This is a genomic window from Actinomadura sp. 6N118 (assembly GCF_044326415.1).
Taxonomy (GTDB): Bacteria; Actinomycetota; Actinomycetes; order Streptosporangiales; family Streptosporangiaceae; genus Spirillospora.
Genome location: NZ_JBIRAZ010000028.1, coordinates 1 through 57,671 on the forward strand (window position 1 = coordinate 1; position 57,671 = coordinate 57,671).

Consider the following 57,671-nt stretch of genomic DNA (forward strand, 5'->3'; position numbering starts at 1 on the left):
CCTGAGCCAGGATCAAACTCTCCATCAAGGTCTAACGACCCACCAACCAAAAAGACCGGCGAGCCAAACCTCAGAGAAAAATCCCAGCAATGCGATCACAAGATCGCTTTGCCTCAAAGAAATCCCCGACCACAACCCCCAAAAGGAGGCCATGGCCACGGGGAGGCCAGACCATCAAAGACGGCCTGGCCTATAAAGGCACTGGCTTTTAACACGCTGTTGAGTTCTCAAGAAACGGACACCCACCGCACCGAACCACCGCTCCCGCGGCACCCGGCTCCGGGGCAACCCTTCAAGCTTACCCAGGTTGCCCGATTTGTCAAGCTTTCGGGCTTCTTGGGTCCTTCTCAACCGATTCGAGGGCGCAGCCGGGCTGCGACCTTGAAGTTAGAGGAGGTTCCCCCCGGGGCCGGCCACCTCTCGGCGTCCCGCTCCCCCGTGGGGCAGGTATGACATTAGGTCGATGCCCCACGGTCGTCAAATCGACGCCCGGCCGTCTTCTGGATGTCGTTTTACCTGTTCAGAGGCCCATTATCCCGCGCTCAGAGCGTTTCTCGGTACCCACCGCGACCGCATTGTGATCCAGATCTACCCAAGTTTTCCTCTGCCATGAGACGTACATGCGAGCGTGGCCCGACGGCGGTGACTTCTGCACGCCTCATAGAGCTCTTCCGGGTCGATTCCCCGCTCAACCGCACGTGGTTGTGCCAGCCCTCGTCGGCCTGACCGGCGCAGCTTCCCCTGGGCTCGCTCGTCGCTCCGTCGCCACAGGGCGCCACAGGGCGGATACAACCGGGAGCTCTGCAGCTCGCGCAGGATCATCTACGCCAGCTGGACAACGTGCTCTCCTTCGGCATGACCGACGGGCGCCGGACCTCCCGGACCCCGGTGGCCAGGCGGATCATGGTTGGGAGGACCGCGTGGCTGCTGAACCGGGCTAGCCTTGGCGATCCGCGGAGGGCCACGGCCATGTCGCGGATTCCAGGTCAACGCCGTGGGACTTGGCGTTCGCCAAGATGACCTCGCGTGGTCACGTCGTCAGACCCGGCACGATCGCGTCGTAGTACGCCACGAAGCGGGGATCATCCACGGACATCCGCGCTATGCACACCTGCGTCGAGTAGGTGCAGTCGAAGTATCTCGAGAGGAAGGCGCGGTGCCGCTCGGCCAGAGCGTTCGCTTCTGCGAAGCCCGGGGAGATCTCGGCCTTCTTGGTGGCGGCAAAGTCGGTGTTGAGAGCCTCTGTCCCAGCCGCGATCTCCTTCCAGTCCGCCGGTGTCATCCGGCTGGCCTGCTCGGCGTACTGCGCCCATTGCGCGGTGCCGCCCCAGCGGTCCTCGGCATCCTCCACCTCCACCCAGGCGGGCTTCCCACTCATCGCCGAAGGTCTCGACCTGCTCCTCCGGTGTCAGCCGCATCCCGGCGTTCGATGCAGCCAGCATCCGGTCGACCGCGCTCACCATGTGCTCCAAGCGGGCGATTCGCTCCATGAGCTGAGATCGCTGCCAGCGCAGGTGATCGCGCTCGTCAGCGTCCGGGTCGGCCAGGATCCGGCCGATCTCGGCGAGCCGAAGCTCAAGTTCCTTGTAGACGAGGAACCGGTGAAGCCGGGCGACGTCGTCGCCGGGTAGGCCCGGTACCCGGCCCAGGTGCGTCCGCTCGGGCGGATGAGGCCGATGGTGTCCCAGTGGTGCAGGGTCTCGACGTTGACCCCGATGAGCGCCGCCGCCCTGCCGACGGTGAGGCCAGCGGCCGGTTCGTGCTCGTGGGATCACTGGTCATCGGCTGCCTGCGCGCTATCCGGATCGAGTGGCTGGGCGGCGGTCATCACGATCCGCGCGTTCTCAGGGTGATGACGGGCAACTCGATGGGGTTCCATGGCTTTCCTTCGGGCGGCTAGTGCATCCCGGCACGAGGTCCTCGCAGTGGGACGCGATCTGGTCGAGCTGGCTGAGGACGCACGAGAAACTGACGCTCATCGCCCGGGCCTCCCCCGCCTGCTCCGCGGGCACGAGGAGGACCTCCTGGAAGCCCCACGCCGGAGGTGAGTCAGTCGACCCGGGACGGAGAACAGTTCGATGAATCCAAGCCCGCGGATCCAGAAGTCCTTCGAACCGAAAGGTCGCCGGTGGGAACGGTGACGAACATCGACATGCCGTAGAAGTCCCGGTAGACACGGACGGGCCGGTCCGACACGTCGGACCGGCCCGTCTTCGTTGTGTTACCTAGGAGCGGGTCACTTCGACGCCGCCCACGTTCCGCTTCCCTCGGCGCAGGACCAGGTAGCGGCCGTGCAGCAGGTCGCCTGCGATCGGCGCGGCGTCTTCGGCCTCGACCTTGGCGTTGTTGAGGTACGCGCCGCCCTGGACGATCGTGCGGCGGGCCTCTGACTTGCTCTTGCACAGCCCGGAGGCGACCAGCAGGTCCGCCACGGCCGGCAGCTCTCCCGGCAGGATCTCCGCACGGGGCACCTCGGCGAGCGCGGCACCGAGGGTGCGCTCGTCGAGCTCCTCCAGAGATCCCTGCCCGAACAGTGCCCGCGAGGCAGCGATCACGCGTTCGGTCTCATCGGCACCGTGGACGAGTGTCGTGAGCTCCTCGGCCAGCGCGCGCTGCGGCGCCCGGGCTGCGGGACGTTCGGCGCCCTCCTTCAGCAGGGCCTCGATCTCCTCGCGGGACCGGAAGCTGAAGACCTTGAGGTAGTTCTCCACATCCCGGTCGTCGGCGTTGAACCAGAACTGGTAGAACGCGTACGGCGAGGTCAGCTCGGGGTCGAGCCAGTAGGTCTCGCCGCCGGCCGTCTTGCCGAACTTCGTGCCGTCGGCCTTGGTCAGCAGCGGCGTCGTCAGCGCGTGCGCCACGCCGCCCTCGGCTCGCCGGATGAGGTCGACGCCGCCGGTGAGGTTGCCCCACTGGTCGCTGCCGCCGGTCTGCAACCGGCAGCCGTACCGCCGGTAGAGCTCAAGGAAGTCCATCGACTGCAGCAGCACGTAGCTGAACTCGGTGTAGCTCATCCCGGTGGTGTCGAGCCGGGACTTGACCGTCTCCCGGGCGAGCATCTTGTTCACCGGGAAATGCTTGCCGATGTCGCGCAGGAACTCGATCGCGGTCATCGGCCCGGTCCAGTCGAGGTTGCTGACCATCAGCGCGCCGGCTGGGCTGTCGTCGAAGCTCAAAAACTTCGACACCTGGCCGCGGATCCGCTCGACCCACCCGGCGACGGTCTCCTCGGAGTTGAGCACCCGCTCGGCGCTCTTTCCGCTCGGGTCACCGATCAGTCCGGTGGCGCCGCCGACCAGTCCGATCGGCCGGTGACCGGCCTGCTGGAACCGCCGCAGCGTCAGGATCTGGATGAGGTTGCCCAGGTGCAGCGAGGGCGCCGTCGGATCGAATCCGCAATAGAGCGTGACCGGCCCCGCGGCGAGCAGTGCCCGCAGTTCGCCCAGATCAGTGGACTGCGCGATCAGATCGCGCCACGCGAGATCATCGATGATGTCGGTCACGTTCTCCCTCGTCTCCGCCTTGCCGTCGTTCTCTCACCAGGGTGCCCGATGAGCCGCTGATCACGGTAACGGTATTCACCGGCCGCCCAAGAACTTTTGGGCCGGGACGAACAGCTCGTGTCCCGAGTCGAGCTTGATCCGCACCCCGTCCTGCTTCCACTCGGCAGCGCTGATGCGGGGCGCGCCCTCTCCGGTCGCCGCGAAGGTGACGCTGTGCCCGTACGAGAGACCCGGGTCCCTGCCGATGACCACCTCGTACGGCCGATGCCTGCGGAAGATCCAGCTGCGGACGCGCACGACGCCGGCGTGGTGGATGGAACCGTCCGAATAACGGACCGAGGCGGGTTGCCGGACCTGACTGATCACCTTGGTGTCGCGCAGCTCGCCGTCCGCCCAGGCCACCATCGCGGTGCCGATCATTCCGATGATCAGACCCGCTGCGACGCCGCCGAGGCCCCGGGGCCACCGTCGCCGGGGTCCGTGGCGCGCGTCAGGCTCGCCCATTGGTGATCACTTCGTCGGCCCCCACCGTGCGCTTCCTGGGAACGTGCGCGCGGTACGGGGAGACCGTGGGGTCACCCTCGATCCAGAACCGCCATGGCGTCTCCTTGGCGCCGTTCACCCCTGTGCGCGGGCCCGTGCTGATCAGCTCGGCCGGGACCGGGTCCCCTGCCAACGTCCGCAGGGGGCTGTCCGGGGAGCAGACGTCCAGCCCGTACTGCTCCCGGCCGATCGCCAGGGCCTGGCACAGCCGCGCGGGGCCGCGTGCCAGGTCACGCACGGTCGAACGCGGGCGCCGGGACGCGGCGAGTTCCACGCCCGAGATCACCTCACCGGCCCGCAGCAGCACGGCGGAGGCCGTCCCCGGCTCGGCACAGACGAGGTTCACGCAGAAGTGCATGCCGTACGTGAAGTAGACGTACGAGTAGCCCGGCGGGCCGAACATCACCGCATTTCGCTCCGTACGGCCGCGGTAGGCGTGCGAGGCGGGGTCGAGCGGCCCCGCGTAAGCCTCGACCTCCGTGAGCCGCAGCTGGACCTCGCCGTCCTCGTTCCGGTGGGCGAGCACCTGCCCGAGCAGGGCGGGCGCCACCTCCTCGACGGGACGGTCGAAGAACTCCCTCGGCAGCAGCTCCGTGGTCATCGGTCTTCTCCGTGGATACTCCGGCCTTCAGGCCGGGGAGGAAACGGAGCTTCTGCGGGGCAGGTCAGGGGACGGCGGCCCGTCCTCTGGGCGGATGCTGGTGTGGCGTGGTGGCCGATCACGGTTCGGAGGTCCGTTCGGGTTGGGTGGTGTAGGCGTAGCCGTCTGCTCGTTGCAGGAGCCGGACGTGCCGGCGGCCGATGCTTGCTACGCGGCCGTGTCGGGTGTGGATGTCGAAGTAGCCGCTGTCGCGGACGGCGACGCGTCCGGTGTGGGTTCCGGCCTTCTTACCGGTTGGGACGACCGCGCGGACCAGGTCGCCGGTCTGGTAGCCGAAGAAGGTCTTGGTGCGGGGCATCCTCAGGCGCGGGAACCCGTACTTGTCGGTGCGGGTCCGGCAGTGGGTGCCGCGTCCGGTGCAGCCCGCGACCAGGACCTGGCTCACCGTTTCGGTGATGGCGTCGAGTTTCCCGACGGCGAGCGCATCCAGGGTGTGGGTCTTGGGCAGTCCGTTGCGGGTGCGGTTCCACTTGGTGCGGCCCCCGGATGCGGTGTGGGTGGGCAGGCGGGCGTCCAGGGCCCGCCACAGTGCCCACCGGGTCGCGTTGACGGCCGCCGCGTCCCGCAGCGGCGCCTTGGCCTGCGACAGCACCCGGGCCAGCACCTTCGGCCTGGCGGCCAGGAACTCGGTGACCGGCCGGTTGGACTTGGTCTGGTTGCAGGGGATGCACGCGAGCGTCAGGTTCGACACCCGGTCCGACCCGCCCTTGGATGTGGGGTGGATGTGGTCGATGTTCAAGGGGGTGTCGGTGGCGCCGCAGTAGACGCAGGTCCGTCCCCACTTGGCTAGGAGGTAGCCGCGGACCTCGTAGCCGTGCAAGGTGCCCTGCTGGTATTCCACGCCTTCCAGCGGCTTCCCGGCGCTGAGGAGGTGGGTGTCGAACGCGACGCGCTCCACATGCACCGCCCGTACGGGTGCCCAGCGCGACAGCCGGTCCACCCACGACACCGTGGTGTCCACCCGGTGCCGCAACGACGGCGCCAGCCACCCATGCGGCCGCTTGCGGTTCAGGAATCTCGGCGCGCGGTACCGCAGGTTCTTCGACCGCCGACGCCGCCGGTAGGCGGCGCGCTGCTCAATCTTCTTGCCGATGGTGGCGCCCCGATGGTCGAGCTGGATGCTGTAGCGGCCGCGCCGCTCCCCGCCTTGGGCGGTGAACAACGCGATCCCGGTGTGCTTGGACCCAGGGTCGACGCCGACCTCGACGCCGTCCACTTGCGACTCGGCGGCCGTGCGGTCCTTCAAACCGATGACGAACGGGGTATGTCGGACGACGACCGCCCGGCCCTTACGCAGCAGCTCCCGCGCTCTGGCGGGATGGCAGGGCTGCAACGGGATGCCGCGCGAGTCCAGCACGAACACCGACGGATGACGGACAGATGGGTGCCGCTCACGCGGCATCTCCCCAACCTGGCGGTCAGGGGTCCCAGCGGGCGTAGGTGAACACCCGGCGCTGGTTTCCTCTCGCCCATGTCCCGCACCGGATGCCCCACCCTGACGGGCAGAGCGCCGGCGCCCCGTTTCGTGCCTGCTCCCGGGCATGTCTGCTGACGCCGATTCCAGAGCCCGCCGCTGAGGAGGCACGGCGGGGTGGGTCTGCTGTCCTGAACGGAACGTAGCCAACTAGATCACCTCCTACATACGTGTTGGCTCGGGCTGGTAACAACGGGCCTCAACCACTTGGGCTGAAGGCCCCCGCCTTCAAGCGGGGGAACTCGTTACGATGGCCGATCGATGTCCCCTATCGTCGAGCATCACGGTGAGGCCAATAATCCCCGCCACGCTCATGCCGGTCCTGCGGTGGCAGGGCGGGTCAGGGGGTGTCGGCTCGGGCGGCCCAGGAGGCGTGGTCGTTGACCAGGGTCCGCAGGGTGTCGGCCTGCTCGCGTACGCGGTCGGGGGCCGTGCCTCCGAAGGCCTTACGGGAGGCCAGTGCGCCGGGGACGTTGAGGATCTCGCGGACGTCCGGGGTCAGGTGCGGGGACACCTTCGCCAGTTCGTCGTCGGTGAGCTCGTCCATGTCCTTGTCGTTGACCTGGCACCACACCACGAGATGGCCCACCACTTCATGCGCGTCGCGGAAGGCCACGCCGCGCCGGACCAGCAGCTCGGCGAGGTCGGTGGCGAGCGCGAAGCCCTGCGGGGCCAGTGCTTCCAGGCGTTCGGTGTTGACCCGCATCGTCGCGATCAGGCCGGACATCGCGGGCAGGACGAGCAGGAGCGTCTCGACGGCGTCGAAGGCGCCCTCCTTGTCCTCCTGGAGGTCCCGGTTGTAGGTGAGCGGGAGGCCCTTGAGCGTGGTGAGCAGGCCGACCAGGTGCCCGATGAGTCGCCCGGCCTTGCCGCGCGCGAGCTCGGCCACGTCGGGGTTCTTTTTCTGCGGCATGATCGACGAGCCGGTGGCGTACGTGTCGTCCATCTCGATCCACCGGAACTCCTGCGAGGCCCAAAGGCAGATCTCCTCGCCGAGCCGCGACAGGTGCACACCGATCAGCGCGGCGGCGAAGAGGAACTCGGCGACGAAGTCACGGTCGCTGACCGCGTCCATCGAGTTGGCGGCGGCGGAGTCGAAGCCCAGCTCCGCGGCGGTGGCCTGCGGGTCGAGCGGCAGCGACGAGCCCGCCAGGGCGCCCGAGCCCAGCGGCGAGACGGCGGCGCGCTTGTCCCAGTCGCGCAGGCGCTCGACGTCGCGGGTGAGCGGCTGCACGTGCGCCAGCAGCTGGTGGGAGAACAGCACGGGCTGCGCGTGCTGCAGGTGGGTCATGCCGGGGGCGGCGACGCCGAGGTTGTGGTCGGCCTGGGCGATGAGGGCCGTCTCCAGCTCGACCACCCGCGAGACGATCTGGCGGGCGGCGTCGCGCAGGTAGAGGCGCAGGTCGGTGGCGACCTGGTCGTTGCGGCTGCGGCCGGCGCGGAGCTTGCCGCCCAGCGCGCCGAGGCGTTCCAGCAGGCCGCGTTCGAGTGCGGTGTGCACGTCCTCGTCGGCGACGGTGGGCCGGAACTCGCCGGACTTGCAGGCCTCTTCGAGGTCGTCCAGAGCACCGATCATGCGCTCCAGCTCGTCGCCCGTGAGCAGCCCCGCCCGGTTGAGCACGCGGGCGTGCGCGCGCGAGCCCATCAGGTCGTACGGAGCGAGCCGCCAGTCGAACTGGACGCTCACCGAGAGCCGCGCGAGCGCGTCCGACGGGCCGCCTTCGAACCGGCCGCCCCACAGTCGCGTCGGTGCCTTGGTCACGGAAATCCTCTACTTCCCACCACTGATGAATCGGTTCTACCGCGTACCGGCCATGATCGCCTGCGACTCCCGGAGAGAGCCGCGGGCGACCGGACGGCAGGCGGTCTGTCAGGCCTGCTCGGCCGCGATCTCGCATGTGTCGTACGTAGCCAGATCGTAGCTGTACGACGATGCCTCATGGACGAGGGCTGGAAGCTGATGCCTCACGCATGAGGGCTGGGAGCTGGGGCCGGGCCCGCGCTGGGGCCCTAGCTTCGTCGCTCGCGGTTGTTGGTCAGGCGGAGGAGGGCCTGGGCGAGTTCCTCCCCGCCGTCCGGAGCACGGGAGATCACCAGGATCGAGTCGTCGCCCGCGACGGTTCCGAGGATCGTCGGCCATTCGGCGTGGTCGATGGCGGACGCGAGGTACTGGGCGGCCCCCGGCGGCGTGCGCACGATGACCAAGTTGGCCGAGGCCTCGGCGGCGACCAGCAGTTCGGCCGCCAGCCGGGTGAGCCGGCCGGCGAACGTCTCGGTGGCGCCGGTTCGGGTCAGGCGGATCCGTTCGCCGCCCTCGCCGGGCACCGCGTAGATCAGGCTGCCGTCGTCGGCGCGGAGCTTGACGGCACCGATGTCGACCAGGTCGCGCGACAATGTGGCCTGGGTGACCTCCAAGCCCTCGTCGGCGAGCAGCTTGGCGAGTTCGCCCTGCGAGTGCACGGGATGGCGGGTCAGCAGCTCGATCACCTTCGCGTGGCGGGCCGCCTTGGTCATCGGTGTGGTCATGTCAGCGCGCCTCCCGACCTCAGCAGCCAGGTCAGCAACGCCTTCTGCGCGTGGAGCCGGTTCTCGGCCTCGTCCCAGACCACGCTGTGCGGACCGTCCAGGACGGAGGCGGCGATCTCTTTGCCGCGGTAGGCAGGCAGGCAGTGGAGCACGGCGACGTCGGCGGCGGCCAGCGCGACGAGTTCCTCGTTCACCGCGTACGGCTCGTACAGCTCGGTGCCCTTGCCCTCCTGGCCCATCGACACCCATGTGTCGGTGGCCAGGACGTCCGCTCCGGCGGCCGCCTGCTTGGCGTCGGCGGTCACGGTCACCGAGCCGCCGGTGGCCGCAGCGATCTCCGTGGCCTTCGCCGTGATCGCCGGGTCCGGCGGAAGGGACTCCGGCGCGGCGATCCGGACGTGCATCCCGGCTGTGGCGCAGCCCAGAAGGTAGGAATGCGCCATGTTGTTGGCGCCGTCTCCGAAGTAGGCGAGCGTGACCCCAGCCAGGGAGCCTTTGACCTCCTGGACCGTCTGCAGGTCGGCCAGGATCTGGCAGGGGTGGAACTCGTCGGTGAGCGCGTTGACCACCGGCACCGTGGTGCCCGCAGCCATCTCCTCGATGCGGTCCTGCCCGCCGGTCCGCCACACGATGGCGCTGACCTGCCGCTCCAGCACCCGGGCGGTGTCGGCGATCGTCTCGCCGCGGCCGAGCTGGCTGGTGCCGGCGTCCAGCACCAGCGCGTTGCCGCCCAGCTCGGCGATGCCGACGGCGAACGAGATGCGGGTACGGGTGGAGGGCTTGTCGAAGAGCACCGCCACCGACCGCGGTCCCGCGAGCGGTTGGTGGGCGAACCGATCCCGCTTCATGGCGGCGGCCAGTGCGAGCACCTCGGCCTGCTCGGCGGGGGTGAGGTCGTCGTCCCGCAGGAAATGCCGGACCATGGCTGTCAGTTCTCCTTCAGGGCGTCTGCGTTGGCGTCGGAGGCCGCGTCAAGTATCGCCGGGAAGGCGTCCACGAACGACTGTGCCTGCTCGCGGGTGAGAATGAGGGGCGGAGCGATCCTGATCGCGTCCGGCTGCACCGCGTTGACCAGGAATCCGGCCTCCCGCGCGGCGGCCTCGACCGCCGGCCCGGCACCCGGGGCCAGCACCGCGGCCAGCCAGAGGCCCCGGCCGCGGACCCCGGCCAGCAGCGGATGGTCGATGGCGGCGAGCCCGTCCTTGAGCAGCGTCCCGACGGCCGTGACGTGGTCGAGCAGGTTCTCCTTCTCGATCGTCCACAGCACGGTCAGCGCGGCGGCGGAGGCCACCGGGTTGCCGCCGAACGTGGTGCCGTGGTCGCCCTTGGCGAAGAGCTCGCCGTACGGGCCGAAGCCGATGCACGCGCCGATGGGCAGCCCGCCGCCCATGCCCTTGGCCAGGGTGAGGATGTCGGGCCGGACTCCCTCGTGCTGGTGGGCGAACCAGGCTCCGGTCCGGCCGATGGCGGACTGGATCTCGTCCGCGACGAAGAGCGCTCCGGTCGCGTCGCAGACCTCGCGCACGGCGGCGAAGTAGCCGTCCGGGGGCGGCACGACCCCTGCCTCGCCCTGCGTCGGCTCCAGGAACACCGCCGCGCACTCGTCGGTGACCGCCGCTCGCAGCGCCTCGGCGTCGCCGTACGGGACGAACCGCACGTCGATCGCGAACGGGCCGAACGGCTCGCGGATCGACCGCTTGCCGGTGAGCGACAGAGCGCCCATCGAACGGCCGTGGAAGCCGTTCTCGGCGGCCACGAAGTACGTCCGGCCGTTGGACTTGCCGTACTTGATGGCGAGCTTGAGCGCGCACTCGTTGGCCTCGGTGCCGCTGTTGGCGAGGAAGACCCTCCCCTCGCCGCCGAGCAGCTCGCGCAGCTTCTCGGCGAGCAGCACCTCCTGCTCGTTGATGAACAGGTTGGAGGTGTGGGCCAGCGACATCACCTGGTTGCTGACGGCCTCGCCAAGCCCCTCGTGGGCGTGCCCGAGTGAGCTGACCGCGATCCCGGCGATCAGGTCGAGGTATTCCTTGCCGTCGGCGTCCCAGACGACGCAGCCCTGCCCGACGGTCAGCACCAGCGGCGGGACGCCGTAGTTGGGCATGAACGCGGCCTCGTACCGCTTCCGCAGGTCCTCGGCGCTCACGCCGTCACCCCTCCATCGACCGGTTCATCTGGTTCCTTGACTGGGCCACCCGGGCTGGGCAGGACCATGGTGCCGATTCCCTCGTCAGTGAAGATCTCTAGCAGCAGCGAGTGCAGGACCCGCCCGTCCAGGACGTGCGCCTGCGGCACCCCGCCGCGTACCGCGTGCAGGCAGGCCTCCATCTTCGGCACCATGCCCGCGGACAGCCCGGGGAGCAGCACCGCCAGCTCGTCGGTGGAGATCTCGTCGATGACGTCGTCGCTGGCGGGCCAGTCGGCGTACAGCCCCTCGACATCGGTCAGCACGACCAGCTTGGTGGCGTCCAGCGCGACGGCCAGGGCGGCCGCGGCGGTGTCGGCGTTCACGTTGTAGATCTCGCCGTCGTCACCGCGGGCGATGCTGGAGACCACCGGGATCCGGCCGTCGTCGAGCATCGCACGCACCGCGCCGACCTGGATCTCGACGATCTCGCCGACCTGCCCGATGTCGACCGGCTCGCCGTCCACCACGGCGAACTTGCGCTCGGCGGTGAAGAGGTTGGCGTCCTCTCCGGACATGCCGACGGCGAACGCGCCGTGCCGGTTGATCAGCCCGACCACGTCCCGCTGGACCTGGCCGACGAGGACCATCCGGACGACCTCCATCGCCTCGGGTGTGGTGACCCGCAGCCCGGCGGTGAAGTGCGACTCGATGCCGTTCCGGTCGAGCGCCGCGTTGATCTGCGGGCCGCCGCCGTGCACGATGACCGGTTTCAGGCCCGCGTACCGCAGGAACACCACGTCCTCGGCGAACGAGTGGCGCAGTTCCTCGTCGGTCATCGCATGACCGCCGTACTTGATCACGACGGTGGTGCCGTGGAACCGCTCCAGCCACGGCAGGGCCTTGATGAGGGTCTCGGCCTTCGACATGACGCCGGCCCGGTTCTTGCGCATCCTCGCGCCGGAGATGGCGCTCAGCTCGCTCGCCTGCCCGTTCGCCTGACTGCTCGTCTGCTCGGTGGACGTCATGTCGAGTACGCCGAGTTCTCGTGGACGTAGTCCGCCGTGAGGTCGGTCGTCCAGACGGTCGCGCTGTTGGGGCCCGCCGACAGGTCGACGGTGATCGTGACATCGCGCGGGCGCAGGTCCACCTTGTCGCGGTCGTCGCCGAACGAGCCGTTCCGGCAGACCCACACGCCGTTGATCGCGACATTGACCTCGTCGGGGTCGAAGACCGCCTCGGTGGTCCCGACCGCGGACAACACCCGGCCCCAGTTGGGGTCCTCGCCGTGGATGGCGCACTTGAGCAGGTTGTTGCGGGCGATGGAACGGCCGACCATGACCGCGTCGAAGTCGCTGGTGGCACCGACGACTTCGATCGTGATGGCCTTGGACGCGCCCTCGGCGTCCACCAGAAGCTGCCGGGTCAGGTCGGCACACACGTCAGTGAGCAGCTCGGTGAACTCTACCTCGTCAGGCGTCACCCCGGCGGCGCCGGACGCCATCAGCAGGACCGTGTCGTTGGTCGACATGCAGCCGTCGGAGTCGAGCCGGTCCAGCGTCACCGCGGTGGCCGAGCGCAGGGCGCGGTCCAGCGCGACCGCGTCCAGGTCGGCGTCGGTGGTGACGACCGCGAGCATCGTGGCGAGTGAAGGGGCGAGCATGCCCGCGCCCTTGGCCATCGCACCGATCATGTAGCCGCCCGCGCCCTGCCGGAACGCGATCTTGGCGACGCTGTCGGTGGTACGGATGGCGTCGGCGGCGGCGAGCCCGCCGTCGGTGCGCGACAACCCCGCAGCCGCGACCGAGATGCCCGGCAGCAGCTTGTCCATCGGGAGCCGTTCGCCGATCAGGCCGGTCGAGCAGACCATGATCTCCCCGGCCGAGTCCTGGATGGCCTCGGCGACCGTCTCGGCGGTGGCGTGCGTGTCCTGGAACCCTGCGGGCCCTGTGCAGGCGTTGGCGCCGCCGGAGTTGAGCACCACCGCGCGCACGCGCCCACCCTTGATCACCTGCTCCGACCACAACACCGGCGCGGCCTTCACGCGGTTGCGGGTGAAGACCGCCGCAGCCGCACGGGACGGCCCGTCGTTGACGACGAGGGCGAGGTCGCGGGCTCCGCTGTCCTTGAGTCCGGCGACGACGCCTGCGGCGCGGAAGCCCTGGGGGGCGGTGACGCTCAAGGTGCCACTCCGATCGTGGTGAGTCCGAGTTCTTCGGGGAGGCCGAGGGCCAGGTTGGCGCTCTGCACGGCGCCGCCGGCCGTGCCCTTGGTGAGGTTGTCGATGGCGGCGACCACGACGACGCGCCCGGCGCGTTCGTCGAGGGCGACCTGGACGAGCGCGCTGTTGGCGCCCAAAGTCATGGAGGTGGCGGGCCACTGCCCCTCAGGCAGCAGGCCCACGAAGGGCTCGCCGTCATAGGCGTCCTGGTAGGCCTCGCGGAGCGCCGCGGCAGTGACGCCCGGCTTCGCCTTGGCGGTGCAGGTGGCCAGGATGCCGCGGCTCATCGGCGCCAGCGTTGGGGTGAACGACACGGTGACCGGCTCACCCGCGACGGCGCTGAGGTTCTGGATCATCTCCGGGGTGTGCCGGTGGCCGCCGCCCACGCCGTACGCGGCGACCGACCCCATGACCTCGCTGCCCAGCAGGTTCGGCTTGAGGGCGCGGCCCGCGCCGGAGGTGCCGGAGGCCGCGACCACCACCACGTCCGGTTCGGCGAGCCCGGCGCCGAAGGCGGGGAACATCGCCACGCTGGCGTGACCGAGGTCGGGTAGCAGCCGGGCACCGCGATGCGCCGGGTGGTGCGCAGGACGTCGCGCTGCCCGGGAAGCTCCGGCAGGCCGTACGGCCAGGTGCCGGCGTGCGGCGAGCCGTAGAAGTGCTCCCAGTCGGCCGGGTCGGCCAGCCGGAAGTCGGCGCCGCAGTCGACGACCAGCACCTCCGCACCCAGCCCCTCGGCGATCGGACCGGACTGCCCGTGGGGCAGCGCCAGGAAGACCACGTCGTGACCGGCCAGCGTCTCGGGGGTGGTCTCGGCCAGCACCCGGCCGCGCAGTGATCGCAGGTGGGGCTGGTGCGCCCCCAGCTCGGTGCCGGCGTTGGAGCCCGCCGTGAGCGCACCGATCTCGAACCCTGGATGGCCGGCGAGGATGCGCAGCACCTCACCGCCCGCGTAGCCGCTGGCGCCGGCGACCGCCGCCCTGATTCCCATGCTCATCCTTCCGGAGGGTAAGCAAGATTATGCATGAGTGTGGATGAATATCCAAAGCGGATTTCCTCGCCTCTCACGATCTGAGACGCGCGGTGCTGCTGGGCGGGACGGCTGGCCGGTGCGGGCGCGCGCGAACGTTGTCCACGACGCTGAGCACGTCGAGGCGCTGCGGCAGGTGGCGGACGCCCTCCACCCGATCTTGACAGTCGTTCCCTCAGGGACGGACGCGCCGGCCAGCGCCCGGAGGAACGTGGTCTTGCTCGAGCCGTTCGGCCCGGTCAGCGCGATCCGTGCCGCGCATTGATCACAACACGAAAAGCGGCCGCTCCGCCGGGTCCGCGGTGAAGGCGAAGCGGACGACCGCGGGCAGTGGCGTGCCCAGATCGGCGGAGGTGACGACGACGCCGTTCGGCACGGCGCGGGCCTCGACCGGACGGCCGCCCAGGCGGACCGCTGTGGCGGGGTTCAGCAGCCCGGGCCGTGTCTTCAGCAGAGCCTCCCCCGAGGCTCTGCCGGAGAAACGGGCCGGGACGTCCGCCAGGAACGCGTAGGCGTGACGGTCGTCGCGGGTCCAGCGGATCCACGGGCTGTCGTCGCTCGGTACGGCGGCGTCGAGCGGCCTCGTCGCGTACACGGCGGAGGCGTGGTCGACCATCCAGGACGCGATGCCCTCCAGGACCCCGCGCTGCTCGCCGGGCAGCGTGCCGTCGGCTTTGGGGCCGACGTTGAGCAGCAGGTTCCCGCCGCGTGAGACGACGTCCGCCAGCAGGCGGACTGCGGCCGCCGTGTCAAGCAGGTGTTCTGGGCCCTCATTGCGGTTGTAGCCGAAGGAGAGGCCGATACCGCGGCAGTGCTCCCAGCGGGAGGCCGTCTCGTTCTCGCGGCTCGCCTGGTATTCGCTGGTCAGGAAGTCGGCGTGGGCACCGTCCCAGCGATCGTTCACCACGCCGTCCGGGACGGTGGCGTAATAGTCGGCGAACAGGTCGGGCAGGTCGGCCATGCCTGCGGCCGGCCAGCCGATGTCGTTCCACAGCACGTCCGGCTCGTACCGGACGATCAGATCGCGGATCTGGCGCAGCGCGTACGCGGCGTAGGCGGCCTCGTGGGGGCGGCAGTCGTCGATCAGTTCCTCGTGGCGGATGACGTCCCTGCGGCCGGCATGCCAGTCGAGCCCACCGGAGTAGTACGTGCCGAAACGCAGACCGCGGGCCCTGGTGGCGGTGGCGAGATCGGCGATCAGGTCACGGTGCGGGCCGCGCCGGACCGTGTTGCGGACGCGGGTGCCGGGAGCGTCCCACAGGGCGATGCCGTCGTGATGCTTGCTGGTCGCGACGACGTAGCGGGCGCCGGTGCGGGCGAACAGGTCGATCCAGTCGGCCGGGTCGAAGGATTCGGCCTTCCACGCGTCGAGGAAGTCGTCGTAGGGGCGGCCCCCGTGGACCGCGCGCTGGTGCTCGTGGGCGGGGCTTCCCTCTATGCGGCTGGTGTTCCAATACCACTCGGCGTACGGGTTGTGGGCGAACTGCTCATCCGGGTCCATGGCCCCCAGTTCGCCCGTGGGCTCCGCCCAGGCCGGCACAGAGTACGCACCCCAGTGGACGAAGATGCCGAACTTGGCGTCGGTGAACCATGCGGGCACCGGCCGGCCCGTCACAGCGGGCGGCATCGCCATCCGGCCTTCGGGCAGAGACTCCTGCGTCACCTGGTCCTCCGCAGCCGCAGTGTCGTGATCTGGAACGGGCGGAGCGACACCGGGATGCTCCCGTCGGCCTCCACCGCGATCGGCTCGCCGGGCGACGGCCGCTCGAGAAGGTCGGTGACCGTCGCCTCGGCCACCGGGAACGAGGCCCGCAGGCGGGTGTCCGCCCGGCCGCCGAGCGACTCGTACAGGCGCACGATCACATCACCGGACCGGTCGTCGGCGAGTTTGACCGCCTCGATCGACGCGGCGTTCCCCTCGATGCTCACCAGCGGGGCCGGCGGCGCCTCGGAACCGCCGCCGGTGACCCGCAGCGGAAGGTTCAGGGCGTAGCCGCCGGCGACGGCGTCGGCCGTCGCCGCGCCCGGGAGCAGCGTGTACGTCATCCGGTGACGCCCTTGATCGGCCTCGGGATCGGGGCTGCGGGGCGCGCGGACGAGGCTGAGCCGCATGGTCGTGGTCGTGCCGCCGTCGGGGCGCGTGGTGCGGGTGACGTCATGGCCGTAGGTCGAGTCGTTGAGCAGCGCCACCCCGTAGCCCGGTTCGGCGACATGGGCCCAGCGGTGGCAGGGGACCTCGAACCGGGCCATCTCCCAGCTGGTGTTGGTGTGCGTCGGCCGGAACACGTGCCCGAACTGGATCTCGGCGGCCGACCGGTCCGCGTGCACGTCGAGCGGGAAGGCCGCCTTGAGGATCTTCTCGCGCTCGTGCCAGTCGATCTCGGTCTCGATCCGCACCCCCGGGCTGCCCGTGGTGACCGTGATGGTCTGCACGATCCTGGACGCGCCGAACGAGCGTTCCACGCGGACGGAGCCGACGAGCGGACCGTGCTCGGTGGCGGTGACCGAGTCGGCGCCGGTGAGGTCGGTGTGCCGCCGCCGGTAGTGACGGTCGATGTCCCAGGCGTCCCAGTGGTTAGGGAAGTCGGTGTGCAGCTGCAGGAGGTTGCCATGGGTTCCCGGAGCGAGCACCTCCCGGGCGGCCACCAGGTCGCGGACCGAGGTCAGCAGCCCGGCCTCGTCGACCTCGATCCGCACCAGGCCGTTGTCGAGCGTCCAGCCGGACCCCGCGCCGGTCACCGTCACCGCCGCCGGCACCGCCGCCAGGGCGGCGCTGCCGTCCAGTCTTGCCGCGCCCGAGCCGGGGACCTCGGTGAAGACGGCGGCGGACCCGTCGCTCAGCCGCTGGCCGTTCAGCCCGGCGTCCGGTTGGGCCACCAGATCGACGGGCAGCTCCGCCGGGACCCGGATCACCTCGGCGCGACCCCGCGGGCTCGTGTTGAACACCCAGCCGGTACGCCCGGCGCCGGACACGGCGGCCGTCGCGGTGCGGATGATCTCTTCCAGGTCGTCCCGGACGCGGGCGTACACGGCCTCCGCCTCACGGTGCACCCACGCGATCGAACTGCCGGGCAGGATGTCGTGGAACTGGTGGAGCAGCACGGTCTTCCAGAGCCGGTCGAGCTCCTCGTAGGGATAGTCGAGCCCGGCGGCGACCGCGGCGGTCGCCGACCAGAGCTCGGCCTCCCGCAGGAGATGTTCGCTGCGCCGGTTGCCCGCCTTGGTCCGGGCCTGGCTCGTGTAGGTGGCCCGGTGAAGCTCCAGGTAGAGCTCGCCGGACCAGACGGCGGCGTCCGGATATTCGGCGCGGGCGTCCGCGAAGAAGCCGTTCGGGTCCTCGATCACGACCTTCGGCGATCCTTCGAGGTCCCTCAGCCGCCTGGCCTTCTCGAGCATCTCCCGGGTGGGGCCGCCGCCGCCGTCGCCGTGCCCGAAAGGCAGCAGCGACCGGGTCCCCCCTCCCTTGTCGGCGTAGTTCGCCACGGCGTGCGCCAGCTCACCGCCCTCGAACGTGCCGTTGTAGGTGTCGGCGGGCGGGAAGTGCGTGAAGATCCGGGTGCCGTCTATGCCCTCCCACCAGAACGTGTGGTGCGGGAACTTGTTGGTCTGGTTCCAGGAGATCTTCTGGGTGAGGAACCAATCGTTGCCGGCCAGCACGGCGAGCTGCGGATAGGCGGCGGTGTAGCCGAACGAGTCGGGCAGCCAGACCCCGCGGGTCTCCACCCCGAACTCGTCGAGGAAGAACCGCTTGCCGTGCACGAGCTGGCGGGCGATCGCCTCGCCGCCGGGCAGGTTCCCGTCGGCCTCCACCCACATCCCGCCGACCGGCACCCACTGCCCCACCTTGATCGCCTCACGCATGCGCTGGAAGATCTCGGGGTAGCGGTCCTTGACCCATGCGTACTGCTGGGCCTGGGAGCAGGAGAACACGAACTCGGGGTAGTCCTTGGCCAGGGCGGTGACGTTGGCGAAGGTCCGGGCGGTCTTGCGCTGGGTCTCGCGGATGGGCCACAGCCAGGCGCTGTCGATGTGCGCGTGGCCGGTCGCGGAGATGGTATGGGCGCTGGCTTGCGCGGGCCGGGCCAGGACGCCGGCGAGGTTGGCGCGCGCCCGGGCGGCGGTGCCGGCCACGTCGTGGATGTCGAGGTCGTCCAGCATGCGTTCGAGGGCCCGCAGGATCTCGTGCCGGCGCGGGTCCGTGGCCGGCAGGGCACGCATGAGCTCCGACAGCACCTCGGTGTCGAGCCGCAAATGCCAGACGTCCTGGTCGAGGACGGCCACGTCGGCGGCGCCGAACCGGTAGAGGGGCTCGTCACCCGCCGTCGCCTTGTCGCCCAGGCGGGTGGGAACGAAGCCGTTCGCCAGGATGTCGGGATTGGCGGCCATCTCGACCAGCAGGCCGACCCGCTCACCGCCCGCGGCCGCGTCGGCGAGCGGGACGTACTGGTTCATCGGCTCGATGCCCTTGATCGGCCGGCCCTGGAGGTCGTGGACGAGCGCCTCGGCCTGGTTGCCCGGCCAGTCTCCGACGAACCCCAGGTCGAACACGGCCTCCACACGGCGGCCCGCCCAGCCGGCGGGCACCGTCGCGGTCGCCCGCAGCCAGCTGGTCGACCAGGCGCGGCCCCAGCGGGTCCCCGGCTCGAACGGCGCGTACTCGGCGGCGAGCGCCTCGCCGACCGGCACCGGTTCGTCCGGCACGTTCCAGATCTCGAGGTCCATCGGGATCCGCTCCGCGTACGTCGCGGGGACGATCCGTTCCCGCAGGGCGCGGTCCAGCCTGTCCTCGACCTGCTTGCGGTCGTCATGCATCGGTGCCTCGCCTTCAGCGCAGGTAGCCCAGCTGGGGGAACTCGCTCTCGTACCGTTCCAGAAGCCGCCGCGCGACCGTGACGGAATCGACCAGCGGATGGATCGCCATCGCGCGCAGCGCGGCCTGCCGGGATCCGGTGGTCGCCGCCTCCAGCACCGCGCGCTCCACGGCCTTCACCGAGGCGACCAGGCCGAGCGCATGGTCCGGCAGGGGGTCCCCGGCCACCGGCCGTGCCCCGCCCGCGTCGACCACGCAGGGCACCTCGACGACCGCGTCGGAGTCGAGCCCGGCGAGGGTGTCCCGGTTGCGGACGTTGAGGATCAGGGTGGCGCGCTCGTCCTGCGCTATCGCGCGCATCAGCGCGAGCGCGACCTTCTCGTATCCCCCGGAGTCGAGATCCTCGGACGCGCGTTCCCCGACGCCGGCCGCCTCCCGGTTCTCGGCCATGTAGGTGACCTCGCGCCTCAGCCGGGTCGCCTCCCACGCCTGGAGCGCGGATCCGGGGCTTGAGGCGGTGCGCGCGTAGAAGTCGCGCTGCTGGTCCAGGACGACGGCGCCCCGGCTCTGCCGGGCCGCCCGCGCCGCCGCGACCGCGTCCCGGTCGAAGTAGTAGTAATGCAGGTACTCGTTGGGGACGGCGCCGATCGTGCGCAGCCACTCGCCGCCGAAGAGGCGGCCCTCCTCGAAGGAGGCCAGCGCCGCGTCGTCGCGCAGGAGGCCGGGAAGCACGTCCCGGCCGTCGACGCGGACGGCCCGCAGCCAGCCCAGGTGATTGAGGCCCGCGTAGTCGAACCAGGCGCTCGCCGGGTCGACCCCGAGGGCGGCGGCGACGCGGCGGCCGAGTCCGACCGGGGAGTCGCAGATGCCGATCACGCGGTCGCCGAGGTACTGGGACATCGCCTCGGTCACCAGGCCGGCGGGGTTGGTGAAGTTGATGACCCACGCGCCCGGCGCGCGGGCGGCGACCCGCCTGGCGATGTCGATCGCGACGGGGACCGTGCGCAGCCCGTAGGCGATGCCGCCCGCGCCCACGGTCTCCTGGCCGAGCACCCCTTCGCCCAGGGCCAGCCGCTCGTCGGCCTCCCGGCCCGCCAGCCCGCCGACCCGGATCGCCGAGAACACGAAGTCGGTGTCGGTGAGCGCCTCGTCGAGGTCGGTCGTGACCGAGATCCGCGGGGCGTGCGGGAACCCCGCGGCCTGCTCGGCGAGCACCCGGCCGATCACGCCCATCCGCGCCGCGTCGAGATCATGGAGGACGACATGCGTGACGTGGCCCTTCGCCCGGTCGGCGAGGAGCGCCCGGTAGACCAGCGGCACGCGGAATCCGCCGCCGCCGAGGATGGTCAGCCTCATACTTCGATCACCTCGCGCCCGTTTCGATGATCTCGGTTCCCGTTTCGATGATCTCGGTGCCCGCCTCGCGCAGCGCGGCGGCCGTGGCCGCGTCGACGGGCGCGTTCGTCACCACGACGTCCAGATCCTCGGGCCCGCAGACCTTGGCCATGCCGACGCCCGGGAACTTCCCGGCGTCGGCCACCAGGATCACCTGGTCGCTGACCGAGAGCATCGCCCGTTTCACCGGCACTTCGATCACGGTGGTGTCCATCACGTGGCCGCTCGGCCGTACCCCGCTGGTCCCCAGGATCAGCCGGTCGGCGTGGATCTGCCGGATGTTGTCCTCGGTCGTGAACCCCACCAGCGACCGGTAGGGCCGCCAGAGCATTCCGCCGAGCACCATCAGCCGGATGTCGGGCTCGTCCTGGAGCTCCTCCACGACCGCGAGGCTGCTGGTGATGACGGTGAGGGACCGGCCGCGCAGCCGCCGGGCGACGCGGTGCGCGGTCGTGCCGATATCGATCAAGACCGTTTCCCCATCCTTGATCAATTCTGCGCAGCGCGCGGCGATCGCGTCCTTCTCGGCGGCATGGACCGCCGCCACGTCAATGAACGGATCATCCCGGTCCTCGGTCGGCACCGCGCCGCCGTGGACCCGCCGCAGCAGGCCGTCCTCGTCGAGTTGTGCGAGGTCGCGCCGGATGGTGGCGCCGCTGGTCGCCAGCCGGTCGGCCAGCGTCTCGACGGTCGTCGGGCCATCGGTGTGCAGGATGCGCAGTATCAGCTCATGGCGTTGGTCCCGAAGCATGGGAGCACGGTAGCGCGTTCGCTCAAGAATGAAAAATTTTGCTCACTCTATTGCGCATCTCTGCGCAGGTGTGGACGATATGCCCAACCAAAAGGCCGCTAACGGTCCTGCCTCTCCTCAAAGGTCACTTTGATGATCAGACCTGGTACGTCACGGTCCGCGGACGTCGACGTCCTCCTGTCAGGACTGCTGTTCCACGACCTGGTCTTCACCGGACTCGACCAGCCGCCCAAGCCGGGCGCCGAGGCGTGGAGCACGGGGATGGGCGCCGGTCCGGGCGGCATCGCCAACTTCGCCGTGACGCTCGCCCGGCTCGGCCTGCGCACGTCGCTGACGGCCGCGTTCGGCGACGACCGGAGCGGCCGCGACTGCTGGGAGGCCCTCGAGACCGAGGGCGTCGATCTGTCGCTGTCACGACGGTTCGGCGGCTGGACCACGCCGATCACCGTGGCGCTCGCCTACGACGGCGACCGTGCCCTGGTGAGCCACGGAACCGCCCCTCCCGAGCTGCGGGTCACGCCGCCGGGAGCGCGGGCGGCCGTGCTCCACATCGCGCAGGAGCCCATTCCCTGGTTGGAACGATCCGACCTGGGCCTGGTCTTCGCCGACCTCGGCTGGGACTCGTCCGGGGAGTGGTCCACGGACGCCCTCGGCCAGCTCGCCCACTGCCACGCGTTCATGCCCAACGCCCACGAGGCCATGTCCTACACGCGGACCGACACCCCCGAGGCGGCGGTCGCGAAGCTGGCCGAGCTCGTCCCGCTCGCCGTCGTGACCCGCGGCGCCGGTGGAGCGGTCGCCATCGACGGCTCCACCGGTGAGACCGCCGCCGCGGACGGGGTCCCGGTCGCCGCCGTCGACCCCACCGGGGCCGGCGACGTGTTCGGCGCGAGCCTGGTCGCCGGGACGCTCGCCGGCTGGCCGCTGGCCCACCGGCTCCGCTTCGCCAACCTGTCGGCCGCGCTCTCGGTCCGTCGTCCCGGCGGGTCCCTGTCCGCACCCGGCTGGGCCGGAATCGCCGAATGGTGGCGCGCCGTCCCGGCCGACCCCGAGCTCCGCCGCGTCTACGCGTTCCTCGACGATGTCATCCCCGAGGTCATCCCCGACGTCATCGCCGCCGCTCCCGATGCCGCTCCCGATGCCGCTCCCGCACCGGTGCCCGGGGCACCGGACATCCAGGCCCCCGCCACCCTCTCCCCAGAAGGATCATCACGATGGAACTCACACGCAGACGACTGATCCAGACCGGCCTGCTCACCGGCGCGGGACTCGCCGCGAACGCATGCGGCGGCGGCTCGTCGGGCAAGGGCGCCGACAGCCTGGCCGGACAGAAGATGGCCGTCTGGGTCTGGGACGGCTGCATCAGCATGAACGTCCTCAAGGACGGGGTCGCCCACTTCGGCCAGACCAAGCTGACGCCCTCGGTGATCGGCGGCACCTTCAAGCAGAAGCTGCTCACCACGATGACCAGCCGCGCGTTCCTGCCCTCGATCACCGGTGTCAAGGGCGAGGACATGCCCTTCTTCAAGGGCACCAAGGCCGACCAGTTCGTCGACCTCAACACCCTCGGCGCCGACAAGATCTCCTCGCAGTACGTGGCGTGGAAACTGAAGCAGGCCACGACCAAGGACGGCAAGCTCCTCGGCCTGCCGATCGACATCGGCCCCTGCGCGCTGTTCTACCGGCAGGACATCTTCGCCAAGGCCGGGCTGCCGACCGAGCCCAAGGACGTGTCCGCGGCGATGTCCACCTGGGACGGCTACTTCGACGCCGGTGTGAAGCTCAAGAAGGCCGTGCCCGACTCGTACCTCATCGACGACGGAAGCTCACCGTTCGCCTACACGGTCAAGCAGGGCACCAAGCTGTTCATCGACGAGAACAACCACTTCATCGCCGACCAGCCCCACATCCGCACCGCCTGGGACCGGGCGATCAAGGCCATGCAGCTCGGTATCGTGGCGCCCTACGCCGAGCCGGGCACCACCGACTCCAACGCCGCCTACAACAACGGCACGGCCGCCAGTTCGGTCGGCGCGGCCTGGCACTACCTCGACCTGGTGCAGGCTGCCCCCAAGACGAAGGGCAAGTGGCGGGTCGCGACGATGCCGGGCGGGCCGGCCAACTTCGGCGGCTCGTTCCTGAGCATCCCCGCGGGAGGCGGCGACCACGCGCTGGCGTTCGAGGTCATCACCTGGCTGCTCAACCCGCAGAACGAGGCCCGCACCTGGGTCGACAACGGCAACTTCCCCGCCGCCCCGGCGAGCTACTCCCTGCCCGAGCTCACGGCGCCCGTCCCCTTCTTCGGCGGCCAGAAGACCATCGAGATCTTCGCGCCCGCCGCCGACAAGATCCCCGTCGCCTACGAGGCGCCCGGGGACGCGGCCGTCTCCACCCCGTTCCTGTCGGAGTTGAAGGAGGTCTGGGCGAAGAAGAAGGACCCGGAGAAGGCCTGGAACGACGCGGTCAGCACCGCGAAGCAAGTCGCCCAGCGCGAGGGCGTGAGTTAGATGGTCGCGACCCGGGCCGGCACGGGGCATCCGCGAATAAAAAAGAGGGCCCTGAAGAAGAGGGCGGAAGAGAAGAGGGCGCTGCGGACCTACTGGCGGCAGTACCTCGCGATCTCGCCGTTCTACGTGCTCTTCGCCGTGTTCATGCTGGGCCCCGTGCTGTTCTCGCTCTACCTGGCGTTCCACAAGTGGGACGGCCTGGGGCCCATGGAGTTCGTCGGGCTGCGGAACTTCCGGTTCATGGTCAAGGACGGCCTGTTCTGGCAGTCGCTGACGAACACGTTCGCGATCTGGTTCCTGTCCACGGTCCCCATGCTCCTGCTGGCCCTGGTCCTCGCGGCGATGCTGAACTCGTCGGTGCGCTTCGGCGGTTTCTATCGGGTCGCGTTCTTCATCCCCAACGTCACATCGATCGTCGCCATCGCGATCTTCTTCGGCTCCGTGTTCGCCAACCAGGTCGGCCTGGTCAACGTCGTCCTCCAATGGCTGAACGTGGGGACCGTCGGCTGGCTGACCGACAGTTTCGCGATCAAGCTCGTCATCTCGGCGCTGATCACCTGGCAGTGGACGGGGTACAACGCGATCATCTACCTGGCCGGCATGCAGGCGATCTCGTCGGAGCTGTACGAGGCCGCCCGGATCGACGGCGCCGGGCCGGTGAAGTGCTTCCTGAAGATCACGCTGCCGCTGCTCCGGCCGGTCATCCTGTTCACGGTCATCATGTCGGCCATCGGCGGCATGCAGACCTTCACCGAGCCGCAGGTGCTGTTCGGCACCGTTGACGCGACCAACCCGGACAACGGCGGACCGGGCCACGCAGGGCTGACCACCGTCCTGTACCTGTACCGCGAGGCGTTCAGCTTCAACCAGCTGGGCTACGGTGCCGCGATCGCCTGGGCGCTGTTCCTGGTCATCCTGCTGTTCACCCTCATCAACTGGCGCCTGATCGCGGGCTCGGGAAGGAGGGACCGGTGAGTCAGGCGGTGAGCGACCAGAGCGTTCCCGTGACCGGGGCCGGGGCCGGGGCCGGGGCCGCGCACAAGGCGCACAGGGTCAAGCGGGTGAATCAGCGGGCCAGGGCCGTGAAGCGGGCCAAGAGGGTCGCCCTGCACATGCTGCTGATGCTCGGCATGCTCGTGTCGGTGTTCCCGTTCTACTGGACGGCGGTGATGGCCACCAACACCACGGAGGACATGTACCGCAACCCGCCGGCACTCGTCCCGGGGCCGCACCTGGTCGGCAACATCCAGCGTGTCTTCGACAACGTCGACTTCATGGGGGCGCTGGCCAACACGATCATCGTCGCCTGCGCGACGACCTTCCTGGTGCTCCTCATCGACTCGCTGGCGGCGTTCACGTTCGCCAAGTACGAGTTCCCGGGGAGCCGGATGCTGTTCCGGGTCCTGCTGCTGACCCTGATGCTGCCCGCGCAGCTGTCCCTGATCCCGCGCTTCGTCCTCATGGTGGAGCTGGGCTGGGCGGGCTCGCTGAGTTCGCTGATCTTCCCCGGGGTGGCCAACGCGTTCGGCATCTTCCTGATGCGCCAGTACATCCAGGGGTCCGTGCCGGACGACCTGCTCCAGGCCGCCCGCCTCGACGGCTGCGGGTTCCTGCGGCAGTACTGGCACGTCGCGCTGCCCGCCATCCGGCCGGGCCTGGCCTTCCTCGGCATCTACACGTTCATCATCGCCTGGAACGACTACGCCTGGCCGCTGGTTGCGCTGGTCGACCCGGAGAAGGTGACCCTGCAGGTGGCTCTCGCCCGGCTGAACACCGCCCACCACACCGACTACAGCATGGTGATGGCCGGGACGCTGCTCGCCGTCCTGCCGCTCGTCGTGGTGTTCATCCTGTTCGCCCGGCAGTTCATCCGGGACGTGATGAAGGGAGCGCTGCGTGGTTGATCGTCCATGGGCCTGTCCGGAGCTCACCGGATGGCGGCGGCTGCCGATGAACGCCGTCCGCCGGTCTCCGGGCCTGCCCCTGGACGGCCGCTGGCGGTTCCAGCTCCTGCCCGCACCCGGCGCCCCGCTCGGCGCCGAATGGGGGCGGGCGGACGTCCCCGGTTGCTGGACCATGCAGGGCACGGCCGACTTGCCGCAGTACACGAACTACCAGATGCCGTGGCCGGACCTGCCGCCGCGTCCTCCCCTGGCCGGCCCGACCGGTGTGTACGAACGGGACGTGGACGTGCCGGCCGCCTGGGCCGGGCGCAGGGTCGTGCTGCACGTCGGGGCGGCGGAGAGCTGCTTGATCGCACAGGTCAACGGCGCCGACGCCGGGATCGGCAAGGACTCCCACCTGGCGAGCGAGTTCGACGTCACCGAGTTCGTGCGGCCGGGCGAGACCAACACGATCCGGCTCACCGTGGCCAAGTGGTCCGACGCCACGTTCATCGAGGACCAGGACCACTGGTGGCACGGCGGCATCACGCGCCCGGTGTTCCTGTACGAGACCGCCCCCCTCTATCTCGCCGACCTGGACGTCACGGCGCGCGGCTACGGGGTCCTGCGGGTGGACGCGGAGGTGCGCTCGGCGCAGGGTCGCCTGCCCGCCGGGTGGCATGTCTCCGCGAGCCTCGACGGGCTGGAACTGAGCGTGGACGAGGAGCACGCCGCTCTGCTCTCCGAACGGGGGCAGGTCTCGACGTGGCTCGGCCGGACCCGGTTGCGGACGATCGTGCCGGACGTCCGTCCGTGGTCCGCGGAGACGCCCGCGCTGTACGGCCTGACCGTGCGCGTCCACGGCCCGGACGGGACCGTCGCCGACGAGACGACCGTGCGGGTCGGCTTCCGGGACGTCGAGATCGTCGGCCGCGACCTGGTGGTGAACGGCGAACGGATCTACATCCGCGGGGTGAACCGGCACGATTTCCATCCGCGGACGGGCCGGGTGGTCTCCGTCCACGACATGCGGGCCGACCTGACGACCATGAAGCGGTTCGGCTTCAACGCCGTGCGGACCTCCCACTACCCGAACGACCCTGCCCTGCTCGACCTCGCCGACGAACTCGGCCTGTACGTGGTGGACGAAGCCGACATCGAAAGCCACCGGTACGCCCGCGAGATCGCCGACGACCCCGCGTACCTGCCGGCCTTCCTGGACCGGGTGTCGCGGATGGCCCGGCGCGACAGGAACCATCCCAGCGTCATCGTCTGGTCGCTCGGGAACGAAAGCGACTACGGCACGGGCCACGACGCGGCCGCGGGCTGGCTGCGCGCGTTCGACCGGACGCGGCCGATCCAGTACGAGGGCGCCGTCAAGTACGACTTCGACCGCGGCGCGATCAGCGACATCATCTGCCCGATGTACGCCTCCGCCGAGAAGATCGCCGGTTACGCCCGTTCCGGCAGGCAGACCAGGCCGCTCATCCTCTGCGAATACTCGCACGCCATGGGCAACAGCAACGGCGGCCTCGCCCACTACTGGGAGACCATCGAGTCGACCCCCGGTCTGCAGGGCGGATTCATCTGGGAGTTCTGGGACCACGGCCTGCTGCAACGGATCGGCGACGGCCTGCCTGCGGGAGACGACGGGGACTACTCCGCCGGGACGACGGGACCCGGGTACCGGTGGGCCTACGGCGGCGACTTCGGCGATGCGCCCAATGACGGCAACTTCTGCATCGACGGCGTGGTCTTCCCCGACCGCACGCCGAAGCCGGTGATGTACGAGCACCGTGAGCTCGCCGCCCCGATCCGGCTGGAGGCGTCCGGTGACGGCGTCCGGGTGCACAACCGCCAGCACTTCCGCGACCTCGCTTGGCTGGCCGCGGAGTGGCGGATCGAGGAGGAGGACGCGCCTGGCCGTGCCGTGCCCGCCGACCTGCCGGACATCCCCGCGGGCGGCTCGGCGGCCATCGCATTGCCCGCCGAGCTGGTGCGCGACCTGCCCGGCGAAGGCGAGATCTGGCTGACCCTGCACACGACCGTTCGTGAAGACCAGCCGTGGGCACCGGCGGGCACGACCGTCTGCCTGCCGCAGATATGCCTGCGCGACGAACAGCGGGACCTCCTGCACCGGTTCGGCGAACGCCACCGGCCGCCACGAGCGGGACCCGCCCCCGGCGTGCCCGCCGGTGCTCCGATCGAGCTCGACGGCGCGGGGCTGCTGCTGCACCCGCTGCTCGCCGCGGCGCCGCGGCTCAGCGTGTGGCGGGCGCCCACCGACAACGACCGGCTGGCCGGGGTCGCCGCCCGCTGGGCGGAACGAGGACTGCCCGATCCCGCCCGCGAACTGATCGACGTGGTCCGCCACGGCGACCGCGTCAGCGTCCGTGTCCGCTACCTCGACGGCCTGATCACCCATGAGCAGGTGCTCGCGCCGGCGGGCGAGGCGATCCTGATCGAGGAGACCGCCGTGCTCGGCGACGAGCTGGCCGATGTCGCCCGCGTCGGCACCGTCTTCGAGACCGTCGCCGGGTTCGACCACGCCGAATGGTTCGGGCAGGGACCGTGGGAGACCTACCCGGACCGCTGCGCCGGCGGCCCCGTGGCCGGGCACCGGGCACGGATCGACGATCTGTTCACCCCCTACGTGCGGCCGCAGGAGAGCGGAGGCCGGCACGGCGTCCGCCGGTTCACCCTCACCGGAGAGGCGAACACGCTGCGGATACGGCTCGACGAGCCACGCCAGGTGAGCATCACCCGGTACCGCGCGGCCGACCTCGCCGCCGCGGCCCACCACGACGAGCTGGCACCGCGGGCGGAGTGCGTCGTGCACATCGACACCGCCCACCGTGGCCTCGGCACGGCCTCCTGCGGGCCCGACACCCAGCCCGCGTACCTGGTGGGAGCGGGGACGTATCGATGGTCCTGGACTTTGGAGACCCGATGAACGGCGCGACCCGGGTGGCCAGTGCCCCGGTGAACTTCGGCATCTACGGATCGACCGGGGCGAAGCCCGATCCCGACGAGCTGCTGGCGAGCATGGCCGACGCCGGATACGACGGCACCGACTCCGGCCCCATCGGCTACCTCGGCGCGGATCACGAGCTGGCCGGCCGGCTGGCCGGCCACCGGCTCGGCCTGGCAGGGGGCTGGGTGGACCTGCGCTATGGCGATCCCGGCGGGTTCGAGGAGGACCTCGGCGGGCTCCGCCGCGCGCTGGAGTGGTTCTCCTCCGCAGCGCCGGACGATCCGCGGTTCGCACCGCGCCCGACGCTGGCCTGTCCGGGCAACCCGCGGCGTTTCGCCCGCCCCGGCGTCCCCGTCCAGCCCGGCGTGCCCGACGCGCAGTGGCCGGCGTTCGCGGCGCGCGTCCAGCGCGCCGCCGACGTCTGCCGCGCCGCCGGCCTGGAACCCGCCTTCCACCATCATCTCGGCACCGACGTGGAGACCGCCGAGGAGGTCGAGCGTCTCCTCGACCTCACCGACGTGGGGATCTGCCTGGACACCGGCCATCTCTGGCTCGCCGGCGGGGACCCGCGGGCGGCCCTGCGGGCGTGGGCGGGCCGCATCACCCAGGTGCACATCAAGGACGCCCGCCGCGACCTGCTCGCCCAGACCCGCGCCGACGGCGGGGACCTGACCGAGCTGGTGCGCCGCGGCGGTTTCTGCGCGCTGGGCGACGGAGACCTCGACATACCCGGGTTCGCCGCCGCGCTCAAGGAGTGCGGTTACACCGGCTGGGTCGTCGTCGAACAGGACGCGCCCGCCACCGGCCAGGATCTGGACACGATCCTCGCCGACCAGCGCGCCAACCGCGAACTGCTGAGGCGAGCCGGCCTGTGAGGATCAGGATCGCCGTCGCCGGCCTGGGCGTCATCGCGCAGACAGTGCACCTGCCACTGCTGGAACGGCTCCGCGACCACTTCGAGATCACCGCGGTCTGCGATCTCTCGGCCGCGCTGACCGCGCGTGTGGCCGCCAGATACGGGGTGCCCGCGTGCCACACCGACCTCGAGACGATGCTGGTGAAGGGCGGGTTCGACGCGCTCGTCCTGCTCACCTCCGGCTCGCACGGCACGGCCGCGGCCATGGCACTGCGGCACGGCTACCCCGTGCTGTGCGAGAAACCGCTCGCCTACACCCGCGCCGAGGCCGCCGAACTGGCCGCGCTCGACACCGGGCCGTCGCCGAAACTGATGGTCGGCTACATGAAGCAGTACGACCCGGCGGTCATGCGGCTTACCCGGGCGATGCCCGAGGCACACGCCATCCAGGTGACGGTGCTGCATCCGAGCGACGCCTCGCAGCTGGCCTTCGCCAACCTGCCCGCCCCGCCGGACGACGTGCCCGCCGGCGCCCTCTCCGCGCTGCGCGCCGCCGACGACGGCCTCCTGCGGACGGCCATCGGCGACGCCCCGCCCGCCGCGCGGGGACTGTACACGGCGATCCTGAACAGCATCAGCCACGACCTGTCGCTGCTGCGCTTGCTGGCCTGCGGCGCCGCAGACGTCGACCACGCCGCCGTCTGGTCCGGCCGCACACCGGGCGACCGGTCGATCGAGCTGACCGGCCCGCTGCGGGACGGCGGCCGGTACGCCATCCACTGGCACCTGCTGACCGGCTACCCCGCCTACCGGGAGACCGTCGCGATCCAGCACGCCACCGGGTCCGCCGAGCTGGTCTTCCCGACGCCCTACCTCCTCGGCGCGGCGACCCGCCTCACCCTCGTCGAAAGCGACGGCGGCGCCGAACGGCGCACACGGTACGCCGACGTGACCCCGTCGTTCCAGAACGAACTGCTCGCCTTCCACGCCATGGTGACCGAGGGCGTGCCGCCACTGACCGGAGTCGTCGGCGGCGCCGAGGACATCGTCATCGCACAGCTCGCCGTCCGCCGCCTCCGCGGCATCACCACAGCCGGCGAAGCGGCCGAGCTCTGATCGCTCCGGCTGGCCCGGATCTGCACGGCGGATAGCCATCGTTACTTCGAGGGCTAAAGATTTGACAACTAAATATCTGGTGCCTAAGCATAGAGCCGTGGACGCGAAGAAGCTGGGATTCGGCGACCTGGACGGCCTCGGCCCCATGGAGGAGTGGCCGATCGGCCGCCTCTTCGCCGCGGCGTCCCGGTTGGCCGGGCCCGTGATGTGGCGGCTGATCGAGAAGCACGGGACGAGCCCCGCCGGGTTCTTCGTCCTCCGAGCGCTCGCCGGCGAGGACGGCTTGCGCCCCGGGGAGCTCGCCAAACGGCTGCTCATCTCCCCCGCGACCGTCACCACCGTGGTCGACACGCTGGAACGCAACGGCCATGTCGAGCGGCGCCGGGACGAGCGCGACCGGCGTGCCCTGCGCGTCCACATCAATCCCTCCGGGCTCGCGGTGGTCAGCGAGACCGGCGCGGCCATGAAGGACGACATCTGGAGCATGTACGACGTCGTCGACGAAGAGGACGAGCCGGCCGTCCGCAGGTTTCTGCTCCGCCTGATCGAGAAGTTCGACTCGGCCGAAGCCTACGAAGGAGACCCCCCGTGACCGAGCCACCTCCGGACATCGCCATCGGCGCGGTGGACCTTCACAAGACCTACAAGAGCCCGCGCGGCGACGTGCCCGCGGTGCAGGGCATCGACCTCGACGTCCGGCAGGGCGAGTTCTTCGGCCTGCTGGGTCCGAACGGCGCCGGCAAATCGACGACCATCGGCATGCTCACGACCCTGGTGGTGCCCACCTCCGGCTCCGCACGCGTGTGCGGATTCGACGTCGAGAAACAGCCGGTCGAGGTCAAGCGCCGGATCGGCATGGTGTCGCAGAACAACACCCTCGACAACGACCTCACCGCGTTCGAGAACCTCGAGTTCCGGGGCCGCTACTTCGGCATGAGCGCCCGCGACGCCCGCCGCCGCGCCGAAGAGCTCCTGGAGCTGTTCAACCTGACCGATCGGCGTGAGGGCAACCCGTTCGAGATGTCGGGCGGCCAGGCCAAGCGCCTCATGATCTGCCGCGCCCTCGTTCACCGGCCCGAAGTGCTCTTCCTGGACGAGCCGACCGCCGGACTGGACCCGCAGACGCGCGTCAACCTCTGGGAGATATTGCGCGAGCTCCAGAAGGCCGGGCAGACGATCGTGCTCACCACCCACTACATGGAAGAGGCCGAGGCGCTCTGCGACCGGGTCGCCGTGGTCGACCACGGCAAGATCCTGGCCAGCGGCACCGTCGAGGAGCTGAAGGGTGCCGCCGGCGCCGACACCGTGCTCACCGTCGCCTACGACGGCGCGGTCCCGGATCTCAACGGCCTGCGCGACCGCGACGGCATCTCCAAGGTGGAGCTGTCCGGCAACCAGGTGCGGGTCTTCGCCCACGAGGCCGACGGCCTCCTCGGCGAACTCGTGGCCCTCGGCACCTCCGCCGGCGTCAGCGTGACCGACGCGTCCCAGCTGCGCCCCAGCCTGGAGACCGTCTTCCTCACCCTCACCGGACGGGAGTACCGCGAGTGACCACCAAGACAGCGCATGCCAAGAGAGCGCAGGCGGAGACCCTGACCGCGCCGCCCGCCGTACGCCCCACCATCCCGCGCACGTTCATGGCGATGATGGCCCGCGAGGTCCGGGTGATGCGCAAGAACTTCATGTCCACGTTCGTCCGCGTGCTCGCCCAGCCGCTGATGTTCGTCTTCGTCTTCGCCTACGTGCTGCCCAAGATCGGCGGCGGCATGGCGGGCCAGGGCGGCGCGACGTTCGCCACGATCCTGGTGCCCGGACTGGTCGGCTCCTCGATCATGATGCAGGCCATGATGGCGGCCATCTTCCCGCTGATGATGGAGCTGACCTGGCAGCGCTCGATCACCGACCGCGCACTGGCGCCCCTGCCGATCCCCCTCCTGGCGATCCAGAAGATCGTGGCCGCCGCGCTGCAGGGCCTGATCGGCGGTCTGCTGGTCTTCCCCGCCGTGTTGTTCATCCACGCCGACGGCCAGGCACCCGAGGTCCACGTCGCCAACTGGCCGATCTTCCTGGTCGTCATGATCACCGGCGCGCTCCTGGCGGCCTCCGGCGGCCTGCTGCTCGGCACCCTGATCAACCCGCAGAAGGCCCAGGTCCTCTTCGCGGTGATCCTCATGCCGATCACGATGCTCGGCTGCGTCTACTACCCGTGGTCCGCACTCGACAACGTGCGCTGGCTGCAGATCGCCAGCCTCTTCAATCCGCTGGTCTATCTGAGCGAGGGCCTGCGCGCCGCGCTGACCCCCGACGTCGGCCACATGCCCACGTGGGCGTTCCTGCTCCCCCTCATCGGCGGCACGATGGCCCTGACGTGGTTCGCGACCCGAACGTTCACCAAACGTGTCCTCACCTGACGGCCCAGGGAGGCGAGAGGCGCCGGTAAAGCGGGACCCGGGGGTCTTGCCGCCCCCGGGTCCCTAGGTTTACCGCCCAATTCGCACGCCGGCACATATAAGGATGTGGATCAGTTATCAAGGCCCTTGCGCGTTACCTTTACGCTATCGCCCCACGAGCGGAGCGAGCCGGACTCGAACCAGCATCTCAAGGGGGTTCGTCCACATCCGATCGATCCGGCGATCGGCGGTGAATGCTGAGTCTGGAGCGAGAATCTGAGGTTGAGCGGACGGCTGCCTCTACCGATTGGGCTACCCCACCGCGAAAGTGGTGGGGGCGGGATTCGAACCCGCACTGTCACTCGTCCTGGTCAGCTTCGGCTTCAGCTTCAGCTTGCGCTCCTCGCGCACCCCCCGCTCGGCGGCGGGGGGATCCTATGCAGTTATCCGAACAGGTAGGCGAAGACGGCCTCGCCCACGCGCTGGTCGGTCACCTCGGCGCCGTTGGCCTCCTCACGCGCGAACTTCACCGCGTTCTGCAGCTTCTCCAGCCGCTCCAGCAGTTCGTTGACCCGCTTGGCGGGCAGCGAGCCGGAGAACTTGACCGTAGTCCAGTATCCGACCGGGATGTCCTCGTAGTACACCTCGACCTGCGCCGGGTGCTTCTCGGTCGCCTCGGCCTTGACGTGGTTGCGCGGGACCTTCTTCGTCTTGACCGTGCGGACCGGCTCGGTGCGCCACACGTCGGTGGACGCGTCGTACGTCCAGGCCTCGGCGGCGTCCAGCACCGGCAGCTTGCGCACGAACGTCTGCAGGTCCTTGAGCTGCTTTTCCAGGAAGAGCAGGTAGGTGACCGGCGCGTCCCGTACCAGCGTCGTGCCGTCGACCGTCACGTCGGCGCGGGCGACGCAGTTCGCCCAGTCCTTGGTGGCTGTCACGTCGAAGAGCCGGGTGAGCGAGGTGCTCACGTCGCGCAGCACGTCGTCGACCTTGACCTGCACACGGGTCGACTCGGACGGCAGCTGCTCGCCCTCCTCGTCCTTGGGCTGGTACGTCCGCGAGATGCCCGACAGCAGCGGCGCCTTCTGTACCGAGTGGTGTGCCTCGGTGAGGTCCTGGAAGGACTTGCTCTTCACGCCCTTCTCCACCGCGATGATCTGATTCAGTTTCGTCGCCACTGGTGTCGCGCCCCCTTTCGATTCGACCATGACCGTAGCAGCGACGAATCCCTCACATCACCGCATTTTCAGAGCACTGATGTTGTCAGGGAAACCTCCTAGTACTGCGCTAGCTCCTCTTCGTCGATCTCAGTCAGGCCGGTGGTGCGGTCCAGGCGGAGCCAGCGGGTGATGCCGATGCTCTGCAGGAACGGCAGGTCGTGGCTGACCACGACCAGCGCTCCCCGGTAGGCCTCCAGGGCCTGGCCGAGCTGGCGCACGCTGGCCAGGTCGAGGTTGTTCGTCGGCTCGTCCAGCAGCAGGAGCTGCGGGGCGGGCTCGGCGAGCAGCAGCGAGGCCAGCACGGCCCGGAAACGTTCGCCGCCGGACAACGTGCCCGCCGGCTGGTCTGCCCGTGCGCCACGGAACAGAAAGCGCGCGAGGCCTCGGCGGATCGTGTTCACCGACGCCGACGGGGCGAACGTGCGCACGTTGTCGATGACGCTCAGATCCTCGTCGAGCACGTCCAGGCGCTGCGGCAGATACCGCATGCCGTTCACGCCGACCTTCACTGCACCTTCTGGGGGGCTACCCCCAGACCCCCGCGGACTCCCCATCACGCCTTGCTTCGCGGCGGCGTGCGGGGCTGTTTCTTCTGGGGGGCGACCCCCAGACCCCCGCGGTTCCCCCATCACGCCTTGCTTCGCGGCGGCGTGCGGGGCCCCTATACCTTCGGCCACCGAGTCACCGACCAAGGCGCGCAGGAACGTCGTCTTGCCCGCCCCATTAGGGCCGACCAGGGCGATCCGTTCCGGGCCCCGGACGATGAGCTCGTCCATCGTGCCCGGCTCAGGCTCGGCCGCCGTGAGGCCCGTGACCGTGAGCACCGTGCGGCCCGCCGGAACCTCGGTCGCGGGAAGGGCGACCCGGATCTCCGCGTCGTCTCGTACCGCCTCCTCGGCCTCGGTCAGCCGTTCCTTGGCGTCGGCGAGCCGTTCCTCATGCATGATGCGGTGCTTGCCCGCCGCGACCTGCGCCTGGCGTTTGCGCTGCTGCATGATGATTTTCGGCTCGCGCTTCTGCTCGTACATCTTGTTGCCGTAGCGGACGCGCCGGGCCAGCTTGACGTGTGCTTCCTCCAGCTCGCGCTTCTGCTTGCGCATATGCGTCTCAGCCGTCCGGACCATGCGCTCGGCCGCCTCCTGCTCGATGGCGAGCGCCTCCTCGTACTCGGTCAGGTTGCCGCCGAACATGCGGACGGCACCGTCGCGCAGGTCGGCGATCTCGTCGACCCGGTCGAGCAGGGCACGGTCGTGGCTGACGACGACCAGCACGCCCGGCCAGGCGGTGACGGCGTCGTACAACCGGCGCCGCGCGTCCAGGTCGAGGTTGTTGGTCGGCTCGTCGAGCAGCAGGACGTCCGGCTGCGCCAGGAACAGCGCGGCCAGCCCGACCATGACCGTCTCGCCGCCCGACAGGGTGGCCACGGTCCGGTCGAGGCCGAGGTGGTCCAGGCCGAGCCGGTCGAGCTCGGCGCGGGCCCGTTCCTCGACGTCCCAGTCGTCCCCCACCGCAGCGAAGTTCTCCTCGGTGGCCTCCCCGCGCTCGATGGCGAGCAGCGCGGTGCGGGCCTCGCTGATCCCGAGCAGGTCGGCGACGGTACGGGCGGTGCCGAGTGGGAGGTTCTGCGGCAGGTAGCCGACCTCCCCCGCGACACTGATCGTGCCCGCCGCCGGACGCAGTTCACCGGCGATCAGCTTCAGCAGCGTGGACTTGCCTGATCCGTTGACGCCCATCAGCCCGGTGCGGCCGGTGCCGAACGCGACGTCCAGCCCGTCCAGCACCTGCGTGCCGTCCTGCCAGGTGAACGAGACGTCCTGGCAAACGATCGAAAGAGACATGAGCGGTTCCTCCATGACGCGTCGAGATGATCAAAGGACACGTGGAGACACCGCGGTCTGGCACCGCGTGCGGACGCCGGACATGAGAAAAGCCCGGACAGAGGGGTCCGCTGAGATCGCATGCGCGAGCCTGAGAACGGCTACAGCGCCCGGGGGACTGGGGGTGTCCCCCAGAGAACACCAGGGCTGTGGCGAAGCTGACCGAAGGTCAGCGAGCAGCCTGCGCGGTGTCTGCGATCTCAAATCCTCAAAGGACTCCCCAACCGGGCGGCGATGTGACTTTTGGAGAGTACCCCAGGAGGCTAATGCAACGCAAGTAGTGTTAGTGGAAAAAATTTTGGAGAGCACGAAGGGCCCCGCACATCCGTGCGAGGCCCCTTGCCGTGTGGATGGTCAGGCACCCCGGAGGACCGCTCCGGTGCGCTCGGCAGCCGCCGCCACGGCCGCGTCGCGGGCGGCGGAGGCGTCCTCCGCCGTCAGCGTGCGGTCCGGGGCGCGGAACCGCAGCGTGTAGGCGAGGGACTTGCGCCCCTCTCCCACCTGCTCGCCGGTGTAGATGTCGAACAACCGGATCGACTCCAGCAGTTCGCCCGCGCCGGTGCGCAGCGCCGCCTCGACGTCATCCGCGGGCACCGCCCCGTCGACGATCAGGGCGACGTCCTGGGTCGCGACCGGGTAGGGCGACACGTGCGGCGCGGTCGGGCTGGCCGGGTCGCCGAGCCTGCGCAGCTCCAGCTCCATCGCGCAGGTGCGCGGCGGCAGCCCGTACGCCTTGATGACGCGCGGGTGCAGCTCACCGGCGTGCCCGACCAGGGTCTCGCCCAGGTAGAGCGCGGCACAGCGGCCAGGGTGCCAGGGTGCGTGCTGGTCGGCCTTGACGGTGAGCTCGACGCCTGCCTCGCGGGCCACCGTGCGGGCGGCCTCAATGGCGTCGGCCCAGGTGGCGGGACTGCCCTTGCCCCACCAGCCGGACGGCTCGCGCTCGCCCGCCAGCACGGCGGCCACGCGCAGCGGCTGGTCGGGCAGCGCGGCGTCGACCGAGGCGATCTCCTCGGGCGTCGGACCGCGGTCGACCGCCAGCCGGGGCGCACGTTCCGGGGCGCCCGGGCGGGGCCGGAACACCAGGCCGAGCTCGAACAGGCCGACGTCGCCGAAGCCGCGGCCCACGTTGCGCCCCAAGGCCTTGAACAGGCCGGGCAGCAGCGTGGTGCGCAGCAGCGGCTCGTCCTCGGAGAGCGGGTTGGCCAGCCGCAGCGCCACACGCCGCGCGTCGTCGGCGGGAAGCTGGAGGGAGTCCCAGTCCTTCGCCGCGACGAACGGGAAGTTGAGCACCTCGGCGTAGCCGGAGCCCGCCAGCGCGCGGCCGACGCGGCGGCGCAGCCGCTGCTGCGGCGTCAGGCCGCGACCGGCGGCCGGACGCGGCGCGCGGGCCGGGATGTTCTCGTAGCCCTCAAGGCGGATGACCTCTTCGGCGAGGTCGTTGGGGTCGTTCAGGTCGGGTCGCCATGTGGGCGGGGTGACGACGAGCGGGTCGTCGCCCTCGACGGCGCAGCCGACCTGCTCCAGGCGGCGCACAACGGTGTCGCGGCCGTACGTCACGCCGGCGACGCGGTCCGGGTGACCGGCGGGCATCGTGACCGTGACGGGCTCGACCGGTGCCTGCGCGTGCGTCACGCCGGGCACGACCTCGGCGCCGCCCAGGTCGGCGAGCATCCACGCCGCGCGGTACGAGGCGTACAGCGGCAGCTCGCGGTCGACGCCGCGCTCGAACCGGTAGGACGCCTCGCTGTGCAGCTTGTGGCGGCGCACCATCCGCGCGGTGCCGATGGCGTCGAAGTGCGCGGCCTCGATCACCATGTCGGCCGACTTCTCGTCGATCTCGGTGTTGAGGCCGCCCATCGAGCCCGCCATCGAGATCGGGCCCGACTCGTCGGTGATCAGGATGTCGCCGGGGTCGAGCTTGCGCTTGACGTGGTCGAGCGTCTCCAGGGTCTCGCCCGCCTCGGCGCGGCGCACCACGATCGGGCCGGTGAGCTTGCCGCGGTCGAACGCGTGCAGCGGCTGGCCCAGCTCCAGCATCAGGTAGTTGGTGACGTCGACCGCGAGCGACACCGGCCGCATCCCGGCGCGGAACAGGCGCACCCGCATCCACATCGGGGTCTGCGCGTCCGGATCGAAGCCGCGCACCTCACGAAGCACGAACCGGTCGCAGGCGGTCGGGTCGGCGATGCTCGCGGGGTAGGCCTCGGCCGTGTCGGCAGGCAGCTCCACCTCACTCTGGGGGGACGACCCCCCAGCAACCACAGGGCCGCTGCCCCTCGCTGCGCTCGGGGCAGCGGCGGCCGGATCCGTGAACGCAACGCCGTAGGCGGTGGCCGCCTCGCGGGCGATGCCGCGGATCGACAGCGCGTAGCCGCGGTCCGGCGTGACGGCGATGTCGAGCACGTCGTCACGCAGGCCGAACAGCTCGATCACGTCGGTGCCGACCGGCTCGTCCCCGGGCGGGAGAACGAGGATGCCGGCGTGGTCGTCGCCGATGCCCAGCTCGCGCACCGAGCAGATCATGCCCTCGGACACCTTGCCGTAGGTCTTCCGGGAGCCGATCTTGAAGCCGCCGGGCAGCTCGCCGCCGGGCAGGATGACGACGACGCGGTCGCCGACCGCGAAGTTGGCAGCGCCGCAGATGATGTTCTGCGGCTCGCCTGTGCCGTTGGCCTGGCCGACGTCGACCTGGCAGTAGCGGATCGGCTTCTTGAACTCGGTGAGCTCCTCGATCGCCAGCACCTGGCCGATCACCAGCGGCCCGGTGAGGTCGGCGCCGGCCTGCTCGACGGTCTCGACCTCCAGCCCGGCGTCGATCAGCTTGGCCGCCAGCGCACGGCCGGTGACCCCGGCGGGGAGCGCCACGTACTCCCGCAGCCACGAAAGCGGGGCGCGCATCAGATCTCCATCCCGAACGGAAGGGTGAAGCGGACGTCGCCCTCCACCATGTCGTGCATGTCCTCGACGCCGTGCCGGAACATCAGCGTGCGCTCCACACCCAGCCCGAACGCCCAGCCGCTGTAACGATCGGGGTCGATGCCGCAGGCGACCAGCACCCGGGGGTTGACCATGCCGCAGCCGCCGATCTCGATCCAGCCCTCGGAGCCGCAGGTGCGGCACGGCTCGGCGCCCGGCTCGACCGAGGCACCGCGGCAGACGAAGCACTGCATGTCGACCTCGGCCGACGGCTCGGTGAACGGGAAGTACGAAGGGCGCATCCGCACGTCCAGGCCCTCGCCGAACATGCCGTTGACGAACGCGTCGATCCCGCCGCGCAGGTCGGCCATCGTGATGCCCTCGTCGACCACCAGGCCTTCGAGCTGGTGGAAGACCGGGCTGTGCGTGGCGTCCAGCTCGTCGGTGCGGAACGTGCGGCCCGGCACCACCACGTACACCGGCAGCTCGCGCGACAGCAGAGCGCGGATCTGCACCGGCGAGGTGTGCGTGCGCAGCACCAGGTCGGACTCCTCAGACTCCACGAAGAAGGTGTCCTGCATGGAGCGCGCCGGGTGGTCGGGCTTGAAGTTGAGAGCGTCGAAGTTGAACCAGCCCGCCTCGACCTCGGGCCCCTCGGCGACCTCGAAGCCCATGGAGACGAAGACGTCGGCCATCCGGTCCTGGACGGTGGTCAGCGGGTGCCGTGCGCCGCGCGGGGCGCGGTCCCAGGGCAGTGTGACGTCGACGGTCTCCTCGACGAGCACGCGCTGGTCGCGCTCCTCCTCCAGTTCGGCCTGGCGGGCCTTGACGGCCTGGGCGACCGCGCCGCGGGCGGCGCCGATGCGCTTGCCCGCCTCGGCGCGGGCCTGCGGCGGCAGCGCACCGATCTCCCGGTTGGCCAGGGCCAGCGGGGACCGGTCGCCGGCGTGCGCCAGGCGGACTTCCTTCAGGGCGTCGAGGTCGCCGGCCCCGGCGATGGCCGCCAGGGCCTCGTCGCGGGCCCGGTCGAGCGCTTCGGGCTGCAACGCGGACACCTCGACTGGGTCGTAGGACTTGTTGGGTGCAGACATGGTGGTGAGACAACTCCGGCTCGGCATGGATCGCCCCGCAGTCTAGTGCGCGGCGGTGTGCGGCTTGGGAAGCCCGCGAGGAGCGGCGACGATCAGGACGCGTGGTCCGGTGCCCCTGCGGGCAACGTAAATCGGAACTCGGCGCCGCCGCCCGGGGCGCGGCGTACGGCGATCGCGCCGCCGTGGGCCTCGACCAGGCCCTTGACGATATAGAGGCCGAGCCCGGTGCCGCCGCGGCGGTTGCCGCCGGGGCCGCGCCAGAACTGCCGGAAGACGCGATCGGCGGCCTCGGGCGGGATGCCCTCACCCTCGTCGCGCACCGACACGGCCGCCCCCTCCTTGTGTGCGTCCGGCTCCACCACGATCGTGACGGTCCCGGCGCCGTGACGCACGGCGTTCTCCACCAGGTTACCGAGGATCTGGTCGATCTTGTCGGGGTCCAGCCACATGTCCGGCAGCTCGCCCCGGGTGTCGAAGCGGAACCGTTCCTCGGCGTCCCCCGCCGCGACCCGGCCCGCGATGACCTTGCGGACCTCGTCGGCCAGGTCGACCACCTGCCGGTGCATCTCCAGGCGGCCGGCCTCGATGCGGGAGACGTCCAGCAGCTCGGTGATCAGCCGGGTCACCCGGTCGGCGTCGGCGTTGACGGTCTCGAGCATGACCCGCTTCTGGTCGTCGTTGAAGCGGTGCCACTTGGCCAGCAGCGTGGCCGTGAAGCCCTTGACGCTGGTGAGCGGGGACCGCAGCTCGTGGGCCACGGTCGAGACCAGGTCGGCGCGGTCGCGTTCCTGCCGGGCGCGGTGGGCGGCGTCGCGCAGCGAGACCGTGAAGCGTTCCACGGCGCCGTCGCGGTCGCGCCGGTATCCGGCGGTGACCAGCAGCTCGGTGTCGTCGGGCAGGTAGAGCGAGCGCTCGGGATGGCGGGTGCGCGTGGCCAGTCCCTCGTAGGGGGCCAGGCACTTCCACCAGTCGCGGCCCTCGGAGTCGTGCAGCGGGAGCACGTCGCGGAAGTCACGGCCGATGGCGGCCTCCGCCGCGATCCCGGTCATCCGCGCGGCGGCCGAATTGAAGATCGTGACCCGCCCGTCGTGACCGGCGACGAGCAGGCCGTCGGCGAGGTCGTCGGCCCAGCCGCCGGCCCTGGCTTCAATCGGCGATGAGGAGCCGCCGGCCGGGTCGTCCCGGTCGGACGGCACGCGTTGAGGCACGTGCGGGGAGTCCTCTCCGCCCACAACGGCCTCCAGAACACCGGTCGGAACGCGGCCTGTCAGGAAGAGACTCTATCCGGACCCGGCCACCTTACGGGACCCGGAAAACTCCCTAGGGAAAGGCTTTTGTGGCGACCGAGCGCACCTGGGTGACCGCGTCGGCAACGTTCTCGTGCGAGGCGAGGGTGCGGTACAGCCCGGAGATCTGCAGGAGGCGCCGCTGCGCGGGGCGCACCCCGGCGAGCCGCAGCGCTCCACCGTGCTCGCCGGCACGGTTGTGCGCCGCCACGAGCGCGCCGAGACCGGTGGCGTCGCAGAACGACACCCCGGAGAAGTCCACGACCAGCTGGTGGTGCCCGGCCGCGTCGAGCTCGCGCAGTGCCGTCCGCAGCGTGTCGGCGGTGTGCAGGTCGATCTCCCCCCAGACCGCCAGGACCGCCAGCTCGTCGTGCGCCTGCACGACCGTGACCCGCAGCCCCGGCAGCGGCTCCCCCGCGCTCCCGGACTCCACGGTGTCGCCGGACCCCACGGCGGGCTCCGTCTCCGTGCCGCGGCACCGCAGCAGCGGGCCGCGCCGGCCGGTCGATCGGCCGCCCGGCTTCCTGTTCTCGTTCATCTCATGGCCCCCACTCTGCCGCCCCCCACTCTGCCGTCCCACTGTGCCGTTCATCTCTGCGCAGACTCATCCCCGCCCTGCTCATCACGCTAGGCATCCGGTGGGACGAGTAAATCCCCCATCGGGTTGGACCGCCGCTCATCCTTAGGAACGAGCGGGATGATGCAAACTGCAGCCGAACCCTCAACAGGGTCTCATCCTCCCAGGTCAGCGCCCGGGAAAGGACCCCGGGAACGACCGCAAGCGGCCAGCCGGCCCGAGAACCCGCGGGCCGTTCCGGGCGTCCGGCGCGCCGGGCCCGGCGGTGCCGGCGGTGCCGCGGTGCCGGCGCTCAGGAGGCCCGCTGCGCCCGTGCCGACGCGTAGAGGCACACGGCCGCTGCCGTGGCCAGGTTGAGGCTCTCCGCCCGGCCGTAGATGGGCACCCGCACGACGTCGTCCACGTGCCGCAGGATCTCGTCCGGCAGCCCCCAGGCCTCGTTGCCGAACACCCAGGCCGTCGGCTCGGCGAGGAGCCCGTCGTCGATGGCCTCGTCCAGCGTGCGCTTGCCCGCGCCGTCGGCCGCCAGCACGGTGAGTCCCGCCTGCTTGAGGTCGGCGATCAGTGTCTCGAAGCGCGGCCCGACCACGACGGGGAGATGGAAGAGACTGCCCGCGGACGCCCGCACGCACTTGCCGTTGTACGGGTCGACGGAGGCGTCGGTGAAGACGACGCTCTCGGATCCCGCGGCGTCGGCGGTCCGCAGGACGGTGCCGGCGTTGCCCGGGTCGCGTACGTGGGCGAGCACCGTCACCAGCCTCGGCCGGGACTCCAGCGCAGTGCCCAGCGGAACGTCGATGAACTCGCAGACCGCCAGCAGCCCCTGCGGGGTGACGGTCTGCGCGAGCTCGGCCATGACCTCGCCGCTGACCCGCGACACCGGCACGCCGGCCTGCTCGGCCGCGGTCACCAGCTCCGGATGGCGGGACTCGGCCTCGGCGGTGGTGAACAGCTCCGCGAGACCCCCGGGCCGTGTTTCGCCCCCATGGCTACGCCCCACCGCCCCCGCGGCCAGCGCCTCGCGCACCGCCTGCGGCCCTTCGGCGAGGAACCGGCGCTCACGGTGCCGGAAAGCGCGTTTGGCGAGCCGCCGAGCGGCCTTCACCCGTGGTGAACGCAGTGAGGTCAGCTCGTCGCGGCCCGCCATCGTCGCTCGTCCGCCTGCCGGCCCGATGCCGGCCTCAGGCGGCCTCGCTGCCCTCGGCGGGCAGCGCGGCCTTGGCGACCTTCACCAGGGCGGCGAAGGACTCGGCGTCGTTGACGGCCAGCTCGGCCAGCATGCGCCGGTCGACCTCGACCTCGGCGGCCTTGAGACCCTGGATGAACCGGTTGTAGGTCATGCCGTTGGCGCGGGCCGCGGCGTTGATCCGCTGGATCCACAGGCGCCGGAACTGGCCCTTGCGGTCCTTGCGGTCCCGGAACGCGTACGTCATGGAGTGGAGCTGCTGCTCCTTGGCCTTGCGGTAGAGACGCGACCGCTGGCCGCGGTAGCCGCTCGACCGCTCCAGGACGACCCGACGCTTCTTGGCGGCGTTGACCGCCCGCTTCACGCGTGCCACGTGATGAACTCCTTCGTGGGGGCCGAGGGTTCTGGCCTCGGCCGGTCGTACGGATAGCTGGTCGTCGGCTGCTTACTTGCGCAGCAGCTTCTTCATGTTCTTGGCGTCGGCGGGGCTCACCACGACGTTGCCGCTCAGGCGGCGGGTCCGCTTGGTGGGCTTGTGCTCGAGCAGGTGGTTCTTGTTGGCGCGGCGGCGGATCACCTTGCCGGAGCCGGTCAGCTTGAAGCGCTTCTTGGCACCACTGTGGGTCTTGGTCTTCGGCATGGTCGCCGTCGTCTCCCTCTACTCGGGCCCCCTGCGGAGGCAGGCAGGCGTGCCTGATCGGGCGCATCCCACGGATCACATGGCGACGCGCCTGGTCAGGCTCAATGTACGTGCGTCACGATCCTGCCGAGGCAGGATCACATGCGGCTCGGCCTGGTGGCCGGGCCGGTGGCCCTCGCCGGGCCGGTCAGGCGTTCTCGTCCGAAGCTGCTGCCGCGGCCTCGTCACGGGCCGCGCGCTCGGCCTTGGCCTCGGCCTTGGCCTCCGCCTTCTTCTTGTGCGGACCGATCACCATGATCATATTGCGGCCGTCCTGCTTGGGCCGCGACTCGACGAAGCCGAGCTCCTCGACGTCCTCGGCGAGCCGCTGGAGCAGCCGGAAGCCCAGCTCCGGGCGCGACTGCTCGCGACCACGGAACATGATCGTGACCTTGACCTTGTCCCCCGCCTTGAGGAACCGCACCACGTGACCCTTCTTGGTCTCGTAGTCGTGCGGGTCGATCTTCGGCCGGAGCTTGATCTCCTTGATGACCGTGTGCGCCTGGTTCTTCCGCGCCTCACGCGCCTTCATCGCGGACTCGTACTTGAACTTGCCGTAGTCCATGAGCTTCGCGACGGGCGGGCGCGCGGTAGGCGCCACCTCGACGAGGTCGAGATCCGATTCACGCGCCAGTTCAAGGGCCTTGGCAATGGGCACGATGCCCACTTGTTCGCCGTTCGGGCCGACGAGCCGGACCTCGGGCACGCGAATGCGGTCGTTGATACGCGGTTCGGCGCTGATGGGACCTCCTTGGGGCCGTCACTCAAGTTCTAGGACCGGTCGTACCCCAGGCTCTCCATGCAGAAAAGCCCCGTACGACTCGCACACGGGGCCACCTTCGGTCGCCTCGGGGCCGGTGGCCGCCGAGGGCGATGACAGAACCGGACGCCTAGGCGCCGGTCTGCCGGACCGAGACCCACCGGCCTTCAGCCGGTCAGGTGGGAGGTGGCCTCCGCTTGAGCGCCCCGCCCGGTATCCGTCTGGACACCATACGAGGCCGGTCAGCCACCAAGACTACCACTTGGTGGGCACTACTGAGACATCCGCCGCCAGGCCGGGACGGCGGAACGGGCGTGGGGTACGCCATCGGTATCAACGACGACGCATGCCCGTGAATTCCCACGGGAGGTGACGGGCATGTGCCGGAGGCGGGGCGGGTGTGGAACCGGGCGGCTTGCTAACGTGAGGGGACGACCGGCCGCCAAGGCCGGTTGAACGGAAAGATCCCGCGATGCGCGCTTTCAGGTCCGGCGCCGCTCCCACCGCCGCGCCGCGCACGGCCCCGCCGATACGGCTCGAGTTCGCCCAGAAGGCCTTCATCCTCGATGGCGGCCGCCGCCTGCTGCTGGTGCGCAAGTCCGCCACGGACCCGCACCACCCGGGCCGGTGGGAGGTCCCCGGCGGCCGGCTGGAGGTGGCCGACGACATCGATCTCGACGACCACATCCGGCGCGAGGTGTGGGAGGAGGTCGGGCTCAAGATCGATCCTGGCCCGCCGTTCCATCTCTGGCAGTGGTTCATGGCCGACGCGCGCCCGGGGCCGCGCGACCGTCCGGGCCAGGTCCGGGTGGTGGCGACGGCGCGGCTGTGCCGGCCGGTCACCACCGAGGCCAGCGTCGAGCACCAGACGGCCGACGATCATCTGGACGAGCCCGCCTGGGTGCCGCTCCCCGAGCTCGGCGGCTACGAGCTGATTCCCAGCCTGCGTCCCGTCATCCGGGCCTTCCTCCGGCTCTACCCGGAACACCGCTGACGCCGGCATGGGGACCGCCGGGGTCGACGCGGGAGAGGCCACCGCCCGCCCGCCGGTGGTGTGGCCGGGCCTCGACGGCGTGACCGACCGGCGCTTCGACCTGCTCGTCATCGGCGACGTGCGGCTGGAGGTCCGCGCCGAGCTGCACGGCATGCGCTTCACCGACCTCACCGCGGACCGGCTGGCCTATGCGGACGCGAGCGCGGTGGTCGCCGGGACGGCCGTCAACATGGCGCGGAGCGCCACCGGGTACTTCCGGCACGTCGGACTGTTCACCAGGATCGGCGACGACGACCACACCGAGTCGATCCGGCGCGAGCTGAGCAGGCTCGGGGTCCGCGATCTCTGCCGCGTCGACGCCGGCATGCCCAACGGCGTGGCGGTGATGGTGCGCGACGACGCTCCGGCGGGACCGGGTGTCCGGCTGCTCATCGCGGCTCAGAACGCCCCGAGCCGGCGCCTGTCGGAGGCCGACGTCCGGCGCGCAGCCGCCGAGATCCGGGCGGCGGACGTGGTCTTCCTCGACGGGTACGCGCTGCTGTCGCCGATCTCGCGGGCCGCCACGTACGCGGCCGCCCGGATCGCCAATGAGAGCGGCACGCTGGTCGCCTTCGACCTCGTCCCGCACGACATCGACGGCCGGGTGCCGATGTGCGAGGTGCTGCCGCTGCTCGCCCTCACCGACGTCATCGTCACCGAGGCCGCGACCGTGGCACGGCTGTTGGGGGCCCCGCACGCCGCCGCGAAGCAAGGCGTGATGGGGGAACCGCGGGGGTCTGGGGGTCGCCCCCCAGAAGAAACAGCCAGGCACGCCGAGACCCGTGAGCTGCTGCCGCTGCTGGACCGCTCGGTCGGCGGGCGGCCGTTGTGGCTGCTGCGCTTCGGCGAGACCAACCTGGAGAACGTCCTGGCCTACCGGCGGGGGCAGGGCGGCGAAGGGCTCCTGCTCGAATACGCGTCCGGCTATGGCGAGGGGATTGAACGCGCCGGATTCGGCGACCGGCTCGCGTCCTGCGAGCTCTACTGGTGGTTGTCGGCGCGCTCGCTCGGCTGAAACGCCTCGATCGTGCGGAAGAACCGCGCCCGGCTGCCGGGCAGCCCGAAACTCTCCTGCCAGCGCCAGGGCCCGCCGGTCAAGGCCGCGTCGTGCGCGACGGTGGCGGCCCAGCGCAGGAACTGGCTCGGCACGCCGTCGCCCGGGTGGACGGTGGCGGTTCCCTGTTCCTCCACCAGCAGGTACGAGCGGTGGCCGCGGAAGAACCGCCGCACCGCCTCGTACGACGCGGGCTCTCCAGGCAGGCCGCGCTCCTCGACCATCGCGCGCACGCCGGAACCCGACGGCAGCAGATGCCAGTGCGCGTGGTCGATGCACGCGCCGCCACCCTGCGCCGTCCCCGGCCCATGTTCGAAGAGCAGCAGGTCGTCGCGGCCGTACACCTCGCGGTACGTCCGCACCACGCGGTCGCGCCATACCTGGGCACGCGCCCACATCGCCCGCCCGAACGCACCCGCGCACTGGTGATGTGCCGTCGTCACCAGCAGCAGGTGCCCCTCCACGATCGGGGCGAGGTCGGGCATCAGAAAGAAGTCGTCGTCGGCCGCGAGCACCGCGGCCTCGCCGGGAAGGTCCACCATCGCGTTGAAGCGGAACCGCAGTGGCGGACACAGCACGCAGTCGTGCACTGCGTCCATGCGCATCACATCCTCCAGGGGGCACGGCCCGCCACACCCGTTCCGGTTGATTTCAGGTGGGCCGTCGCTACACAGGGTGCCCAGCTCATGACATATGTGATGTACCGGATGGATAGAGCCACCCAGCAGAAGGGGTGCAGATTCATGGCGGAACGGGAACATAAGCCCTAGAGAGCGGGACAAAGTGACGAACCTTCCCATCACCCCCATCACAGCAGAAGCAGCACCATCGAAACCGGCACCCCGGGCGACCGGGCCCCCCGTCATCGACACGGCCGTGCTCGGCGCCCGCCTGAACGACTGCCTGGACGTCCTGCGGGACTCGTACACCACCAACCCGCTCCCCGGAGTGGGGGGCGGCTGGTATCACGAGCTGACCCGGCCGGAGCCCGGCACGACCGCGACCGCGCTCGGCCTGCTGGCCTTCGTCGAGGCCGAACGTTGCTTCGAGCATTTCGACGAATCCCTCGCCTACCTCACCTCCCGGCAGATCTCCTCCAGCGATCCGCTCAAGGACGGCGGCTGGTCCACCAAGACCAGCCTCGGCATGCCGGTCGTGGAGGCCACGGCGTGGATCGCCCGCTTCCTGGCCCGCGCACGCTGCGATCTGCGGCCTGACGCCCCCGACATCGGGCGGGCCTACCAGTGGCTGGTGCGCAACCAGAATCCCGACGGCGGCTGGGGCTCGCTGCGCAACAGCCCCTCCCGGATCTGGCTGACCTGCCTCGCCCTGCGCGCGCTGACCCAGCTCAACCCGTACGATCCCGCCATCGAGCGTGGCATCGAGTGGCTCACCGCCGACCGGACCGCGCACCGTCCCGCCTGGGGTCCGACCCCGAACGCCCAGCCCACGGTGACGCACACCGCGTTCGTGCTCCTCACCCTCGCCGAGGCGCGTCCCGGGCACAGCGACGAACGCCTGCTCGCCGCGTACGACTGGCTCCGCGGCAATGTCGACACCGACGACGAGCACATCTGGATCGAGACCTACAACGTCTCCCCTAGCGGCCCTGGATCCAAGCCGGTCTGGCGGCTCGCCCTGTGGCACTACGGCCTGCCGATCGCCCTGTCGGCGCTGCTTCGCGATCCGCGCGGCGTGCCCGGCGGCCTGGTCAGCCGCGCGTTCCGAACCCTCGCCGACGGCGGCGCCGCCGACCCGCCCTGGGCCGGTTATCCCGGTACCGGCCGGTCCTCGTTGTGGATGCTCACATGGCGCATGGAGGCGCTCACCGCTCTCAGCCGCCTCCCGCTGGCCCAGCCCGGCGACGTCCTGCACTGGCTGCCGGACGCCATGGTCATCCAGCGTGCGCACGCCAGGGCCAGTGCGCTCCCCGCCTTGCTCCCCCGGCGCCACCGGATCGACCTCGCGGCCCAGGTGAAGCGGCATTGGACGACGCTGCTGCTCCTCGGCGTGTGCCTGGCCAGCCTCATCGGTGTCATCACCGACACATGGCAGTGGCGGGACTTCTGGCTCAGCGTCAGCCTGCCGATCATGCTGTCGGTCATCCAGGAGGCCATGCGGCGGAAGAGACCCCCGCCGCCGCCTCCGACCGCACGCTAGACGCTCACGGCTGGGCGCTCACGGCGTGGCGCGGCGGGCAAGCTCGGCGTGGCCTGCGGCTCGCATCGCCTCGACCGGGACGTCGTCACGTCCGGTCATCATCGCCACCTGCCGTACGGCCTGGTGCAGCAACATCGGGAAACCGCCGACGGCGAGCCCACCCGCCTGTTCGACCGCGGCGGCGAGCGCCGTCGGCCAGGGGGCGTAGACGACGTCGAAGAGCGCCGAGCCGGATGCGGCCACCGGTTCGGCGAACTCGTCGGCGGCGCGTCCCGGCAGGGTGGACACCACGAGATCGGCGGGCAGCGCGTCCGCGACGCGATCCAGCGTCATGACCCGCACATCCAGCCCGAACCGTTCGCCGACCCCGGCCGCCTCCCCCGCACGTGCCGGGTCGCGGACGGCCAGGACGGCCTCCTTCAGCCCCAGTTGCGAAAGCGCGGCCAGCGCCGACGCGGCGGTCGCGCCGCCGCCCATGACCACCGCCGAGCCGGGCGCTCCGAGACCCGCCTCGGTCAGCGCGGTCACGATGCCGTACACGTCGGTGTTGTCGCCATGCCGCCGGCCGTCACGCAGGACGATCGTGTTGGCGCCACCGACCGCCACCGCCAGGTCCGACACGGTGTCGACGAGGCCCAGCGCGGTCCGCTTGAGCGGCATGGTCAGCGACAACCCGGCCCAGTCGCGGTCGAGGCCGGCGAGGAATCCCGCCAGCCTCGCCTCGTCGCACTCGAACGCGTCGTACGACCAGTCGTCCAGCCCCATCGCCGCGTACGCCGCCCGGTGCAGCACCGGCGACAGCGAATGCGTGATCGGCGAGCCCAGCACCGCGGCCCTGTGCACCATCAGTTGCCGGGGTTCCGCTTCTGCCATGCCCGGAACTTGGCCTCCAGGCGCCGGAACTGCGCTTCTGTCTCGGCGAACTCGGTGACCTGGTTGGTGGGGTCGGTAGCGATGAAGTAGATCCACTTCTCGCCCGGCGTGGGGTTCATGACGGCCTCGATCGCGTCCCTGCCGGGATTGGAGATCGGCCCGGGCGTGAGGCCCTGGATGTAGTACGTGTTGTACGGCGACGATTTCGTCCTCGTGATGTCCCCTTCCCGGACGTTCAGGGTGCGCTTGTTGAGGACGTAGAGGACCGTGCTGTCGAACTGCAGCGGCCTGCGAATCTTGATCCGGTTGTAGATCACCCGGGCGATCTTCGGGAAGTCCTCGGTCTTGCCGCCCTCGGCCTGGATCAGGCTGGCCATGGTGATCACCTGGGCGGGGGTCAGCTTCACCCGCCGGGCCTTGGCCTCCAGGTCAAGGTCCGCCGCGGTCTTGTTGTAGCGGTCGACCATCTGCTTGATGATCTGCCGCGCCGTGGCGTTCGGGCTGATGTCGTAGCGGCCCGGGTAGAGGTAGCCCTCCAGCTTGCCGCCGGAGTACGACGGCAGGCCGAGGCCCTTGGTGTTGGCCGCCACGGCCTGGAACTTGGACGCCTGGATGCCCGTCTTCTTCTGCAGTTCCTGGAACAACTCCAGGGTCCGGATGCCCTCGCGCACGATGAGCTGGTTGCCGGAGCTCGACTTGGGGTCGAGCAGCAGCGCCATCGCGGCCTTGGACGACATCTGGAGGCGCATCTGGTAGAAGCCAGGCTGGATCTTGCCGGCCTTGGGCTCGTTGCCGTACACCTTCACGAACGCCCGCACGCTCTTGACGACGTTCTTCGACTGGAGCGTCGCCGCGATCGCCGAGCCGCTGTCGCCCTCCTTGATCTGGACCGTGACGCTCCCCGCGCCCGCGCCGTCGTAGTCCGGCGGATGGAGCCGCTTGTCCAGCCAGGCGTAGCCGACGACCCCGCCTGTGCCCACCAGCGCCACGATGAAGGCGAGGGCGAAGAACACCGCCGCGCGGCCGCTCTGCTTGCGGCGCTTCTGCTTCTTGCGCGTCTGCCGCTGTGCACCGCGGCTGAGCCGCTCGTCCGCCAGATGGCCCTGGGCGTACGGATCGTGCCCCTGCGCGTACGGATCGTGCCCCTGGCCGTACGGATCGTGGCCCTGGCCATGGGGATCGTGGCCGTGCGGGTCTGAGAAGAGATCCAATTCGTTCATGAGCTTCCCCGGACGATCTCGCCTGGGGGACGTCCCGTCAACCTTTCCCCGTCCAGAGCCGCCTGAAGCAACACCGCCGCGGCGGCCTGATCGACGACCTTGCGACGCGCCTGACCATGGACTCCCCCAGCCCGCAATCCGCTCTCGGCGGTGACGGTGGTGAGCCTTTCGTCGTACAGCCGGACCACCTCCGGGGCCAGCCGTCCGGCCAGCCTGTCAGCGAACTTCCGTGCAGCCTCGGCGGCCGGGCCTTCCCGGCCCGACAACGACGTCGGCAGCCCGACGACGACCTCGATCGCCTCATGCTCGGCCACGAGCTCCGCCAGCCGGTCGAGGTCGCCCTTGCCACGCTTCACGGTCTCCAGGGGAGACGCGAGGATCCCGCTGGGATCACAGCGGGCGACGCCGATGCGGACCGTCCCCACATCGACGCCCAGCCGCACTCCGTGTCTCATGGTTCCAGGATCGTTCACATGGCCGCCACGGCTCGTTCCACGGCGGCCAGCGCGTCCGGAACGGCCTCCGGGTTCGCGCCTCCGCCCTGTGCGAGATCGTCCTTGCCGCCGCCACCGCCACCGAGGGTCTTGGCGGCGGTGCCGACGAGGGCGCCGGCCTTCAGGCCGCGTTCCTTGGCGCCCTCGCTGACCGCGATCACCACGACCGGGCGGTCCTTGGGCACGCCGACGACCATGACGACCGCGGGGCGGCCCGCCAGCCGGCCGCGGATGTCCACGGCGAGCTTGCGCAGATCATCGGCGCCGGTGCCGTCCGGCGCCCGGTGGCCGACGAAGGCGACGCCGTTCACGTCCTTGGCTCCCTCGGCGAGCGACCCGGCGATCGCCAGCACCTGCTGGGACCGGAGCTTCTCCAGCTCCTTCTCGGCCTCGCGGAGCCGGGTCACCATGCCGGAGACGCGTTCGGGCAGCTCCTCCTTGCGGGTCTTGAGCTGCTCGGCGAGCTGGGCGACGAGCACGTTCTCCTTGGCGAGGAACCGGAAGGCGTCGATGCCGACCAGCGCCTCGACACGGCGGATGCCGGCGCCGATGGACGACTCGCCGAGGACCTTGACGAGGCCGAGCTGCCCGGAGCGGGCGACGTGGGTGCCGCCGCACAGCTCGCGGGAGTAGTCGCCGACCTCCACGACCCGGACCTCGTCGCCGTACTTCTCGCCGAAGAGCGCCATGGCGCCCATCGCGCGGGCCTCGTCGAGGGAGGTGGTGAACGCGCGGACGTCGAGGTCGTTGACGAGGACGTCGTTGACCTCGTCCTCCACGTCGCGCAGCACGCTGACCGGGACGGCGCCGGAGGCGGTGAAGTCGAACCGGAAACGGCCGGGGGAGTTCTCCGAGCCGGCCTGCGCGGCGGACTCGCCGAGCGCGCGGCGGAAGCCGGCGTGCACCATGTGGGTCGCGGTGTGCGAGCGTGAGATCGCCCGCCGCCGGTCCACGTCGATCTCGGCGAACGCGGTGTCGCCGGCCTGGGCCTCGCCGCTGCGCACCGTGCCCCGGTGCACGATCAGGCCTGCCAGCGGGGACTGGACGTCGCCGATCTCGATGACCGCGCCGTTGCCGAGCCTGATCACGCCGTGGTCGGCGAGCTGCCCGCCGCCCTCGGCGTAGAACGGGGTGCGGTCGAGCACGACCTCGACCTCGGAGCCCTCGCCCGCGGCCGGCACGTTGGCGCCGTTGACCAGCAGGCCGACCAGCCGCGCCTCGCCGAGGACGTTGTCGAAGCCGATGAACTCGACCTGGCCGCCGGAGCGGGTCAGCAGGTCGTCGAGCGCCGACACGTCGAGGTTGCCGGTCTTCTTGTCCTGCGCGTCCTTCTTGGCGCGGTCCCGCTGCTCCTTCATGAGCCGGCGGAAACCCTCCTCGTCGACCTGCAGGCCCTGCTCGGAGGCCATCTCCAGGGTCAGGTCGATGGGGAAGCCATAGGTGTCGTGCAGCTTGAACGCCTGGTCGCCGGCCAGCGACGGGCGGCCCGAGCGCCTGGTCTCCTCCACCGCCGCGTCGAAGATCGCGGTACCGGTGCGCAGGGTCTGGAGGAAGGACTCCTCCTCCGCGTCGATCACCGTGTGGATGTTGGCGGCGGTGCGGATCAGGTCCGGGTACTGCTGTCCCATGGTCTGGATCGCGACGGCGGCGAGCTCGTGCATGAGCCCGGCCTCCTCGCCGCCCAGCAGCCGCAGGTTGCGGATGGAGCGGCGCAGGATGCGGCGGAGCACGTAGCCGCGGCCCTCGTTGCCGGGGCGGATGCCGTCGGAGACCATCATCGTGCCGCTGCGCACGTGGTCGGCGATCACACGCAGCGACACGTCGGCGCGGTGGTCACGGCCGTACTTGGCCCCGGTGAGGCCGGCCGCCCGGTCGAGGATCTTCCAGAGCGTGTCGGTCTCGTAGATGTTGTCGACGCCCTGCAGGACGGCGGCCATCCGCTCCAGGCCCATGCCGGTGTCGATGTTCTTGGCGGGCAGCTCTCCCAGGATCGGGAAGTCGTCCTTGCCCTGGCCGGCGCCGCGCTCGAACTGCATGAAGACGAGGTTCCACACCTCGAGGTAGCGGTCCTCGTCGGCGATCGGACCGCCCTCGCGGCCGTAGTCGGGACCCCGGTCGTAGTAGATCTCCGAGCAGGGGCCGCACGGGCCGGGCACGCCCATCGACCAGAAGTTGTCGGCCATGCCGCGGCGCTGGATGCGGTCCAGCGGCACACCCACCTGCTTGTGCCAGATGTCCTGGGCCTCGTCGTCGTCCTGGAAGACGGTGACCCAGAGCTTCTCCTCGGGGAAGCCGAAACCGCCGTCGGCCTCGGAGCGGGTGAGCAGCTCCCAGGCGTACGGGATCGCCTGCGCCTTGAAGTAGTCGCCGATCGAGAAGTTGCCGAGCATCTGGAAGAACGTGGCGTGCCGGGCGGTCTTGCCGACCTCGTCGATGTCGGGGGTCCGCACGCACTTCTGGGCACTGGCCATCCGCGGCGCCGGCGGGGTGCGCTGGCCGAGCATGTAGGGCTTGAACGGCACCATGCCGGCGTTGACCAGCAACAACGTCGGGTCCTCGGCGATCAGGCTCGCCGAGGGCACCGCCAGGTGCCCGTGCTCCTCGAAGAACGTGAGGAAGCGGCGTGCGACCTCTGCCGACTCCATGATCAGTGGCCATCCTTGTCGTCGTTGATGATCGTGTAGCGGGCCCTCAGCACCCTCCGGGGGGTGCCTTCGGGCGGCTCTGGGGGAGCCTGGTCCATCCGGATGGCCTCGCGGAGCTCGGCTTCGCGCGCCTCCATCTCAGTACGGACGTCGGAGGCGAAATGCCTCAACCGATATCCGGCGCCCTGCCCGGCCGTCACCGCCCGGGCCGCGACGCCCTCCGGGGACCAGGTGCGCGCGAAGCGCTCCACCCGCCGTTTGACCCGGTGGGTCGCGTAGACGCCCGCCCCTGCGCCGACCGAGAGCCAGAAGAGCCGTCTCATCGCCGCCCCTTGCCCGAGCTGCGGGCCGGCAGCTGCGGCCGGGCGGCGGGCGGCTCCTCGGACCGGTTGTTGCCCAGGGCCTTGCGGACGCCGTACGAGAAGGCCGCGGCCTTCACCAGCGGCCCGCCCACCACCGATGTCATGACCGTGGTCACCGCGGACACGTTCTGCGTGACCCCGGCGACCTGCTTGGTGATCACGTCGGTCCGGCCGAGCTGCTCGTTGGCGCGCTGCACCGTGCGCGTCATGTCGTCCATCAGCGGCCCCGCCTGGTCGCCGATGTCGGAGACGACCTTGCTGGCCTCGCCGAGCAGCCGGGCGAGTTTCAGCAGGGTGAAGGCGATGAAGGCCACGAGAATCGCCCAGAACACGGCCACGATGAGACCTGCTAGCTGTCCACCAGTAAGCATCAGGGCTTCCGTTCGCTGTCTCGGGTCGTCTCAGGTCCGGATCGGTCTGACAGACCTTACCGTGGGCACCGGCCCTGGCCGCGCAGGGTTTGCGACGCGCGGACGGCCGCGATCGGGAGCTTCCCGCGCGGGGTGTGAGCCCGGCGCCCGAGGCGTTCTGAACGCAGATTACCGGGCCGAGGTGGCCGATCGCTGGATCATGCTACTTCGCGGGTTTGCCGGTGCCCTTGCCGCGCAGCACGGTGCGGATGCGGTCGAGCACCTCCGAGAAGCGCGCCTCGGCTCCGTGCCTGGTCGGGCGGTAGTACTCGCGGTCTTGGACGGCGTCCGGCGCGTACTGCTGGCGGACGACCCCGCCGGGATGGTCGTGCGCGTACTTGTATCCCTTGCCGTGACCGAGCTGGGCAGCGCCCTTGTAGTGCGCCTCACGCAGGTGACTGGGCACTGGACCGACCAGCCCCTTCTTCACGTCGCCGATCGCCTCGCCGATGGCGGTGATGACGGCGTTGGACTTGGGGGCCAGGGACAGGTGGATCACCGCTTGGGCAAGGTTGATGCGTGCCTCGGGCAGCCCGACGAACTCCACCGCGTGCGCCGCCGCGGTCGCGGTCTGGAGGGCCGTCGGGTCGGCCATGCCGATGTCTTCGCTGGCGTGGACGATGAGGCGCCGCGCGATGAACCGGGGGTCTTCGCCCGCCTCCAGCATCCGGGCCAGGTAGTGAAGGGCGGCGTCGACGTCGCTGCCGCGGATGCTCTTGATGAACGCGCTGATGACGTCGTAGTGCTGGTCGCCCTCCCGGTCGTAGCGCACCGCCGCCCGGTCGACCGCCTTCTCCAGCACCTCGGGCGTGATCGTCTCCCCATCGGCGACGACCAGCCCTGCCGCCTCCAGGTAGGTGAGGGCGCGGCGGGCGTCGCCCCCGGCGAGCCTGATCAGGTGATCCTCGGCGGCGGGGTCGAGCTCGACCGAGCCGTTCAGCCCGCGGTCGTCGGCCAGCGCCCGTCCGATCACCTCGCGCAGGTCGTCCTCGCCGAGCGGCTCCAGCGTGAGCAGCAACGACCGGGACAGCAGCGGGCTGATCACCGAGAAGAACGGGTTTTCGGTGGTGGCGCCGATGAACGAGACCCAGCGGTTTTCCACGGCGGGGAGCAGCGCGTCCTGCTGGGCCTTGTTGAACCGGTGCACCTCGTCGACGAAGAGCACGGTCTGGCGGCCGGCCATGCCCAGCTCGCGGCGGGCCAGGTCGATCTCGGCACGGACCCGCTTCACCCCGTCGGTGACCGCGGAGATCTCCACGAACCGGCGCCTGGTCACCGAGCTGACGACCGTGGCGAGCGTGGTCTTGCCCGTCCCTGGCGGCCCCCACAACACCAGCGACATCGGGACGTCACGCTCGACGAGCTGGCGGATCGGGGTCCCGGGCCCGAGCAGGTGCGCCTGCCCGACGACCTCGTCCAGCCCGCGCGGTCGCATGCGCACGGCGAGCGGCTGCACCGCGCTCGAGAGGCCTCCGCCCGACTCACCGCTCTGGGTGCCCTGAGCCGGGGCCGCGGCGGCCGAGCCGCTTCCGATGGTGCCCTGCCCCACCGGATCGTCGAAAAGGCCCTCGGGCTGGCCCGGTTCCGCGCTGGTCACGCTCCGACACTATCTCGCCGTACGGACATTCCAGCCCGTGCCGGACCCCGCCACGGCTCCAGCCGGACCGTCACGGCCAGAGCAGTTGCCACGATGGCCGATCCCACCATCCCGTCGAGCCAGTAGTGGTTCGCGGTCAGCACCACCACGAGCAGGGTCACGACCGGATGGGCCACCGCGAGCCACCGCCAGCGGCCCCGCCCGTACCGGATCACACCCCACGCCACCAGGAGGGCCCAGCCGACGTGCAACGAGGGCATCGCCGCGAACTGGTTGGCCACCCCCTCGCCCGGTTCCGTGGCGTACGAGCTCGGGCCGTACACGTTCATCAGGTCCACGAAGTCCCCGCCGGGCAGCAGGCGCGGCGGGGCGAGCGGGTAGAGGGCGTGGATCGCCAGCGCGACCGCCAGCGAAAGCGCCACGACGGCGAGCAGGCGGGGCCAAGCTGCGCGCCGCCAGAACCAGATCCAGCCCAAGAAGAGGAATGTCGCGGGGAAATGCACGCGCACGTAGTACTCGTTGGCGATGCGGGCCCAGCCGTCCCAGCGCAGCGCGGCGTCCTGCAGCGCCGCCTCGTCGGGCAGCCACAGTGCCCGCTGCAGATCCCGGACACGCTCGGCGTTCGCGAACGCCTCGTCGGGCCGCCCGTCCGCCAGATGCCGCCCGTACCCGTACGCGGCGAACAGCAGGGCGACCAGTGCCGCCTGAACGGCGAAAGCCAGCGCGACAGCGAGATGGGGGAGCACAGATCGCCGCATATTGTAAGAATCAACTACCTTCTCCCGTAATCTCTGGTCCGCGAGTAGGGTTTTCGATCCACCGGAAGGGTGAACGGCAAGGGTGACGGTGACCGGTATGGCACGCCGACGGCACGGACTGGCAGGGCTGTTCGTGGCGCTCTTCGTCGTCGCCGGGCTCGTCTTCACCTACGGGCTCGGGCATGCCGCCCCGATGCGCGTCTGCACCGCCCACCTCACCAGCGTTCCGTCCGACGTAGCCGACGCTCTGGCGCACGAAGCGGAGCACACCGCAGCCGCCGCGCCCATCAAGGCGGTGCCGGGGAAGACCTTTCCGCTCGCCTCGGCTCCACTCGCTTCGGCTCCACTCGCCGCTAAGGCACCGCTCGACCTGCCCCCGCTCGATCCGGGAGGCGGCTCCCTCTCCCTGGCGATACTGCTCACCCTCATGGTCCTGGCCCTGGCGGCCAAGCCGACCCGTGCGGGCGGAGTCCTGCCCGCCCGACTCGGCTGGATACTCGGGGGCCCCTCACAGCGGGCCCCGTTGCCTCCCTCACTGACCGCTCTGCAGGTGCTTCGGCTGTGACGGCCTGACCGTCCTCAGCCGTTCAGAAGCCATAGAGAGCAAGAGGGATATCCCATGTCTAAGAGCACCCGTAACCGCACGCAACGCCAGAACGCCCTGACCGAGCGCACCGTCCCCTGGGGCGGCATCGTCTTCTTCACCGT

At 70.5% G+C, this 57,671-nt stretch carries 50 protein-coding genes and 1 pseudogene (1 of these 51 running past the window's edge); 16 read left to right on the plus strand and 35 right to left on the minus strand.

Annotated elements, in window-relative coordinates:
- Positions 1-1,030: 1,030 nt before the first annotated feature.
- Positions 1,031-1,378, minus strand: a complete 348-nt coding sequence (locus ACH34W_RS46815; protein WP_395967725.1) for a TipAS antibiotic-recognition domain-containing protein — start codon at positions 1,376-1,378, stop codon at positions 1,031-1,033.
- Between the two features lie 309 nt (positions 1,379-1,687).
- On the opposite strand from ACH34W_RS46815, the gene ACH34W_RS46820 reads away from it, so the two are divergent.
- The gene (locus tag ACH34W_RS46820) at positions 1,688-1,900 is read left to right on the plus strand and encodes a hypothetical protein (RefSeq protein ID WP_395967726.1); all 213 of its coding nucleotides are present in this window, start codon (positions 1,688-1,690) and stop codon (positions 1,898-1,900) included.
- 325 nt (positions 1,901-2,225) lie between these two features.
- Here ACH34W_RS46820 and tyrS read toward each other — a convergent pair whose 3' ends face one another.
- From tyrS to ACH34W_RS46895, 15 genes and pseudogenes are all read right to left on the minus strand, one after another.
- On the minus strand, positions 2,226-3,503 hold the full coding sequence (gene tyrS, locus ACH34W_RS46825) for a tyrosine--tRNA ligase (RefSeq protein WP_395967727.1): 1,278 nt from the start codon (positions 3,501-3,503) through the stop codon (positions 2,226-2,228).
- Between the two features lie 75 nt (positions 3,504-3,578).
- Positions 3,579-3,923, minus strand: a complete 345-nt coding sequence (locus tag ACH34W_RS46830; RefSeq protein ID WP_395967728.1) for a hypothetical protein — start codon at positions 3,921-3,923, stop codon at positions 3,579-3,581.
- 70 nt (positions 3,924-3,993) lie between these two features.
- Positions 3,994-4,647, minus strand: a complete 654-nt coding sequence (locus tag ACH34W_RS46835) for a DNA-3-methyladenine glycosylase (RefSeq protein WP_395967729.1) — start codon at positions 4,645-4,647, stop codon at positions 3,994-3,996.
- 118 nt (positions 4,648-4,765) lie between these two features.
- Positions 4,766-6,070 (minus strand): RNA-guided endonuclease IscB, encoded by a 1,305-nt coding sequence (gene iscB, locus ACH34W_RS46840; protein WP_395967730.1) that lies wholly within the window; start codon positions 6,068-6,070, stop codon positions 4,766-4,768.
- A 451-nt stretch (positions 6,071-6,521) separates the two neighbouring features.
- A complete protein-coding gene (argH, locus tag ACH34W_RS46845; RefSeq protein WP_395967731.1) occupies positions 6,522-7,943 on the minus strand; it encodes an argininosuccinate lyase in 1,422 nt (473 codons plus the stop codon).
- Positions 7,944-8,191: 248 nt separating this feature from the next.
- Positions 8,192-8,707, minus strand: coding sequence for an arginine repressor (locus ACH34W_RS46850; protein ID WP_395967732.1), 516 nt, complete (start codon positions 8,705-8,707; stop codon positions 8,192-8,194).
- A complete protein-coding gene (argF, locus tag ACH34W_RS46855) occupies positions 8,704-9,630 on the minus strand; it encodes an ornithine carbamoyltransferase (RefSeq protein ID WP_395967733.1) in 927 nt (308 codons plus the stop codon). Before argF ends, ACH34W_RS46850 begins: the two co-directional genes overlap by 4 nt.
- A gap of 5 nt (positions 9,631-9,635) precedes the next feature.
- Positions 9,636-10,850 carry an acetylornithine transaminase gene (locus ACH34W_RS46860; RefSeq protein WP_395967734.1) on the minus strand — a complete coding sequence of 405 codons (1,215 nt, stop codon included), beginning with the start codon at positions 10,848-10,850 and terminating at the stop codon, positions 9,636-9,638.
- On the minus strand, positions 10,847-11,782 hold the full coding sequence (gene argB, locus ACH34W_RS46865) for an acetylglutamate kinase (protein WP_395967850.1): 936 nt from the start codon (positions 11,780-11,782) through the stop codon (positions 10,847-10,849). Before argB ends, ACH34W_RS46860 begins: the two co-directional genes overlap by 4 nt.
- Before the next feature lie 71 nt (positions 11,783-11,853).
- Positions 11,854-13,011: a bifunctional glutamate N-acetyltransferase/amino-acid acetyltransferase ArgJ gene (argJ, locus tag ACH34W_RS46870; RefSeq protein WP_395967735.1), complete on the minus strand. Its 1,158-nt coding sequence runs from the start codon at positions 13,009-13,011 to the stop codon at positions 11,854-11,856.
- Positions 13,008-14,041, minus strand: a pseudogene (gene argC, locus ACH34W_RS46875) (N-acetyl-gamma-glutamyl-phosphate reductase). The gene argJ and the pseudogene argC overlap by 4 nt, the downstream one beginning before the upstream one ends.
- A 304-nt stretch (positions 14,042-14,345) precedes the next feature.
- Positions 14,346-15,743, minus strand: a complete 1,398-nt coding sequence (locus ACH34W_RS46880) for an alpha-L-fucosidase (RefSeq protein ID WP_395967736.1) — start codon at positions 15,741-15,743, stop codon at positions 14,346-14,348.
- A complete protein-coding gene (locus tag ACH34W_RS46885) occupies positions 15,740-18,892 on the minus strand; it encodes an alpha-mannosidase (protein WP_395967737.1) in 3,153 nt (1,050 codons plus the stop codon). Before ACH34W_RS46885 ends, ACH34W_RS46880 begins: the two co-directional genes overlap by 4 nt.
- 13 nt (positions 18,893-18,905) lie before the next feature.
- Complete coding sequence (locus tag ACH34W_RS46890) at positions 18,906-20,246, minus strand: 6-phospho-beta-glucosidase (RefSeq protein ID WP_395967738.1); 1,341 nt, start codon at positions 20,244-20,246, stop codon at positions 18,906-18,908.
- Between the two features lie 7 nt (positions 20,247-20,253).
- Complete coding sequence (locus ACH34W_RS46895) at positions 20,254-21,036, minus strand: DeoR/GlpR family DNA-binding transcription regulator (RefSeq protein ID WP_395967739.1); 783 nt, start codon at positions 21,034-21,036, stop codon at positions 20,254-20,256.
- 132 nt (positions 21,037-21,168) lie between these two features.
- Between ACH34W_RS46895 and ACH34W_RS46900 the strand changes: the two genes are divergently transcribed.
- The 10 genes from ACH34W_RS46900 to ACH34W_RS46945 all read left to right on the plus strand — a co-directional run bounded on the left by ACH34W_RS46900 (position 21,169) and on the right by ACH34W_RS46945 (position 32,783).
- Positions 21,169-22,275: a PfkB family carbohydrate kinase gene (locus ACH34W_RS46900; RefSeq protein ID WP_395967740.1), complete on the plus strand. Its 1,107-nt coding sequence runs from the start codon at positions 21,169-21,171 to the stop codon at positions 22,273-22,275.
- Positions 22,251-23,543 carry an extracellular solute-binding protein gene (locus ACH34W_RS46905; protein ID WP_395967741.1) on the plus strand — a complete coding sequence of 431 codons (1,293 nt, stop codon included), beginning with the start codon at positions 22,251-22,253 and terminating at the stop codon, positions 23,541-23,543. Before ACH34W_RS46900 ends, ACH34W_RS46905 begins: the two co-directional genes overlap by 25 nt.
- On the plus strand, positions 23,544-24,518 hold the full coding sequence (locus ACH34W_RS46910) for a carbohydrate ABC transporter permease (protein WP_395967742.1): 975 nt from the start codon (positions 23,544-23,546) through the stop codon (positions 24,516-24,518). It abuts the gene before it with no gap.
- Positions 24,515-25,447 (plus strand): carbohydrate ABC transporter permease, encoded by a 933-nt coding sequence (locus tag ACH34W_RS46915; RefSeq protein ID WP_395967743.1) that lies wholly within the window; start codon positions 24,515-24,517, stop codon positions 25,445-25,447. Before ACH34W_RS46910 ends, ACH34W_RS46915 begins: the two co-directional genes overlap by 4 nt.
- Positions 25,440-28,379: a glycoside hydrolase family 2 TIM barrel-domain containing protein gene (locus ACH34W_RS46920; RefSeq protein WP_395967744.1), complete on the plus strand. Its 2,940-nt coding sequence runs from the start codon at positions 25,440-25,442 to the stop codon at positions 28,377-28,379. The genes ACH34W_RS46915 and ACH34W_RS46920 overlap by 8 nt, the downstream gene beginning before the upstream one ends.
- The gene (locus ACH34W_RS46925; protein ID WP_395967745.1) at positions 28,376-29,275 is read left to right on the plus strand and encodes a sugar phosphate isomerase/epimerase family protein; all 900 of its coding nucleotides are present in this window, start codon (positions 28,376-28,378) and stop codon (positions 29,273-29,275) included. The genes ACH34W_RS46920 and ACH34W_RS46925 overlap by 4 nt, the downstream gene beginning before the upstream one ends.
- Complete coding sequence (locus tag ACH34W_RS46930) at positions 29,272-30,372, plus strand: Gfo/Idh/MocA family protein (protein WP_395967746.1); 1,101 nt, start codon at positions 29,272-29,274, stop codon at positions 30,370-30,372. Before ACH34W_RS46925 ends, ACH34W_RS46930 begins: the two co-directional genes overlap by 4 nt.
- Positions 30,373-30,469: 97 nt before the next feature.
- On the plus strand, positions 30,470-30,964 hold the full coding sequence (locus ACH34W_RS46935) for a MarR family winged helix-turn-helix transcriptional regulator (protein WP_395967747.1): 495 nt from the start codon (positions 30,470-30,472) through the stop codon (positions 30,962-30,964).
- Positions 30,961-31,923, plus strand: coding sequence for an ATP-binding cassette domain-containing protein (locus tag ACH34W_RS46940; RefSeq protein ID WP_395967748.1), 963 nt, complete (start codon positions 30,961-30,963; stop codon positions 31,921-31,923). The genes ACH34W_RS46935 and ACH34W_RS46940 overlap by 4 nt, the downstream gene beginning before the upstream one ends.
- Positions 31,920-32,783 carry an ABC transporter permease gene (locus tag ACH34W_RS46945; protein WP_395967749.1) on the plus strand — a complete coding sequence of 288 codons (864 nt, stop codon included), beginning with the start codon at positions 31,920-31,922 and terminating at the stop codon, positions 32,781-32,783. The genes ACH34W_RS46940 and ACH34W_RS46945 overlap by 4 nt, the downstream gene beginning before the upstream one ends.
- Positions 32,784-33,205: 422 nt before the next feature.
- Here ACH34W_RS46945 and ACH34W_RS46950 read toward each other — a convergent pair whose 3' ends face one another.
- The 10 genes from ACH34W_RS46950 to infC all read right to left on the minus strand — a co-directional run bounded on the left by ACH34W_RS46950 (position 33,206) and on the right by infC (position 44,339).
- The gene (locus tag ACH34W_RS46950; RefSeq protein ID WP_395967750.1) at positions 33,206-33,940 is read right to left on the minus strand and encodes a hypothetical protein; all 735 of its coding nucleotides are present in this window, start codon (positions 33,938-33,940) and stop codon (positions 33,206-33,208) included.
- Between the two features lie 98 nt (positions 33,941-34,038).
- Entirely contained in the window at positions 34,039-35,820 is a 1,782-nt protein-coding gene (locus ACH34W_RS46955) for an ABC-F family ATP-binding cassette domain-containing protein (protein WP_395967751.1), read from the minus strand.
- 393 nt (positions 35,821-36,213) lie between these two features.
- Positions 36,214-38,760: a phenylalanine--tRNA ligase subunit beta gene (gene pheT, locus ACH34W_RS46960; RefSeq protein WP_395967752.1), complete on the minus strand. Its 2,547-nt coding sequence runs from the start codon at positions 38,758-38,760 to the stop codon at positions 36,214-36,216.
- Positions 38,760-39,869, minus strand: coding sequence for a phenylalanine--tRNA ligase subunit alpha (gene pheS / locus ACH34W_RS46965; RefSeq protein ID WP_395967753.1), 1,110 nt, complete (start codon positions 39,867-39,869; stop codon positions 38,760-38,762). The genes pheT and pheS overlap by 1 nt, the downstream gene beginning before the upstream one ends.
- Before the next feature lie 92 nt (positions 39,870-39,961).
- Complete coding sequence (locus tag ACH34W_RS46970) at positions 39,962-41,101, minus strand: ATP-binding protein (RefSeq protein ID WP_395967754.1); 1,140 nt, start codon at positions 41,099-41,101, stop codon at positions 39,962-39,964.
- 88 nt (positions 41,102-41,189) lie between these two features.
- Complete coding sequence (locus ACH34W_RS46975) at positions 41,190-41,693, minus strand: STAS domain-containing protein (RefSeq protein WP_395967755.1); 504 nt, start codon at positions 41,691-41,693, stop codon at positions 41,190-41,192.
- Between the two features lie 331 nt (positions 41,694-42,024).
- Positions 42,025-42,879 carry a TrmH family RNA methyltransferase gene (locus ACH34W_RS46980; RefSeq protein ID WP_395967756.1) on the minus strand — a complete coding sequence of 285 codons (855 nt, stop codon included), beginning with the start codon at positions 42,877-42,879 and terminating at the stop codon, positions 42,025-42,027.
- Between the two features lie 34 nt (positions 42,880-42,913).
- On the minus strand, positions 42,914-43,291 hold the full coding sequence (rplT, locus tag ACH34W_RS46985) for a 50S ribosomal protein L20 (protein ID WP_151569078.1): 378 nt from the start codon (positions 43,289-43,291) through the stop codon (positions 42,914-42,916).
- Between the two features lie 72 nt (positions 43,292-43,363).
- The gene (rpmI, locus tag ACH34W_RS46990) at positions 43,364-43,558 is read right to left on the minus strand and encodes a 50S ribosomal protein L35 (protein ID WP_151569076.1); all 195 of its coding nucleotides are present in this window, start codon (positions 43,556-43,558) and stop codon (positions 43,364-43,366) included.
- Positions 43,559-43,745: 187 nt separating this feature from the next.
- Positions 43,746-44,339, minus strand: coding sequence for a translation initiation factor IF-3 (gene infC, locus ACH34W_RS46995; protein WP_395967851.1), 594 nt, complete (start codon positions 44,337-44,339; stop codon positions 43,746-43,748).
- A gap of 490 nt (positions 44,340-44,829) precedes the next feature.
- On the opposite strand from infC, the gene ACH34W_RS47000 reads away from it, so the two are divergent.
- Both ACH34W_RS47000 and ACH34W_RS47005 read left to right on the plus strand, forming a co-directional pair.
- The gene (locus tag ACH34W_RS47000; protein WP_395967757.1) at positions 44,830-45,351 is read left to right on the plus strand and encodes an NUDIX domain-containing protein; all 522 of its coding nucleotides are present in this window, start codon (positions 44,830-44,832) and stop codon (positions 45,349-45,351) included.
- 7 nt (positions 45,352-45,358) lie between these two features.
- A complete protein-coding gene (locus ACH34W_RS47005) occupies positions 45,359-46,405 on the plus strand; it encodes a PfkB family carbohydrate kinase (protein WP_395967758.1) in 1,047 nt (348 codons plus the stop codon).
- On the opposite strand, the gene ACH34W_RS47010 is transcribed toward ACH34W_RS47005, so the two are convergent.
- Complete coding sequence (locus ACH34W_RS47010; protein ID WP_395967759.1) at positions 46,372-47,043, minus strand: HIT family protein; 672 nt, start codon at positions 47,041-47,043, stop codon at positions 46,372-46,374. The two genes, ACH34W_RS47005 and ACH34W_RS47010, sit on opposite strands and share 34 nt — an antisense overlap.
- A 184-nt stretch (positions 47,044-47,227) precedes the next feature.
- On the opposite strand from ACH34W_RS47010, the gene ACH34W_RS47015 reads away from it, so the two are divergent.
- Entirely contained in the window at positions 47,228-48,604 is a 1,377-nt protein-coding gene (locus ACH34W_RS47015) for a prenyltransferase/squalene oxidase repeat-containing protein (RefSeq protein ID WP_395967760.1), read from the plus strand.
- A gap of 18 nt (positions 48,605-48,622) precedes the next feature.
- Here the strand turns inward: ACH34W_RS47015 and ACH34W_RS47020 are convergent, their stop codons facing one another.
- From ACH34W_RS47020 to ACH34W_RS47055, 8 genes are all read right to left on the minus strand, one after another.
- Positions 48,623-49,477 carry a shikimate dehydrogenase gene (locus ACH34W_RS47020; protein WP_395967761.1) on the minus strand — a complete coding sequence of 285 codons (855 nt, stop codon included), beginning with the start codon at positions 49,475-49,477 and terminating at the stop codon, positions 48,623-48,625.
- Positions 49,450-50,697 carry an endolytic transglycosylase MltG gene (gene mltG, locus ACH34W_RS47025; protein ID WP_395967762.1) on the minus strand — a complete coding sequence of 416 codons (1,248 nt, stop codon included), beginning with the start codon at positions 50,695-50,697 and terminating at the stop codon, positions 49,450-49,452. Before mltG ends, ACH34W_RS47020 begins: the two co-directional genes overlap by 28 nt.
- Entirely contained in the window at positions 50,694-51,152 is a 459-nt protein-coding gene (gene ruvX, locus ACH34W_RS47030) for a Holliday junction resolvase RuvX (RefSeq protein ID WP_395967763.1), read from the minus strand. Before ruvX ends, mltG begins: the two co-directional genes overlap by 4 nt.
- Before the next feature lie 14 nt (positions 51,153-51,166).
- Positions 51,167-53,836, minus strand: coding sequence for an alanine--tRNA ligase (gene alaS / locus ACH34W_RS47035; RefSeq protein ID WP_395967764.1), 2,670 nt, complete (start codon positions 53,834-53,836; stop codon positions 51,167-51,169).
- Positions 53,837-53,838: 2 nt separating this feature from the next.
- Positions 53,839-54,159, minus strand: a complete 321-nt coding sequence (locus ACH34W_RS47040; protein WP_395967765.1) for a hypothetical protein — start codon at positions 54,157-54,159, stop codon at positions 53,839-53,841.
- On the minus strand, positions 54,156-54,569 hold the full coding sequence (locus ACH34W_RS47045; RefSeq protein WP_395967766.1) for a DUF948 domain-containing protein: 414 nt from the start codon (positions 54,567-54,569) through the stop codon (positions 54,156-54,158). Before ACH34W_RS47045 ends, ACH34W_RS47040 begins: the two co-directional genes overlap by 4 nt.
- Before the next feature lie 202 nt (positions 54,570-54,771).
- Complete coding sequence (locus tag ACH34W_RS47050) at positions 54,772-56,043, minus strand: replication-associated recombination protein A (RefSeq protein WP_395967852.1); 1,272 nt, start codon at positions 56,041-56,043, stop codon at positions 54,772-54,774.
- A 158-nt stretch (positions 56,044-56,201) separates the two neighbouring features.
- Positions 56,202-56,963 (minus strand): phosphatase PAP2 family protein, encoded by a 762-nt coding sequence (locus ACH34W_RS47055; protein WP_395967767.1) that lies wholly within the window; start codon positions 56,961-56,963, stop codon positions 56,202-56,204.
- Positions 56,964-57,060: 97 nt separating this feature from the next.
- Here ACH34W_RS47055 and ACH34W_RS47060 point away from each other — a divergent pair, with 97 nt between their 5' ends.
- Together ACH34W_RS47060 and ACH34W_RS47065 are read left to right on the plus strand one after the other, a co-directional pair.
- The gene (locus ACH34W_RS47060; protein ID WP_395967768.1) at positions 57,061-57,528 is read left to right on the plus strand and encodes a hypothetical protein; all 468 of its coding nucleotides are present in this window, start codon (positions 57,061-57,063) and stop codon (positions 57,526-57,528) included.
- A gap of 54 nt (positions 57,529-57,582) precedes the next feature.
- Positions 57,583-57,671, plus strand: the 5' portion of a protein-coding gene (locus ACH34W_RS47065) for a DUF3105 domain-containing protein (protein ID WP_395967769.1). Its footprint extends 511 nt past the window's final position; the window shows 89 of its 600 coding nt (coding positions 1-89); the start codon lies at positions 57,583-57,585; the stop codon falls past the right edge of the window.

Bases quoted from the DNA above. Each gene is read 5' to 3' on its own strand.
- ACH34W_RS46815 (WP_395967725.1), bottom strand. From the start codon at position 1,378: ATGAGTGGGAAGCCCGCCTGGGTGGAGGTGGAGGATGCCGAGGACCGC.
- ACH34W_RS46830 (WP_395967728.1), bottom strand. From the start codon at position 3,923: ATGATCGGCACCGCGATGGTGGCCTGGGCGGACGGCGAGCTGCGCGAC.
- ACH34W_RS46835 (WP_395967729.1), bottom strand. From the start codon at position 4,647: ATGACCACGGAGCTGCTGCCGAGGGAGTTCTTCGACCGTCCCGTCGAG.
- ACH34W_RS46850 (WP_395967732.1), bottom strand. From the start codon at position 8,707: ATGACCACACCGATGACCAAGGCGGCCCGCCACGCGAAGGTGATCGAG.
- argF (WP_395967733.1), bottom strand. From the start codon at position 9,630: ATGGTCCGGCATTTCCTGCGGGACGACGACCTCACCCCCGCCGAGCAG.
- argB (WP_395967850.1), bottom strand. From the start codon at position 11,782: ATGCGCAAGAACCGGGCCGGCGTCATGTCGAAGGCCGAGACCCTCATC.
- ACH34W_RS46885 (WP_395967737.1), bottom strand. From the start codon at position 18,892: ATGCATGACGACCGCAAGCAGGTCGAGGACAGGCTGGACCGCGCCCTG.
- ACH34W_RS46890 (WP_395967738.1), bottom strand. From the start codon at position 20,246: ATGAGGCTGACCATCCTCGGCGGCGGCGGATTCCGCGTGCCGCTGGTC.
- ACH34W_RS46895 (WP_395967739.1), bottom strand. From the start codon at position 21,036: ATGCTTCGGGACCAACGCCATGAGCTGATACTGCGCATCCTGCACACC.
- ACH34W_RS46900 (WP_395967740.1), top strand. From the start codon at position 21,169: ATGATCAGACCTGGTACGTCACGGTCCGCGGACGTCGACGTCCTCCTG.
- ACH34W_RS46905 (WP_395967741.1), top strand. From the start codon at position 22,251: ATGGAACTCACACGCAGACGACTGATCCAGACCGGCCTGCTCACCGGC.
- ACH34W_RS46910 (WP_395967742.1), top strand. From the start codon at position 23,544: ATGGTCGCGACCCGGGCCGGCACGGGGCATCCGCGAATAAAAAAGAGG.
- ACH34W_RS46925 (WP_395967745.1), top strand. From the start codon at position 28,376: ATGAACGGCGCGACCCGGGTGGCCAGTGCCCCGGTGAACTTCGGCATC.
- ACH34W_RS46955 (WP_395967751.1), bottom strand. From the start codon at position 35,820: ATGTCTCTTTCGATCGTTTGCCAGGACGTCTCGTTCACCTGGCAGGAC.
- pheT (WP_395967752.1), bottom strand. From the start codon at position 38,760: ATGCGCGCCCCGCTTTCGTGGCTGCGGGAGTACGTGGCGCTCCCCGCC.
- pheS (WP_395967753.1), bottom strand. From the start codon at position 39,869: ATGTCTGCACCCAACAAGTCCTACGACCCAGTCGAGGTGTCCGCGTTG.
- ACH34W_RS46975 (WP_395967755.1), bottom strand. From the start codon at position 41,693: ATGAACGAGAACAGGAAGCCGGGCGGCCGATCGACCGGCCGGCGCGGC.
- ACH34W_RS46980 (WP_395967756.1), bottom strand. From the start codon at position 42,879: ATGGCGGGCCGCGACGAGCTGACCTCACTGCGTTCACCACGGGTGAAG.
- rpmI (WP_151569076.1), bottom strand. From the start codon at position 43,558: ATGCCGAAGACCAAGACCCACAGTGGTGCCAAGAAGCGCTTCAAGCTG.
- ACH34W_RS47000 (WP_395967757.1), top strand. From the start codon at position 44,830: ATGCGCGCTTTCAGGTCCGGCGCCGCTCCCACCGCCGCGCCGCGCACG.
- ACH34W_RS47005 (WP_395967758.1), top strand. From the start codon at position 45,359: ATGGGGACCGCCGGGGTCGACGCGGGAGAGGCCACCGCCCGCCCGCCG.
- ACH34W_RS47010 (WP_395967759.1), bottom strand. From the start codon at position 47,043: ATGGACGCAGTGCACGACTGCGTGCTGTGTCCGCCACTGCGGTTCCGC.
- ACH34W_RS47020 (WP_395967761.1), bottom strand. From the start codon at position 49,477: ATGGCAGAAGCGGAACCCCGGCAACTGATGGTGCACAGGGCCGCGGTG.
- mltG (WP_395967762.1), bottom strand. From the start codon at position 50,697: ATGAACGAATTGGATCTCTTCTCAGACCCGCACGGCCACGATCCCCAT.
- ruvX (WP_395967763.1), bottom strand. From the start codon at position 51,152: ATGAGACACGGAGTGCGGCTGGGCGTCGATGTGGGGACGGTCCGCATC.
- alaS (WP_395967764.1), bottom strand. From the start codon at position 53,836: ATGGAGTCGGCAGAGGTCGCACGCCGCTTCCTCACGTTCTTCGAGGAG.
- ACH34W_RS47040 (WP_395967765.1), bottom strand. From the start codon at position 54,159: ATGAGACGGCTCTTCTGGCTCTCGGTCGGCGCAGGGGCGGGCGTCTAC.
- ACH34W_RS47045 (WP_395967766.1), bottom strand. From the start codon at position 54,569: ATGCTTACTGGTGGACAGCTAGCAGGTCTCATCGTGGCCGTGTTCTGG.
- ACH34W_RS47050 (WP_395967852.1), bottom strand. From the start codon at position 56,043: ATGCGACCGCGCGGGCTGGACGAGGTCGTCGGGCAGGCGCACCTGCTC.
- ACH34W_RS47055 (WP_395967767.1), bottom strand. From the start codon at position 56,963: ATGCGGCGATCTGTGCTCCCCCATCTCGCTGTCGCGCTGGCTTTCGCC.
- ACH34W_RS47060 (WP_395967768.1), top strand. From the start codon at position 57,061: ATGGCACGCCGACGGCACGGACTGGCAGGGCTGTTCGTGGCGCTCTTC.